Genomic DNA, 41,543 nt, shown 5'->3' on the forward strand with positions numbered 1-41,543 from the left:
GGCTGCCCGAGGCGTGGAATCGATGCCCACGATGCCGTGGAATCCATGCCCACGATCGCGTGGAATCGATGCCCATCATCCGTGGAATCCGCACGCTTTGTCAAACTGGATATAAGGCATGCCAATACGCAAAAACAATAAGGATCCGATTATTTTTTGAGTATAGATTTGTTTGACGGGACCCTGACCCACCGCAGGCGGCGCGCTTTTTGCCACAACATTCAACAGGATGGCGTTCGCCCAAACCTCGGACTGAATTCCCATACACCTGCCCTCACCTACGCCGGCAGTTAACGGGAAACGGAGATTATACGATATAATTCAGTCTGTTATCCAATACATGACGACTGGACGCCTCCTTTTCCGAGAACATGAACCGACTGTCTTATGGTCAGGTCCAGGCCTGCCCGAACGAGCGCCGCGCCGGCGCGCTGGCCAATCGCGCCGCTCATCAAAATTGCGTTGATAGGTCGCACAGTCCGTCATGTTCCGGCCAGACAAAGCGTCTCACGACAGCGGCCCGGCTCGATACGAATGCTGCCGGACCGTCAAAATCTGGCGAATCCGAAGCACACCGCTGGCGTGAAATCCAGGACGTAACCCGGGTTATCTTTTCGTGATCCAGATCCGGGCGCTCGCGTCCATGCGAATAGTTGCTTTTGCAACATCCTGATCTGCCGATCCTTCAGGTTCCCCTGGAGGCTCGCGACGCCATTGGCCCGCGCTGGCCAGAGCGCTTCTGGCCCGGGCCTGCCTGTAAATCCCCAAACATCTGTTGGCTGGCGCTGTTGCCGTCAGATCAGCCGCCGCCCGCTGCGGGAAAACCGGCGGGTTGTCACGCAAACCGCAGGCCCCTTGCTATTCAGGCGCAGTCCAGCGGGGACGATGGCGCCCTGAATGAAGATGCTCGCGTAAGCCCGGCAAGCCTCTGTTCCGGCTCCGGCGGCTCCTGTCCCGGCTTCCACGCGGGCGGCCGCCATCTCGCCAGTCCCAGCCCGTTGCGCGCTGAAACAGGCGGCGTCATGCCGGAGGCGCCAACCGGCGGACCGCAGCCAGAACAGACACAGCCCGGATGGAAACCATCCGGGCTGTGAGAAACCGGAACCGCGCCAGGTTTTCTCCTGGCGGGTGAACGGTGACAGGGCCCGGCGCCGGGCCCTGCTTCACCAATGCCGCTCAGGAGTTCGCGAAATTGGCAAGGCGCCTGTTGATCAGGTCATTGGCCTGGGCCATGATCCGGTCGATCAGTTCCTGACAGGTCGGGATGTCGTTGATCAGGCCGGCGACCATGCCGCAGCTCCATGCGCCCGCATCCATTTCGCCTTGCTGCATGATGCGCGGGTAAACGCCAGCCACTTCAGCAGCGATATCCTCGAACTTGATGTTGGCGCCGAGAGCCTTTTCCTTCTCCAGCAGGCGGTCGACGGCGGCGTTGCGCAGCACGCGCTCTGTGTTGCGCAGCGGGCGCATGACGAGGCGGGTGTCGGTTTCGGAAGCGGCGAGGATCGCCTGCTTGACGTTCTCGTGCACCGGCGCTTCCTTCGTGGCGATGAAGCGGGTGCCCATGTTCATGCCCTCGGCGCCCAGCGCCAGGGCGGCGACAAGGCTGCGGCCGTCGGCCATGCCGCCGGAGGCGACGAACGGCACCTTCAGCTCTTCCTCGGCGCGGGCCAGCAGGATGAAGTTCGGGATATCATCCTCGCCCGGGTGGCCGCCGCACTCGAAGCCGTCAACGCTCAGCGCGTCGACGCCAAGCGCCTGGGCCTTCAGCGAGTGGCGGATGGTGGTGCACTTGTGAATGACCTTGATGTCGGCGGCCTTGAGCATGTCGACCCACTTGCCCGGGTTGTTGCCGGCGGTTTCCACCGCCTTGACGCCGCCATCGATGATCGCCTTGACGTAACCTGGGTAATCCGGCGCGTTCACCACCGGCAGGAAGGTCAGGTTCACGCCGATCGGCTTGTCGGTCAGCTTGCGGGCCTTCTCGATCTCGCGGGAAAGATCGTCCGGGGTGCGCTGGGTCAGGGCGGTGATGATGCCGAGGCCGCCAGCGTTGGAAACGGCGGCCGCCAGTTCGGCGAGGCCGACAAAGTGCATGCCGCCCTGAATGATCGGGTGCTTGATGCCGAACAGCTCGGTGATGCGCGTCTTCATGGGTGTCTCATTCCTTCCCGCATTGTCCGGCGGGCGGAGCCTGCTCCGCCGCCAGCATTCTGTGATCTTCCAGGACTTGCGGCGCAGGCCCGCGCCGCAAGCCCCCTGTCGTCCGGACAGGACAGCGACCGCCCCGCCCGACATGCGCTTGCGCCCGCTGGCCGACGCCAGCCATTTCTCATGGGGATTGCGGCGGCTACCAGGGCTCAGCCCATGGACGCAGGTCCATCTCATGGGTCCAGGCGTCCCTCGGCTGCTGATAGAGCGCCCAATAGGCCTGCGCAACCGATTCCGGCTGCATCAGCTGGTCTTCGCCCAGTGCCTCAAGCGCCGCCTCGCCGCCCCGGGCGCGGATGCGCTCGCGCACCCAGGCGGTGTCAACGCCGGAGTCGATGACCAGATGGGCCACGTGGATGTTTTGCGGCCCCAGCTCCCGCGCGGCGGACTGGGCGACCGCCCGCAGGCCGAACTTGGCGCTGGCGAAAGCGGCGTAACCGGCGCCGCCGCGCAGGCCGGCGGTGGCGCCGGTGAGGAAAATCGCCCCCCGGCCATGGCGGGTCAGGATGCGGGCGGCTTCGCGCGTCGCCAGGAAGCCGCTGTAGCAGGCCATCTCCCAAACCTTGCGAAACACCCGTTCCGTGGTGTCCAGCAGCGGGAAATTGACGTTGGCGCCGACATTGAAAATGCAGATTTCCAGCGGGGCGATGGCGTCGGCCTCCGCCAGAAAGGCGGTGACATCCTGCTCGTCGCGCGCGTCGAGGGAACGGCCGCTGGCGCGACCGCCGGCGGCGGCGATGCTGGCGACGAGCGGCTCCAGTTTTTCGCCATTACGACGGCCGGCGTGGACGGCGAAACCTTCGGCGGCGAATTTCCGGCAGATGGCGGCGCCAATGTAATCGCCAGCGCCGATCACCGCCACGGAGGCGTTGCGCGGGTTTGCGGGGGCGCTCATGCGGCTGCTCCCGCGCCGGCGTTCTGGCGGCGGAGGATCTCCTCCTCCACATCGCGCAACCGGTCCTTGCCGAAGTACAGTTCATCACCGACGAAGAAACTCGGGATGCCGAAGACGCCGCGCTCCACCGCCTGGTTGGTCTTGGCGAGCAATTCGTCCTTCACGTCCTGATCGGCGGCCAGTCGCAGCAGGCGTTCGGCCGGCAGCCCGGCGTCGGTCAGGGCGGCGCGAAACACCTCCGGGTCGTCCATCTTGCGCGGATGCTCCCACATGGCGCTGAACACCGCCTCCACATAGGGCGCGAATACATCCTCGCGCTGCGCCGCCACGGCGCCGCGCATCAGTTGCAGGGTATTGACCGGGAAATATGGATTGAAACGGAAGCGCGTGACGCCGTGGCGGCGGATGAAACGCTCCATCTCAAGATGCTCATAGGCCATCTTGTTGCGGATATTGGCGTAGGCCTCGGCCGGCGAACGGTTGCCTGTCGCCCGGAATATGCCGCCGAGCAGCACCGGCTGGTAGCTGAATTTCACGCCGGTGCGCGCCTCGATGTCCGGCAGCACGAGGTGCGACAGCCAGGCGTTGGGGCTGCCGAAATCAAACAGGAATTCCGGACTGGTCATGGCGCATCCTCCCTGGAAGCCGGTTGCCTGAGACAGGCCTGGTCATGAGCCGCCTGCCTGGAATCACCTGGAACCGCGCCGGCGAAAGGCGGCAGGCTGATGTTTGCTTTTGTTCCGACAGGCGCTGACAAAGTTCCAAAAAGGAACTAACATCAAACTAGAGGCTGGCGCGCCCCTGTCAAGCGCGTTGGGCTCCACGCGGCGATTTCGGCGCAGCCTGCCGGAATCCGGCGCGCCAATACTTGCTGGCCAGGTTTGCTGGCTACGTTTGCTGGCCGCGCTGGATGATGCGATGGACGTTGGACGCCATGAGAACCGTTATGGAAAACCGTCATCGAAACCATCACGGAAACCCGTCATGAACCCTGGGAGGGGGAGGCACAGCCCATGAAATGGAAAGCGCTGGACGCGGAGCCCTGCTCGATCGCCCGCACCCTGTCATTTGTCGGCGACCGGTGGAGCCTGCTGGTGCTGCGCGACTGCTTCCTGCGCGTACGGCGGTTCGAGGAATTCCAGCGCCGCCTTGGCGTAACGCGGCATATTCTCGCTGACCGGCTGAAGCGTTTCGTGGAAGCAGGCATTCTCAGCCGGGTCGCCTACCAGACCAGCCCGGAGCGCCACGAATATGTGCTGACCCAAAAGGGGCTTGAGCTTTACCCGGTGCTGATGGCCATGGCGCGCTGGGGCGACGCCTGGATGGACGATGGCGCGGGACCGCCGCTACGTTATCGCCACCGCCCCTGCGGGCATCATTTCACCCCGGTGATGTGCTGTTCCGAATGTGGCGAGCCGCTCGATCCACGGGCTGTCACCGTCGAGCCGGGGCCGGGCCTCGGATCGGAAGACGCCCAGCTCCTGCCGCCCGCGCGCCAGAACCCGGCTTCCTGAGCCGGGCCCATCTCAGCCGGAAACATCGTGTCCCCGGGAGCGCGGACGCGATCGGCGGCCGCGGCTGCGCCCGGCGGCGGCGCGCGCCGCCGGGCCAGTTCACCGGGAACAAGGGCCCGGAACAAACCATCAGAAATCGATCACCAGCGGCGATAGTAACGCGGGCCGTAGTAACGCCGGTAATACGGCCGGGGCGCGTAATAGCGCGGACGGTAATAACGGCGCGGCGCGTAGTACGGCCGGTAGTATGGCCGTGGATAATAGTAACGCGGCCCCGGGCGATAAACGCAGCCATAGGGACCACAAACCGTGTAGGCCCGCTCGAACAGCGCGTCAGGCGCCGCGCCAGCCGCAAGGGCCGCCTGTGGCCCGGCCGGCGCCGCCTGGGCTTGCTGGCCACCGCCCATGCAACCCAGACCGAATCCGGCGACCACCGCCAGACAGATTGCAAAACGTCTCATAACTGTTCCCCTTCTCCACATGACGTCCCGTGCGGTCATCATGCGTTCGGCAATGATCGTCTGTCAGAACGAGTCTGCCGCAGGTCGAACGTTGCGGCAATTCGCAACGTTCCATTGGGGAACCTGGCTCATGGGGACAGGGTCGGGCCGGGGCGACGCCCCCTGGGACCCGCCATATCCGCCGGGGCCCGTGGGATCACTGCCCCATCAGACGGCGCCGGGGAGCCGGGTCAGCTCTCCCCGGTCGCCATCGGTCACGACAACGTGAGACCGGTCAGGCCGGGGTGAAGATGTTGCGGCCGTCCTCATGGCGGACCGTTCCGGGCCGGCCGAGTCCCTCACGCGCCTGCAGATCGCGCATGACGGCCACATCCTTCGGCGTATTGGCGAGGAAGCGCTCTCCCGTGGCGTCAAGACGGCCGATGACAATGGCGAAATCCGGATCGGTCTTGCCATACATGACCGTGTAGGTCTCGATGGTCGCCGGCCCACTGGCTGCTTCAACCAGCGGCGCCTTTGGCAGCGCGTCGAGGGCGTTCTGCAATTCCGACGGCTTCTGGCGACCCCAGTGACCTTCGGTTGGCGTGGTGGAATAGACGCCGAACGAATGCTTGGTGATGTAGTTGCCGTTGGCGGTGACCAGACCGAAGCTCCGCGGCTTGCCGCGCACCCGGCGCATCATTTCCGAGATCGAGTGCATCACATAGCTGTTGCCGGGGCCACCGAAGAACGGCAGGCCGCCCGTCACCGTCAGGCCGCGCGGGTCGTCTTCCGCAAGGCCGATCTCGGCGCAGGCAATCTCCACCGCGGAGGGGAAGCAGCTGTAGAGATCGAGGAAATCCATGTCGGCGATGGTCTTGCCGGCCATGTCGAGGGCGATGCGCGAACCGTTGCGGATCGCCGCCGAGCCGGCGATGACCTCACGCTCGGACAGATACCAGTGGTCGTGCCCGTCGGCGCAACCATGCAGATAGACCCATTTGCTTTCCGGAATACCCAGCTCACGCGCGGTTCCCACCGACGTCATGACCACGGCGGCGGCCTGATCGATATAGGCGTTGGCGTTCATGAAGCGCGGATAGGGGAAGCCGATCCAGCGGTTGTCGGCGGTGATGGTGGAGAGCTGCTCCGCGCTGAACCCCTCGCGCCGGGTGGCCAGGGGATTGTCCTTCGCCACGGCGGCGAAGCCGGCGAACAGCTTGCCCATGGCCTTCATGTGGGTTTCGACGTCGCGGCCGCGCTTGCCGCGAATGGCGTTCTCGATCAGCGGGTACATGGCGATGGCCGCCCGCATCAGGTGGCGCTCTTCGTAGTCGCTCCAGCCGCGACGCGGATCGCCGATCTCCTCGAAAGCGCCGCCGGGATCCTCGGCCCAGTTGGCCTTCACGTCGCCGCGCGTCGCGCCATACTGGGTGCGCAGGGCCTCGCCGCCGACCAGCAGGGCGGCGCGCATGTCGCCGGCGGCGATCTGCTCGGCGAACATGTTGACCAGGTACTGGGGCATGTTGCCGCCGTTCCACGTGTAGATGTGGCGGCTGGCGTTGACGCCGAGACGCTGGGCCACGCTCTTCGGCGGATTGGTCGAGCGACCGAAGCTGGTGGCGAAGCGCGGCGCCGTGTCGGCGAACATCCGCAACATGGCCACCGTGTCCACGACGCCCGCCATGCTGGCGGCGCCCGTGTCATCCAGCGCCGCGCGACCGGCCTGGGCAATCAGGTCAATGGGGGAACGCGCATCGGTGGCCGGCGTCGTCAGGTCGGTAACGTCGCCGCAGCCGACGAGCACCGGGGTTGAGGGATCGATATTGCTGGTCGCCATCTGTTTCCTGCCCTGGAGCGGATGCGTCTCGGGAAACCGGAGCGGTCGCCGCGATGCCGGATCACGCCTGTTGTCATGCGGGGCCGTGGCCGCTCCTTCGGGAAGCGCCTCCCCCGGCGGGGCCATGCCCGGGCCTCGCCCGCCATGATGGCGAACCGGCCGGCGGCCCACGGACAACCTGAATAGTCGCAATCCCCGCCCGAGGCGAGAGCCACGCAGGCGACAGGGCATGCCCCGCGCGCATGACGGCGGGTGATCCAGGCTTCCAGTCAGGATGAAGATGAGAAAACTGGTGCCGCAGGGGAGGATTGAACTCCCGACCTCACCATTACCAATGGTGTGCTCTACCACTGAGCTACTGCGGCTTTCCGGGGAGCGGCGCGCTTGCGTCAGCCGCGTCCTTCGATGGGCGCTCCAATGCCACAGCGACTGGCGGCGCGCAAGCGGCGGAAGGCGAATGTTTGTGGAATGCGACGTTTTCGCGCTTCCAGCCGAAGCCGGCAGGGGAAAACCCGGGTCGAAAGCGGCGGCGACGCCGCGGCTGGATGCCCACGGGGTCGCGAAGGCGCCTGGAGAATAAAATCACCTTCCGGGAGAGGACGCCCCAAATGCAAAAGGCGTGACCGGCCCGCTGGTCACGCCTTCTGCGTCGTGAAACATGCGCCTGCTCACGAAGCGCCGCGGCCTGCGCTGCTCAGGCCGCCTGGCGCTCCCCCAGGGCGAGGCCCAGATCGCGCCAGGTGGCGACGAGCGCTTCGGTCAGTTCGTCGATGAGCGCGTCGGAATGATACGGCGTCGGCGTGATGCGCAGCCGCTCGGTTCCACGCGGCACCGTCGGATAGTTGATCGGCTGCACATAGACGCCGTGACGCTCGATCAGCATGTCGCTGGCGGCCTTGGCGAGCTGGGCGTCGCCAACCATCACCGGCACGATATGGGTGTTGTTGGGCATCACAGGCAGACCGGCGGCGGCAAGGCGCGCCTTGGTCTTCGCCACCTGGGCGCGCTGCTGGGCGCGTTCGGCGCCGCTGACCTTGAGGTGCTCGATCGCCGCGCGGGCGGCGGCGGCCACCGGCGGCGGCAGCGCCGTGGTGAAGATAAAGCCCGGGGCGTGCGAGCGAATGGCGTCGATCACCGACTCCTTGCCGGCCAGATAACCGCCGAGGCCGCCAAAACCCTTGGCCAGCGTCGCCTCGATCACGTCGAGACGGTGCATCGCCCCCACCTCCTCGGCATACCCGGCGCCGCGCGGACCATAGAGGCCAACGGCGTGCACCTCATCGAGGTAGGTCATGGCGTTGTAGCGTTCCGCCAGATCGCAGATGGCGTGGATCGGCGAAACGTCGCCGTCCATCGAATACACGCTTTCGAAAATGATGATCTTAGCGCGGTCGGGGCCCGCCGCCTTCAGCACTTCTTCCAGATGGGCGACGTCGTTGTGACGGAAGATCCGCTTCTCACCGCCGGAGCGGCGCACGCCCTCGATCATGGAGTTGTGATTCATCTCATCGGAGATGAGCAGCGGCTCCGGCAGCAATTTGGCCAGGGTGGAAATGCCGGTTTCGTTCGAGACGTAGCCGGAGGTGAAAACCAGGGCCGCTTCCTTGCCGTGCAGATCGGCCAGCGAGGTTTCCAGATCGACGATCGGCTTGGAGGTGCCGGCGATATTGCGGGTGCCGCCCGCGCCGACGCCAAGCGTGCGGGCGCATTCGGCCATCGCCTCGATGGTCACCTTGTGCCGGCCCATGCCGAGATAATCGTTGGTGCACCACACGGTGACCTCGCGGGCGCCCTGCGGCCCGTGCCAGGTGGCGCGGGGAAAGCGCGTGACATCATGCTCGATGGTTACGAACACCCGGTACCGGCGCTCATTTTTCAGGGCTGCCAGGGCATTCTCAAAATAGTGTTCGTAATTCATCACGGTCCCGTTCCGCGCTGCCTGCGCGCCTCTGGCCTGCCTTGCGGAGCTGGCCGGGCTGCGAATGGCCCTTTTTGCCGCAAGCACGCCCCTATACAATATGTGACCTGCGGTTTTGAAGCATTCCAGACAAATACCGGCCACGCAAGCGTGACAATCGCCGCAGTCCTGCCCCGTTTTTCGGCGCAGGCCGGTTCGCGGGCCGGCGCGGCCTGCCCCGACAGCCACCCCAATCGCTGGCGCTGGCGCTGGGGGCCCGGACTTTGCTATCACACCGCCGGCAGGCTGGCGCGCGCCGTCCGCCACGGACGATGCGTTTTCGCGGGGCTTATTCCGCCCTTGCCGCAAGCGCCGAGATCAACCCTAACGCCGGGGCGCCCCGTGAGCAGCGAAACAGCGACGGAACGACAAAAGCGGTTGGCGCAGGCGCTGCGGGCCAATCTGCGCAGACGCAAAACCCAGACGCGGGAGCGCGCCGCCGCGCCAACCCGCCCTGACGACACGCAGGAGGCGACGCCCCAGACGGCGCAGGGGCAGCGCGATGACGCGAACGAAAGCGGCCGTTGATCCCGCCCGTCGCCGGCGCCGACGGCTTTCCGAAAGCACCCGCCGCTGTGGCTTTCCGGCGCTTGTGCCAGCAGGCCCCCTCTGCCAAAATTACTTTCCTGCCAGAATCATCCTGAGGTGAACGCCCGGCCAGAAGGCGCCAGCCCGGAAGGAGAAAACGCCGGCCAGATTGGCCTCGCCGTGGTGGGTGGCCAATTGACGTCCGGCGGACGACGCATTTCCGCGCCGCCGCCAGCGCTGGATGGTCTTTCTGAAGCGATTTGCTGGAAGCACGCGCAGGCGTTTCCGCAACGCCCCGTCAGAATCCGCATCCGGCGCATGGCTGCGCGGCCAGGCGCCGGCGGCACGTCCGGCCTGTCTGACCTGTCCGCAGACCCCGTTGATCACAAGAGGCGGCGTTCCGCCCGGAGCACATAGATGGACCGTATCCGCATTACCGGCGGCGCGACGCTCAACGGCGTCATCCCGATTTCCGGCGCCAAGAACGCCGCCCTGCCGCTGATGATCGCCAGCCTGCTGACGCCGGAGACGCTGGAGCTGCACAATGTGCCCCGCCTCGCCGACGTGCAGCAATTGCTGCGCATCCTCGGCAATCACGGCGTCGATACGGCGATCGCCGGGAAGCGCCCGGGACAGACATCGGAAACCGGCCAGAGCATCCGCCTGAAGGCGGCGTCGATCATCGACACCGTGGCGCCCTATGAGCTGGTGTCGCGCATGCGGGCCAGCTTCTGGGTCATCGCGCCGCTGGTGGCCCGCGCCGGTCACGCCCGGGTTTCCCTGCCCGGCGGTTGCGCCATCGGCACCCGCCCCGTCGACCTGCTGCTGATGGTGATGGAGAAGCTGGGCGCCAGGGTGGAGATCGAGGGCGGATATGTGGTCGCCACGGCCCCGTCCGGCGGCCTGCGCGGCGCCCATATCGATTTCCCGAAAGTCACCGTTGGCGGCACCCATACGGCGCTGATGGCGGCGGCGCTCGCCGACGGCGAAACGGTCATCGACAACGCCGCCCGCGAGCCGGAGGTGGTCGATCTCGCCGACTGCCTGAACGCCATGGGCGCGCGCATCAGCGGCGCCGGCCAGTCGCGCGTCGTCATCCAGGGCGTCGGCAGCCTCGGCGGCGCCAGCCACACGGTGCTGCCCGATCGCATCGAGGCCGGCACCTACGCCATGGCGGTGGCCATGACCGGCGGTGAAGTGCTGCTGGAAGGCGCGCGGCCGGAACTGCTGCAATCGGCCCTGGACATCATCGTCAAGACCGGCGCGGACATTACCGTCAGCAACGAAGGCGTCCGCGTGCGCCGCAATGGCCACGGCATCGACCCGGTCGACGTGACCACCGAACCCTTCCCAGGCTTCCCCACCGATTTGCAGGCCCAGCTGATGGCGCTGCTGACCCGGGCGAAGGGCACCAGCCGCATTCGCGAAACCATCTTCGAGAACCGCTTCATGCACGTGCAGGAGCTGGCCCGCCTCGGCTCGCGCATCCGCCTCGACGGCGACGTGGCCTGGGTGGACGGCGTCGAACGGCTGACCGGCGCGCCGGTGATGGCCACGGATCTGCGCGCCTCCGTGTCGCTGGTGATCGCGGCCCTTGCCGCTGACGGCGACACTACCGTCAACCGGGTCTATCACCTCGATCGCGGCTTCGAAGCGCTGGAGGCCAAGCTTGGCCGCTGCGGCGCGCAGGTGGAGCGGCTCTCGGGCGACTGAGATCCCGCCGTCGCGACCTGAAAGAACACGACCTGCAACAAAGGGCGGAGCCGCTGGCTCCGCCCTTTTTGCTGTCATCGGCGCGCCCGGAACCGGCGCGGCCCTGGAAGGCTGGCGCGGCGGGTCAGTAGGCCACGGCGCCGCGCTTGACGCCGAAGCCGGCGATGTCGCACTGGCACGGCGCGTTGCGGGGCAACATCACGCCTGTCGGGCAGCTGCCGCGTGAGGTGACGCAAACGCTGCCGCGCGGCCCGCCGGCGCGATAATCACGCCCGCGGTCATGGTCCCGATCCCGTCGGTCATAGTCACGGTCGCGCCGGTCGTAGTCCCGGTCACGCCGGTCGTAATCGCGATCATGGCCGCGACGATCATAGTCACGGTCGCGACGATCGTAGTCACGGTCCCTCCCCCGGTCGTAAACGGGCGGCGGAGGCGGAGGGGGCGGAGGCCGGAACGCCGGCGGAGGGGGCGGAGGCGGTGGCGGCGGCGGGGGCCGGAAAGCCGGTGGCGGCGGAGGCGGCGGCGGCGGGCGCATGGCCGGCGGCGGCGGAGGCGGCGGAGGCCTGAACGCCGGAGGCGGCGGCGGCGGCCGGAAACCGGGCGGGGGTGGTGGCGGCGGCGGCGGGCGCATGCCGGGCGGCGGCGGCGGGCGGCCATCGTCGGACGGCTGGGCGGCGGCGATCTGCGGCAGCATCACCGCCGCCGTCACCGCGACCGCGACGGCCATCGCCACGGCCCCTGTCGTCGCCTTTGCCGCCACCCTGGTCACCACCGTCGCCACCTGGGCCACGCGCCCCGTCACTGAACGGAACCTCATGGAAATTCTCCTGACATGGAAATTCTCCTGACCCTGCCGCCGAACGGTCCGGCGCGTCTTTCGGGTTATTGCTTCCGGCGTTTCAAGCCAGATTGTGACGCGCCCGCGGCCGCCGCCGGCGCCAACGTCCGCAAACGTTATCAATCATGATATATATGCACAGTTCGTTACGCGCCGCGCGCCCCAAACGTTGTTCCCGCAAATGTTTCCCGGGTCATGACCCGCGTTTCCACGCCAGCCCGACAGGCGACCATGAGCCAACTGACCTCCGACGACAGCACGCCCCTTGGCCTGATGGCGCTCGACGCCGAAGATCTGGCGGTGATTTCCGCCCACGTTCAGGACGCCGTGCTGCGGCCCGCCGACATCGTCTGGCGGCCCGGCGACGGCCTGCTGGCGTTGACCCTGCGCCGTTTCGACTGGTCCTCGCCGCCTGATCAGCCACGACGCCGGCTCAGCGCCCTGCATTTCGGCCGCGTTTCCCGCGTCGTCCACAAGGGCGTTGATCCCGCGGCCCAGGCGCTGAATCTGCTGGCAATTTCCTTCGAACCAGGCGAAGCCCCATCTGGCGCGCTGCGGCTGGATTTTTCCGGCGGCGGCGCCATCCGCGCCGAGGTCGAGTGCATCGAGGCGCAGCTGAAGGACCTGGGCCCGGTATGGGAGGCCATTCGCCGTCCCGCCCATGAAACAGATTGAGCCGATCTGAAACCGACGGAGAGCTTTGACATGGTTGACACAGGCCCCACGGCGCTGCGACTGGACGCCCGCCAGGACGGCTTCCAGCATGCTTTCGCCCGCCTGCTCGGCCAGAAGCGCGAAACGTCGGTGGACGTGGACGAAGGCGTGCGCGCGATCCTCGCCGACGTGGCGACGCGCGGCGACGCGGCTGTCATCCAGCTGACGGCGAAATTCGACCGGCTGGATATTTCCGGCGGGCGCATGCGGGTCGGCGCCGATGAAATCGCCGCCGCGAAAGCCGCCTGCAAGCCGGAAGAACTGGCCGCCCTCGCCGTCGCCCGCGACCGCATCGAGGCGTATCACAGTCGCCAGAAGCCGCAGGACGACAGCTTCACGGACGCGCTGGGCGTGACCATGGGCTGGCGCTGGACGGCCATCGACGCCGTCGGGCTCTACGTGCCGGGCGGCACCGCCAGCTATCCGTCATCGGTGCTGATGAACGCCGTGCCGGCCCGCGTCGCCGGCGTGCCGCGCATCGTCATGGTGGCGCCGACGCCAGACGACGCCATGAACCCGCTGGTTCTGGCGGCGGCGGACCTCGCCGGCGTCGATGAAATCTACCGCATCGGCGGCGCCCAGGCCATCGGCGCCCTCGCCTACGGCACGGCCACCATCGCGCCGGTAGCCAAGATCGTCGGACCCGGCAACGCCTGGGTGGCGGCGGCCAAGCGCCGGGTGTTCGGCACGGTGGGCATCGACATGATCGCCGGCCCATCCGAGGTGCTGGTGATCGCCGATGAGCACGCCAACCCCGACTGGATCGCCGCCGACCTGCTGGCCCAGGCCGAACACGACGCGGCGGCGCAGTGCATCCTGATCACCGACAGCCCCAGCCTCGCGGACGCGGTGGAAGCCGCGGTGCAGCGCCAGCTGGCGACGTTGCCGCGCGCCCGGATCGCCGCCGCCAGCTGGCGCGACAACGGCGCCATCATTCTGGTCGGCGATCTGGCCGAAGCGGTTCCGCTGGCCAACGCCATCGCGGCCGAGCACCTGGAAATCGAAACCGCCAACGCGGCGGAACTGGCGGCGCAGGTGCGCAACGCCGGCGCGATCTTCCTCGGCTCGCACACCCCGGAAGCCATCGGCGATTATGTCGGCGGCCCCAATCACGTGCTGCCCACCGCGCGCTCCGCCCGCTTCTCCTCCGGCCTCGGCGTGCTGGACTTCATGAAGCGCACGTCGATACTCTCGTGTTCGCCGGAGGCGCTGCGCCAGCTCGGGCCATCCGCCATCAGCCTCGCCAGTTCAGAGGGCCTGGGGGGACACGCCCGCTCGGTGGCGATCCGCCTCAACCTGTAGGGCGCGGCGCGTTTCAACAGAAACGCACTGCGCTCCACCTTCTTTAATTGCGCATGATTTTTACGAATCATGCGCCAACAGCCGGCCCCAGCCAGCAGGACGGGAAGGAGCCGCGATGTCCGCAAGCGGAGATTCTTCAGGCAAGGCTTCCTCCCGGAACCGGCTGGCGTCCGTGGCGCTGGACGAACAATCGATCGGCCGCGGCGCGCCCGAACAGGAGCATGAGCGCAACGCCGCCATCTGGGACATCATCGAGAGCAACAGCTTCGCCGTGCCCAATGTCGACGCGGGTCCCTACGCCCTTGAGCTCGCCATGGTGGAAAAACGGCTGGCGTTCACCGTGCGGCAGACGCCGGAGGACGGCGAGCCGCCCGGCAGCGGCGCGCTGGTGGCGGCGCATTATCTGTCGCTGACGCCGTTCCGGCGGGTGATCAAGGACTACGAACTGATCTGCAACAGCTATTTCGCCGCCGTGCGCACGGCCTCGCCGCAGCAGATCGAAGCGATCGACATGGGCCGGCGCGGCCTGCATGACGAAGCCGCAGCGCTGGTTCAGGAGCGGCTGGCCGGCAAGCTGACGGTGGATTTCGACACCGCCCGCCGCCTGTTCACCCTCATCTTCGCCCTGCACTGGAAGGGCTGAATTGATCGCTGCGCTCCCGCCCGAGGCGCCGGATCAGGTCGCGAAGGCGCCCCAGGACGCGAAACCGCGCGTGCAGGCGGTGCTGTTCGTCTGCGCCCTCAACGCGGTGCGCTCACCGATGGCCGAAGCGCTGGCCCGACACTATTTTGGCAAGAGCATCTATGTGCAGTCCGCCGGGGTGCGGAAGGACGATCTCGATCCGTTCGCCGTCGCCGTGCTGGACGAGATGGGCGTGGACGCCAGCCGCCACCGGCCGCGCACCCTCGACGAGCTTGAGGAATACGAAGGGCTGAACTTCGACCTGATCGTCACCCTGTCGCCAGAGGCGCACCACGCGGCGCTTGAACTGACGCGCACGCTGGCGGTGGAAGTGGAATACTGGCCCACGCCGGACGCCACCGCGACGCACGGCTCCCGCGCCCACAGGCTACAGGCTTACCGGGACGTGCGTGATCATCTGCAAAAACGCATCATCGCGCGCTTCCGCGATCAGGTCTGAGGCCGGCGTCCCGCACGCGGGCCTGCCGGGCGGCATGGCGCGCCCGGATCGGGCTTCAGATGCCGCCGCCCACGTCGGCGTCGGCGCCGGCGGTCCGCCGGCGCTGCGCCAGCCGCCGCATCAGCCAGCCAAGCCCGACCACCACCAGCACGCCGGCCGCCTCCACCGGCAGCTTCCAGATCGCCACCTGGCCGGCGCCAAGCGTCTTCACCATCCATGGGTCGGTGATCAGCATGCCGCCAGCCACCCAGCCGAGCAGCGCCGCGCCGGCCCAGATCAGGATCGGGAAGCGGTCGATGGCCTTCACCAGGATGTTGGCGCCGAAAACGATCAGCGGGATCGACAGGGCGAGACCGAAAATCAGCATGCCGACATGATCCTGCGCCACGGCGGCGATGGCGATGACGTTGTCCAGGCTCATCACCGCATCGGCGACGACGATGGTCCAGACGGCGCCCCACAGCTTGCCGGACTCGCGGATCTCGCCGTGCTCATCCTCCTGCCCCCGGGTCAGGCCAACGGCGATGCGCAGCAGCAGAAAGGCGCCAATGACCTTGAGGAACGGCACCTGAAGCAGCTGGATGACCAGCAGGGCGAAAATCACGCGCAGGATGATGGCGGCGCCGGCGCCGAAAATAATGCCCCATTTGCGCTGGTTGGCCGGCAGGCCGCGACAGGCCAGGGCGATGACCACCGCGTTGTCGCCGGACAGGACAAGATCGATCCAGATGATCTGGAGCGCAGCGACGATTTCCGGCCACCAGGCGGTCATGGGATATCCTGATACGGGAGCAAGAACCGTCCGCTCTGCAACGGGGCCGGCTCCCTCTTTGATTGACGCGCTTTCCAGGCGCGAAACAACGCCGCGTCACGCCCGGACATCGGCGCCGGGTGAGCAGCGCAGGCGAACAGGGCGCGCGGCGACCCGGCAGGATTTACCCGCCAGCGTCGCCGGGCGCAATTGGCGTGCGCCAGGGCGGCGCGGCGCCCATGCTCCCTTTGCTTCGCCAGCCGCACAGGCGCAACCTCCCGCCCGCCGTCATGGTTCCGCCCGCCAGCGCGGATGGATATGCGGGACAGGCGGAGCGGCCTTCAGTCGCCGAAGGCGCCGTAAGCCAGATTGCGGAACAGGTGCCGGTATTCCTCCCGCTGGTTCGGGGGCACCTGGATCATCAGCAGGGCGAAGAATTCCTCCTCCGGGTCGATCCAGAAGGTGGTGCCGGCGATGCCGCTCCAGAAGAACTGGCCGGCGCCGCCCGGCGACGGCGCCAGGCCATCGTGGGTGCGCACCGCGAAGCCGAGGCCAAAGCCATGTCCCGGCGGCAAAAGGTCAGAACCGATGGACGCGCCTTCGGGCAGGTGGTCGGCGGCCATGAGGCTCACGGTCTTGCGGCTGAGCAACCGTGTTGAACCGAGCACGCCGCCGTTCTGGATCATCTGGATGAAGCGGGCGTAGTCCATCGCCGACGACACCAGGCCGCCGCCGCCGGATTCGAACGGGAACGGTTTCGTCACGTCGAGCAGCTTCACCGCCTCGCCGGTGTCGGGATCCCGCGGCAGCGGTTCAGCCAGGCGGTGGAGCGAAGCTTCCGGCACATAAAAGCCGGTGTCGTCCATGCCGAGCGGATCGAAGATGTGCTCGCGCAGGGCGTCGCCGAGGGAGGAGCCGGTGATGATCTCGACGATGGTCCCCAGAACGTCAGTGGAGCGGCCGTAGTCCCACCGGGTTCCTGGCTGGCTGTTGAGCGGCAGCTGCGCCAGGGCTTCCGCGTGCTCCATGCTGGTCCAGCTGCGCCGGAAAATGCGGGCGTCCATGTACATCTGCTGCAGTTCGGGCATGGCCAGGAATTCGTAGCTCAGGCCCGAGGTGTGGCGCAGCAGGTCCTGCACGGTCATCGGCCGCGCCTGATCCTCCAGGGTCAGGACGCCGTCGCGCTTCACCGCCACCTTCGTGGCGGCGAACGCCGGAATATATTTGGCGACGGGATCCGTGATCAGCAGCCGCCCCTGCTCCACCAGCATCATGATCATGGTGGAAACGACCGGCTTGGTCATGGAATAGCAGCGGAACAGGGCGTCGGTCCGCAGCGCCTCGCCCGTCGCCGGGTCCCGCATGCCGACGGCCGAAAAATGCGCCACCTTGCCGAAGCGGGACAGCATGGTCACCGCGCCGGCAAGCCGGCCGCGGTCGACATGATCGCGCAGCACCGCGTTGATCCGCTCCAGGCGCTCCACGGAGAAGCCGGCTTCGTCGGGCCTGATGGTCGGCAAGTTGCTCATGAACGCTGAAACTCCCGGTAACCGGCGCGCAGCCGGAGGTGTTTTGGGAAGGGCTGATATTATTTCCAGGCGAACACCGGCTGCTCCAGCTCGTGCACGCGGGTGTCGCGCCCGGCGAGCACCTCGCGGAACTGGTAGATCACCGCCGCCGTCGGCGCATGGATGTGATCGTCGTCGATCCACAGCCGGATAACCTGGCGCGGGCTCTCCGGAATGGTGATGAAGCTGACGATATCCTCGCGCGCCACATGCGCCAGGGGGATGTAGTGCACCGAAGCCACCTCGGCGGGATTGGGGACGATGGCGCTGGCGTCGCCGGCCCACACCACCACGGGCGTCATCAGATAGCCGGAGCGGGTGGGGTAATCATCGAGCACGCCCAGCACCGCGTCGGCGCCAAGAATGAGGCCGATTTCTTCCGACACCTCGCGCAGGGCCGCCTCGGTCACGGTTTCGCCGGGGTCACAACGGCCGCCTGGCAGCGCCCACTGGCCGCCATGGGAGCGCAGGGTGCGGGCCCGGCGCGTCAGCACAAAGGCCAGCCCGCCATCGCCGCGCGGATCCTCCACCACGGTGATCGCCACCGCCGCCCGTTTGAGCCCGGCATGGGCCGCATCGCCGGCAAGACGCTCAAACCCGGAGAACAGCCCGGTCATCCGGGCGCGCACATCGTCAAAACACTCAGTCACAGTCAAAACTCTCAGGCATACCGCCGTTTTGGTCGCGCCGCGCCGGCTTTCACGGCCGGCGCGGCTGTTTGAGGTGTTGCCCCCGCCCCCCGCCAGGGAGTGTACCCCGGCGGGTTCAGACGCCTTCCGGTTCGGTGACAAACTGGCCGCGCAGGGTCGGCTTGTGCACCTTGCCGGTGGCGTTGCGCGGCAGGGCTTCGACAAAAGCGATGTCGCGCGGGCATTTGAAGCGGGCGAGGCGCGCCCGGCAATGTTCATGAACCTGATCTTCCGAGAGCTGCTGGCCCGGCTTCACCACCACAACGGCGAGACCGCTTTCGCCCCAGCGTTCGTCCGGCACGCCGATGATCGCCGCCTCTGCGATCTGCGGCATCTGGTAGAGCACGTCCTCCACCTCGGCGGGATACACGTTCTCGCCGCCAGAGATGTACATGTCCTTCCAGCGGTCGACGATATAGAAAAAGCCATCGGCGTCGACGCGGGTGGCGTCGCCGGTGTGCAGCCAGCCGTCCGTGAAGGATGAGGCGTTGGCGTCCGGCCGGTTCCAGTAGCCTGGCGTGACATTGGGACCGCGCACCCACAGCTCGCCGATCTCACCGGGCGCCGCCAGGGTTCCGTCCTCGCGCATCACGCACACCTCGGTGTGCAGCACCGGCTTGCCGGCGGAGCCCGCCCTGGCGGCGGCGTCCGCCTGGTCGAGCGCCAGCACGGCCGGGCTCGTCTCCGTCATGCCATAGCCCTGTTGCAGGGCGACGCCGCGCTGCTCCCAGATGCGCAGCAGGGGCACCGGCATCGGCGCGCCGCCCACGCCGCCGACCCGCAGGCCCGAGAAATCGGTTTTGTCGAAATCCGGATGCTGGCACAGGAACTGGTAAATCGACGGCACGCCGAACAGCAGGTTCAGCCCGAAGGCCTTGTCGTGGATCAGCCGCAGGGTCGCGCCCGGATCGAAGGCGCGCATGACCAGCACGAGGCCGCCGGCGTGCAGGGTGGGATTGACGTAGCAGTTCAGGCCGCCGGTGTGGAACAGCGGCAGCACCAGCAACTGGACGGTCGACTGGCTGACGCCGGCGACAGCCCCCAGGTTGACGCAGTTGAAGAACGTCATGCCGTGGGTGATCATCGCGCCCTTGGGGCGCCCAGTGGTGCCGGAGGTGTACATGATGGTGGAGACGTCATCATGGCTGACATCGGCCCAGGCGGCGCGCGGCAAAGGCTGGACCGCCGCCAGCGCCGCCTCGTAGGGGGCGTCGAACTGCAGGCTCGCCGGCGTCTGGCACGCGGCGGCGACCTCAAGCGCCGTGGCCGCCAGCTCCGCGTCGTGCACCATGACGCGCGGGGCCGCGTCGCCCACGATATAGGTCAGCTCGGCCACCGTGAGGCGCGTGTTGAGCGGAACGAAAATCGCCCCAAGCCGGCCGCAGGCGAACTGGACCTCCAGCGTCTCCGGGGCGTTCTGGGCCAGCACGGCCACACGATCGCCGGCGTTGACGCCAAGGTTGACCGACAGGTGGGCCGCCAGCCGGCCCACGCGGTCATGCATCCGCGCGTAGGAAAACTCACGACCGTCCGCCAGATTGACGACCGCAAGCCGCTCCGGCGTGCGCATCGCGTGATGGGCGATCCAGTCGTAGTAACGAACCGTCATACGGCGCTCCTCCAGAATACCGCTCCATCTTGTTCCTGACCGGGAGCGTGCGCCAAGACTTCTACGAAAAACATCGCCAGGCAAGGCCCGACGAAAGCCGCACATGGCCCGGGAAAGACGGCGCGCGCGAAAGGCGGGGGACGGACTTGCGGCGGCGGACCGGCGGCTGCCGCCGCATCGGGCAAGCCATGCCATGGACGCATCGTGGGCGCGCGGCTCCCGCGCGTGGCGCATTTGTTATAACGTCTGGAAGGCTGCACAAATCGCGGGAGCAACATCAGGTCCCGCGCCATGCCCCCGCACCCCACCCGCAACAATCTGGCGCTGGTCACGCTCCTTGGTCTGATCTGGGGTCTGAACTGGCCCATCGTCAAATTCGCCATCCTTGAATATGGCCCGTGGACGACGCGGGCGCTGAGCCTGTCGGGCGCCGCGCTGGTGCTGGCTGGCGCGGCGCTGTGGCGCGGCGAGAGCCTGCGCATCAGCCCGCGCGCGTGGTGGCGCGTGCTGGTTCCGGCCATTTTCGGCATGGCGCTGGTCAACATCCTCAACGCCTGGGCGCAGATGGTGATGGAAACCGGACGCGCGGCGATCATCGCCTTTTCCATGCCGGTGTGGGCGACGGCGATGGCGGTGTTCTTCCTGGGCGAGCGGCTTGACGCCCGCAAGTCCCTCAGCCTGGCGCTGGGCGCCGCTGGCCTGATGGCGCTGGCGTGGCCCGCCCTCGCCGCCGGCGGAGTTTCCGCCGGCCTCGCGCTGGCCTTTGGCTCGGCGTTATCCTGGGCCTGCGGCGCCGTTTTCATGAAACGTTTTCCGATCAGCGGTCCGCCGCTGACCGCGGCGACCTGGCAGATCGGCGCCGCCGCGGCCATCCTGACGACGGGCATGCTGGCCTTCGAAGGACCAGCCATTGGCTTCCATGGCCTGACGGCCGGCTTTTTCGGGCTGGCCTACAATATCGTCGCCGCCCAGGCGCTCGGAACATGGATCTGGTTTGGGGTGCTGACCCGGTCTCCCGCTTCGGTCGCCGCCATTGGCACGCTGATGACGCCGGGCGTCGGCGTGATCGGCGCCATGTTGATGCTGGGTGAAACGCCAGCCATCACCGACTGGGTGGGCCTCGCGCTGGTGGTGAGCGCCAGCGCCATCGTGCTGCTGCGCCGCGCGCCGTCCGGTCGGGCGTCGCCTGTGGCAAAAACACCACCGGCGCCCGGCCCCGCGCCATGCGGCGACGGCGAGCTTCTGGCGCCCGTCCCAACCGCGCGCTAGGGTGCCCCGTCCAACGGTTGCTGCTGGGGGACGCCCCAGGTCCAACAGGCGCGCCGCGCCGGGTCTGACCGCCGACAACTGTCCGTTCTGGAGCTCCGCCGCGCCATGCGCCGACTATATGTGCTAGCCGTCACCGCGATCGCCGCCGCCTTGCTGGCGGGGTGCAGCGGCCGCGCCCGGAACGTTTTGCAGCCTGAACAGGGGGCTGTTTATCCCGGCGCCACGCCTGTCAGCATGCTGGTGGCCACCACGCGCAGCCTGGAAAACGCCCGCCCCGGCCAGATGTTCACCGGGGAGCGCTCCGATCTGCTCAATTTCGCCGAGATCACCGTCTCGGTGCCGCCGGCCGGCGCGCGCAAGGTTGGCGACGTGCAATGGCCGCGCCGTTTGCCGGCCAACCCCGCCACGGACTTCACCACCCTGTCTGCCAGGGTTCTGAGCCCGACCCAGGCCATGGCGGCGTTCAACCAGCGCATGCGTCAGCAGCGCCAGCGCCGGGTGCTGGTGTTCGTGCATGGTTACAACACCAACTTCGAGGACGCGGTTTACCGGTTCACCCAGATCATCCATGATTCTGGCGCGCCAGCGATGCCGGTACTGTTCACCTGGCCGTCGCGCGGGCGGCTGCTCTCCTATGGTTTCGACCGTGAAAGCAGCAACTTCTCCCGCGACGCCCTGGAAAAGCTGCTCACGACCCTCAACCGCGACCCCCAGGTGGGCGAAATCGCCATCCTCGCCCACTCCATGGGCAATTGGGTGACGCTGGAGGCGTTGCGGCAGATGGCGATCCGCAACGGCCGCATCGCGCCGAAAATCAACAGTGTGATGCTGGCGGCGCCTGACGTGGATTTCGACGTGTTCCGCCGGCAGATCGCCGCCATCGGGCCGAAGCGGCCGCCCTTCGTCATCTTTACCTCGCAGGACGATGAGGCGCTGGCCTTCTCGCGTCGGGTCTGGGGCCAGACGCGCCTCGGCGCCATCAACCCGCAGGCCGAGCCCTACCGCTCCGAGCTGAAACGCGACGACATCATCCTGATCGACCTCACGGGGGTCCAGTCATCGGATTCCATCAACCACGCCACCTTCGCCCAGTCGCCCCAGGTGGTGCAGATGATCGGCAGCCGGCTGGTCGCCGGCCAGGCCCTCAGCGACTCCGGCGTCGGCCTCGGCGACAAGCTGGGCCGGATCGCCGTGGGCGCGGCCTCGACCGTCGGCACGGCCGCCAGCATCGCGGTGTCGGCGCCCATCGCCATTATCGATCCGAAGACGCGCGAGGGCCTCGGCGACCAGTTCGAGATGCTCGGCTCCAACATGGCGGACACCTTGCCCCTGCCCCGTGGACAGGCAAAAACAACCGGGCATTGACGCCCGGAGGGCCACGGGCGCGGGTTCACGCCGCGCCGCCCGTGGCCGGACCCGGCAGGCCGGCGTCGTCAAATCGCCACGCCGGATTGCTCCAACGTTCCAGGACGCGGCCGCGATGCGCGCGCGCCCTGAAAAGCCCGGACCTGGGCGTGACCCATTGATGCGCCCCGCTCGTGGGCGCATCGTCAAGGGCGCGGCAACGCATTGCCAATGTGACGCTATCGGGACGCGAAGGCCGCGTCCCCTTCCGCCGACCTGTTCTGGAGACCTGATATGGAAGCCATTGTCGCCCGCCGCCCGCAGCGCCTGAAGCGCATCGCGCGGCTCTCCGTGCGATGCGGCGCACTGCTCGCGGTGGCCCTGTCCGTCGCCGCCTGCGACAAGTGCGGGCGCGCCACGCCCATCAACAAGCCCTGGAGCTCCGCCTGCGAGTCTGGCCCGTCCACCAACTGAACGCGTGTGGCGACGCGCCAATAAAAAAAAACGGCCCCGGAGCGGGGCCGTTTGCATATTGCGCAGCCCGCTCAGCGGCAGATGCGTCGCGGACCGTGCGGCGTGTGCTGCACGACGCAATGGGGCGCGCGGCGCGGCGCATGATAGTGACGCGGCGGCGGCGGCGGCGGGCGATGGGCGTGCGGACGGACGCCCGCCCGGTAGCAGCGGCCGCCCGGGCCCCTGTACATGCCGGGGCCACATCCACTGGCGACCGTCGACACCATCGGCGCGCCAGCGCCGTCAAACGCGCCGGCGCCCGCGCCAGCCGGCGCCGCCATGGCGCCCGAAGCGACCATCATCGCGCCAGCGATCGCGGCCAGACCGGCGACCCGCGCGCCCGACAACTTGGCAAATGCAGCCTTCATACGATTTTCACTTTCCCTTGTTTGCTCTTGTTCGGCCCCGAACCCGGCGCACGGCCCGGCCCGGAAAGCCACTGGCGTTACATTAACGCCCGCCGCCGCGTCGCCTGGCGCAAGGCGGCGACCGGTCTTGCGCGCGCCTTAACGGCAGACGCGACGCGGACCATAGGGGGTGTGTCTGACGAAGCAGCGCGGCGGGCCATAATAGCGCGGCGGCGGCGCGTAACGCGGCGGGCCATAACCCGGGCGACCATAAGCGCAGCGTCCGGAGGGCGTGCGCCAGCCGCCAGGGCCGCAGCCCTGCGCAACGTGGGTCACGAAGCCATCCGCCTGGGCGGGCTGCGCCAGTCCCGAAGCCGCGGGCATGGCGAACGCACCCGAGGCGAACAGCATGGCGCCAGCAAAAGCGCTGGCGGTCAGGGCGAGTTTCATTGTCACTCCTCCGCAATCAATCCTGCAAGGGAAACACCGATCCCTTTCAATAGTTGAATCAGACCATCGCTTTCCGGCGCAAACATGAAAAAGCCCGGGCAGCCGCCGGCAGCGCAAGAAGACGTGAAGCACGGTTAACAAATGGTATTCCCATTTGAAGACAGGCGCCTGGAAAATCCGCGCGGCCTCACGGCGCGCTCATCATGGCGAACAGATGGCGAATTCTGTGCAAATAGCCTGCGCCGGCGCCGCCGGGCGCGCCCGAACCGCCGGCGCAGGACCACAACGCCGCCAGCCCAGGAACAGCAACGCCGGGCTGAAAGCCAGCCCGGCGCAAAATGGCGTCCGTCTGCGGACGGCGCCGTGCAAAGCGACCGCTCCCGACAGGGCGGCGCGTGGACCACGCCGGCTGTCAGACAGCTTTCTTCGCCGCGAGCAGATCGCGGATTTCCGCGAGCAGCACAACATCGGCCGGCGTCTCCGGCGCCGCCTCTTCCTTCGCCTTCAGCCGGTTGATGCCGCGCACCACCAGGAACAGGATCCAGGCGATGATGAGAAAATTGACGGCCAGGGTGATGAAGCGGCCGTAGCCGATGACGGCGCCCTGCTTCTGGGCCTCGGCATAGGAGGTTGCGGTGACGTTCTTGCCCAGTGCGATGAAGTAATTGGTGAAATCGAGGCCGCCGGTAATCCAGCCGATGATGGGCATGAAGATATCAGACACCAGCGAGTTGACGATGCCGCTGAAGGCGGCGCCGATGATCACGCCGATCGCGAGATCAACAACATTGCCGCGCATGGCGAATTTTTTGAACTCACTCAACATCCTGCATTCCTCCTCGACCTCGACGTCGCAATATTTGTCTGGCGCATGTCCAGCGCGCCCGTCCCATGACAGCGGGCCGGTCTGCGGCCGCGTCATGATCCGCGCCCCGGAAACCTGCCACGCCTTCTTTGCTGGATAACCTGGCAAAGGTTATTGATCGTTACACAAACGCGCGCGCAGTATTATCCTGTCTGTTATTGACCGGCCACTTCGCGCCGTTGCGCGCGGCCGGCGCCTTTGCCCGGACGACAGGAGCTCCATGCCCGACAGCTGGATGGTGATCGCCGCTGCACTGCTTTATCTGTGCGCGCTGTTTGGCGTCGCATGGTTCTGCGACCGTCGCGGCGAACACTGGCTCGACGGGCGGCTGCGGGTGTTCATCTATCCGCTCACCATCGCCGTCTATTGCACGTCCTGGACGTTCTACGGCTCCGTCGGCTTCGCCGCCCGCTCCGGCCTCGACTTCCTGATGATCTACATAGGGCCCGCCCTGGCGCTGGTTCTCGGCGCCCGGCTCATCATGCGCATCATCGCGCTCAGCCGGGCGCAGAACATCACGTCCGTCGCCGATTTCGTGGCGGCGCGCTATGGCAAGAGCCAGAAAGTGGCGGCGGTTGTCGCCCTGATCGCCGTCACCGGCTCGGTTCCGTACATCGCCCTGCAACTCAAGGCCGTTTCGGTTTCCCTCACGACCTTTCTCGTCGCCATAGATGGAAAAACCGCGCCGTGGATGGGCTGGATCAGCGTGATGGCCGCCGGGGTGCTGGCCCTGTTCGCGATGGCTTTCGGCGCCCGGCGCGTCGACGCCACCGAACACCAGCAGGGCCTCGTCGCCGCGATCGCGGTGGAATCCATCGTCAAGCTGGCGGCGTTTCTCGCCGTGGGCCTGTTCATCACCTATGTGATGTTCGGCGGCGTGGCCGATATCGTCGCCCGCGCCGACGCCATTTCGCCCATGCGTTTTCTGGAGATGACCTCCAGTCCGCTCGATCTGGCGGCGCTGCTGCTGCTGTCGGCCTGCGCGGCGCTGCTGCTGCCGCGCCAGTTTCACATGATGGTGGTGGAGAACCGCCGGGCCGCCGACGCGCCGCGCATGGCGTGGATGTTCGCCGCCTATCTGGCGCTGATCAACCTGTTCGTCATTCCCATCGCGCTGGCCGGCATCTCGATGTTTCCCACGGCCGTCGACCGGGACATGACGCTGCTGCAACTGCCGCTGCACGCGGGCGCCGGGTGGGTGGCGCTGCTCGCCTTCATCGGCGGCCTCTCGGCCGCCACCGCCATGGTGATCGTCGATTCCGTCGCGCTGGCGATCATGATCTCCAACGATCTGGTGATGCCGGTGCTGCTGCGCTGGCGTTCGGCCCGGGCGGCGCGCGGCCTGCACATTCGCTCCGGCATGGGGCCGGTGGTGCTGGGCATCCGCCGCTGCGCCATTGTCGCCGTGATGGCGCTGGCCTGGTTTTACAACGAGAACGCCGCCAACGCCGCGCTGGCGGCTACCGGCCTGCTGTCGTTCGCCGCCATCGCCCAGATCGCGCCGCCGTTCATCGGCGGGCTGATCTGGCGCCGCGGCACGGCGCTGGGAGCGGTGGCGGGCCTCGGCGTTGGCTGGCTGGCCTGGGCCTGGATGCTGCTGTTGCCGGCGATCGCCGACCCGCAGAGCCTCGGCGGCTCCTTCCTCACCGGTCCCTTCGGGCTGCGCATCATCAACCCGGCGGTGTTGACCGGAGCCGGGCCGGAAAATATCACCCCGGGGGTCCTGTGGAGCCTTGGCCTCAACATTGTCTTCTATGTCACCTGTTCCCTGCTGCGTCCGGCCAGCGCCATCGAGCGCCTCCAGGCCTATGCGTTCCGTTCGCCCGAGCCGCGCATGAGCCAGAGCCCCATGCCGGTGCGCGGCGTCGCCACCTTCGATGACCTGTATGACGCGGTGACGCGTTATTTGGGTGAGGATCGCGCCCGCTCGGCCTTCGCCGGCTTCAACGCCACCCGCCAGGAGCCCGCCCGGGGGCCGGCGCCAGCGGACATCCAGACCATCCGCTTCGCCGAGCACCTGCTGGCCTCGGTGATTGGCGCCGCGTCGTCCCGGCTCATGCTGTCGCTGCTCAACAGCTCCGACAAGCTGTCGTCGAGCACGGCGATGGCGCTGCTGGACGACGCATCCGCCGCCATCCAGTACAATCGCGACGTGCTGCAGAACGCCCTCGACCACGCGCAGCAGGGCATCACGATTCTGGACCACGACATGCGGATTCTCGCCTGGAACCAGGCCTTCGTGGATCTGTACGACCTGCCGCCGGATTTCGTGCGCGTCGGCGTCGGTCTCGACGCGGTGGTGACCTTCAACGCCACCCGGGGCGCCTATGGGCCTGGCCATGTGGACGATCTGGTCGCCGACCGGCTCGCCAGCCTGCTCAGCGACGGCCCGCCCGCACGGGTCAAGCTGTTCCCGGGCGAAAGCGTCATCGAAATCCGCTCCAACAAGCTGCCCGGCGGCGGCTTCGTCACCACCTATACGGAGGTCACCCGGGAGGTGGAGGCGGAAGAGGCGCTGGAGGCCGCCTACGCCACGCTGGAAAAACGCGTGGAGGAGCGCACCCAGGAGCTGATGCGGCTGAACGTGGCGCTGACCAAAGCGAAATCCGCCGCCGACGAAGCCAACCAGTCGAAGACCCGCTTTCTCGCCGCCGCCAGCCACGACATCCTGCAACCGCTGAACGCCGCGCGCCTTTACGCCGCGGCGCTGGTGGAGCGGCCGGAAGGGGCCGGCGAGGCCCGGCCGATGATCGACAATATCGTCAGCTCCCTCGACGCGGTGGAGGAAATTCTCACGGCGCTGCTCGACATCTCGCGCCTCGACGCCGGGCAGATGCGGGCGGAGTTTTCCATTTTCCCGATCGGCCCCCTGCTCGACCAGCTGCAGCGCGAGTTCGCGCCGATGGCCCGCGAAAAGGGCCTGAAGCTGACGGTGCTGCCGTCATCCCTGCACGTGCGCTCGGACCGGAGACTGCTGCGACGGCTGTTGCAAAACCTTATTTCCAACGCCATCAAATACACGCCCTCCGGCAAGGTGCTGGTTGGCTGCCGCCGTCACGGCGACCGGCTGCGCGTCGCCGTGGCCGACACGGGCCTTGGCATACCTGAATCAAAACAGCGCCTCATCTTCCGTGAGTTCCAGCGCCTCGATCAGGGCATGCGCGAAGCGCGCGGCCTCGGCCTCGGGCTCTCCATCGTCGAGCGGATCGCCCATGTGCTGCATCACAAGGTGTCCGTGACGTCGACGCCGGGGCGCGGCTCGCTGTTCGCCGTGACGATGCCGGTGCGTGAGCCGGTGGCGACGCCGGATTCCGCCCGCCCGGCGCCGCCGCCGACGACGCCCCTCACCGGCATGCGCATTCTCGCCATCGACAATGAGCCGGCCATCCTGGAGGGCATGCGCGCCCTGCTGGAAGGCTGGGGCTGCGAAGTGGCGGCGGGCGGCAGCCTGGAGGAGGCCAACCGGGTCATCGGCGCGCGCCGCTTCGCGCCGGACATCGTCATCGCCGACTACCATCTGGATGAGGGCGACGGGCTGGAGGCGATCACCCGTCTGCGCTGGCGGCTGGGGCCGGGTCTGCACGCCGTGCTGCTGACCGCCGACCGCTCGCCGGAGGTGCGGGCGGAAGCGCAGAAGAAAAACGCCCACGTGCTGCACAAACCGCTGAAGCCGGCGGCCCTGCGCGCCCTGCTGACCCAGTGGCGGGCGCGGATGGAATAAAGCGCAGGGCGCGCCGCAACGTCGCCGCGCGTTTTCCCGAGATGATTTGTGGGGCTGCCCGAGGGGGAAACCGTGTGGGCGCCGCCGCGAAACGGCCGAACCGGGACGGCGGCAAAATTGGCCACGGATCTGTACACGCACGCAGCATGTAAAGATCGCGGTATTTTCAAAAGACTGAAGTTCAGTGCTTCAAAAATAACGCCGCAACGGTTGCCCGCTGCGGCGTCATGTGTCCGATCGGGATGGCGGCGCCTCAGGCGGCGGCGGCCTGGAGCTTCGGATAATAGGAGCCGCCGTCCTTCGCCATCTGGCGAAGCTGGGCGTTGGGGGTGAAGCGTTCGCCGTAAGTTGCGGCCAGGCGGTCGCACAGGGCGACGAACGCCGGCGCGCCCATGCCGTCGATATAGGATAGCACGCCGCCGGTGAACGGGGCGAAGCCGAAGCCAATGATCGAGCCGACGTCGGCCTCGCGCGGGTCGGTGACGATGCCTTCCCCGAAGCTGCGCGCCGCCTCCAGCGCCTGGACGACCAGCAGGCGTTGCTTCAGTTCGGTCACGTCCAGCGTATCGGGATCAAGCCTGGTTTTCTGCAACTTCGCCAGGCCCGGCCACAGCTGCTTCTGGCCCTTTTCGGGATAGTCGTAAAAGCCCTTGCCGTTCTTGCGGCCAAGACGCCCCTCGCCTTCCACCATGGTTTCCAGCAACGCCAGCTGGTCGGGATCGACCGCGTCGTCGCCAGCTTCTGCCTTCGTGGCGCGGGCAATGCGCAGGCCGAGATCCAGCGCCACCTCGTCATTGAGCGCCAGCGGTCCCACCGGCATGCCGGCCATGCGGCCGACATTCTCGATCATTGCCGGCGGCACGCCTTCCAGCAGCATGCGATGGCCTTCCTGGACATAGGCGCCGACGCAGCGGTTGGCGAAGAAGCCGCGCGCATCGTTGACGACGATCGGCGTCTTGCGGATGGCGCGGACGTAATCCATGGCCGTGGCCAGGGCCCTGTCGCCGGTCTGCCGGCCAATGATCAGCTCGACCAGCAGCATCTTCTCCACCGGCGAGAAGAAATGGATGCCGATGAAGTTGGCCGGACGCGACGAGGCCTTCGCCAGACCGCTGATCGGCAGGGTCGAGGTGTTGGAGGCGAAGATGACGTCGTCGCCGATCACGCTCTCGACCCTGGCGATCACCTCGGCCTTGACCTTCGGATCCTCGAACACCGCCTCGATCACCAGATCGCAGCCGGCCAGCGCCGCATAGTCGGGCGTCGCGGTGATGCGGTCCAGCAGGGCGGCTTTGGTTTCGGCGGTGGCGCGACCCTTGCGGATCTGCGCGTCGATCTGCGCTTCGGCATGGGCCTTGCCCCTGTCGGCGGCGGCCTGGTCGCGGTCAACCAGCACCACCTCCATGCCGGCCTGAGCGCTGACATAAGCGATGCCGGCCCCCATGAAGCCGGCGCCAACGACGCCAAGCTTGCGCAGCTTTGATTTCTCCACGCCCTTCGGCCGGCGGGCGCCCTTGTTCAGCTCGCCCATGGAGATGAACAGCGAACGGATCATCGCCGCCGCTTCCGGCGTGCGCAGGATGTGGGCGAAGTAACGGCTCTCGACCTGCAGGGCGAGATCCATCGGCAGTTGCAGGCCCTCATAGACGCTGGCCAGGATCGCCTTCGCCGCCGGGTAATTGTCGTAGGTTTCCTTGCGGTAGATGGCGTTGGCGGCCGGGAACACCTGCATGCCGACGGGCGAGAACACCTTGCCGGAGGGGTTCTTGAAGCCCTTGACGTCCCACGGGGCGACGCCCTTGCCGCCGCCAAGTATCCAGGCCCTGGCTTTGGCGATCACCTCACCCGGCGCGGCGGTTTCATGAACCAAGCCCATGGTTTTGGCCATGGACGGCTTGATCTGCTGGCCCTTGAACAGGAATTGCAGGGCGTCCGGCGTCGCCATCAGGCGGGCGATGCGCTGCGTGCCGCCACCACCAGGGAACAGGCCCACCTGGACTTCCGGCAGCCCCACCTTTGTGGCGCCGTCGTCGGCCATGACGCGGTAGTGGCAGGCGAGCACCAGCTCGAAACCGCCGCCGAGGGCGAGGCCGCGAATGGCGGCGGCCACCGGCTTGCCGCAGGTTTCCAGGCGACGATACAGCTGCGACAGGCGGCGGGTTTCGCCGAAAAAGACGCGCATGGCCTCTTCCGGGTCGCCTTTTGCGGCGCGCTGTTCGAATTCGACGCGGGCGCCCTGCAACATGTTGAGGTCGGCGCCGGCGGAGAAATTGTCCTTGCCGGATGTGATCACCGCGCCCTTGATGGCGTCGTCGGACGCAATGCGGTCGATCACCGCCGACAGCTCCTGCATCATCGCCAGGGTGATGACGTTCATGGGCGCGCCGGGTTGATCCCAGGTGACGAGCGCAACGCCGTCGGCGTCGACGTCGATGCGGAATTCCTTGAGACTCATTGGCTGTCTCCTGCTTTCCTGTACCGGAGGCTGTGGCCTCGCAACCAGCGTCAGACGCGCTCGATGATGGTGGCCGTGCCCATGCCGGCGCCGATGCACAGCGTGACGAGGGCGGTCTGTTTGCCGGTGCGCTCCAGCTCGTCCAGGGCCGTGCCCAGGATCATGGCGCCGGTGGCGCCGAGGGGGTGGCCCATGGCGATGGCGCCGCCATTCGGGTTCATGATCGCCGGGTCAATGTCGAAGGCCTGGAGGTAGCGCAGCACCACCGAGGCGAAAGCCTCGTTCAGCTCGAACAGGTCGATATCGCTGATCGCCATGCCGGCGTGGGCCAGCAGCTTTTTCGTTACGTCCACCGGGCCGGTGAGCATGATCGCCGGCTCCGAGCCGATATTGGCGAAGGCGCGGATGCGGGCGCGCGGCTTCAGCCCGGCTTTTTCACCGGCCTCCCTGTTGCCGATCAGCACGGCGGCGGCGCCGTCGACGATGCCGGAGGAATTGCCGGCGTGATGGACGTAATTGATGCGCTCGATTTCCGGGTGGGCCTGGATGGCGACGGAATCGAAACCGGCCATGCCGGCGAGCTGGGCGAACGACGGCTGCAACTGCGCCAGCGACTGCATGTCGGCGTTGGGACGCATATGCTCATCGCAGTCGAGGATGGTGACGCCGTTGAGGTCGCGCACCGGCGTGACGGATCTGGCGAACCGGCCCTCCGCCCAGGCCGCCGCCGCCCGTTGCTGGCTCTGCACCGCGTAAGCGTCAACATCGTCGCGGCTGAAGCCATATTTGGTGGCGATCAGGTCAGCCGAGACGCCCTGGGGCATGAAATAGGACTTGATGGCGATGGCGGGGTCCATGGGCCAGGCGCCGCCCGAGGCGCCCATGCCGACGCGGCTCATGGATTCAACGCCGCCGCCGATGGTCATGTCGTGCTGGCCTGCCATCACCTGGGCGGCGGCGAAATTCACCGAGTCGAGGCCGGATGCGCAGAAACGGTTGATCTGCACGCCAGGCACGTGATTGCCGTAATCGGCGGCGAGCGCGGCGGCGCGGGCGATGTCGCTGCCCGCCTCGCCCACCGGATCGACGCAGCCCATGACCACGTCGTCAACCAGCTTCGTATCGAGATTGTTGCGCTCGCGGATGGCGCCCAGCACCGTCGTCGCCAGCTTGAGGGTAGAGCACTCGTGCAGGGCGCCGTCCTTTTTGCCGCGACCACGCGGCGTGCGAACGGCGTCATAAATATATGCTTCAGCCATGACCGGCCTCCGGAATGAACCGCGACGCGATTTCAGGCGCCAGATCGCGCGGCAGGAAATGCGTCAGATCAACGTGGTGGAGCGTCGCCCGCGCGACGCTCCTGCTCTTCGCCCGGGTCCCCGTGTCCCCGGGCTCCTGGCGGCTCAGAACGCCTCGGCGGGCAACGCCATCACCGCGTCGGCGCCGGCGGAAATGCGGGCCAGCTGGGCGCCGGTTTCCGGCAGCATGCGCTGGGCGTAGAAATCGGCCAGCACGAACTTGGCTTCCAGCGCCGGCGTCAGGGTTTCGCCCGCCGCTTTTTTGGCGTGCAGCGCTTTCAGGATCTTCGCCCACATGTAGCCGATGGCGACCAGACCAAGCATGTGCATGTAATCGGTGCTGCCGGCGCCGGCGTTGTCCGGGTTCTTCAGGCCATTTTGCATGAACCACATGGTGGCCTGCTGCAGGTGGCCGGCGGATTTACCCAGCGCCTTCAGGAACGGGGCCAGCTTTTCATCGGCTTCGTTCTCACTGACGAACTGCTGCAATTCGCCGAAGAAGGCCATGGCGGCGCGGCCGCCGTTGCGCGGCAGCTTGCGGCCCACCAGGTCCAGCGCCTGGATGCCGTTGGCGCCCTCATAGATCATGGCGATGCGGGCGTCGCGAACGAACTGCTCGGCCCCCGTTTCCACGATATACCCGTGGCCGCCGAACATCTGCTGGGCCTTCACCGCATTGTCGAAGCCAACGTCAGTGAGCACGCCCTTCAGCACCGGCGTCATCAGGCCGAGCACCTCATCCGCCGCTTCCGCCGTCGCCTTGTCCGGCGAGCGGTGGGCGATGTCGGCCTTCAGCGCGTTCCACAGCACGAAGGCGCGGGCGCCCTCGTTGAAGGCGCGGATGGAGAGCAGGGTGCGGCGCACATCCGGATGAACGATGATTGGATCGGCGGGCTTGTCGGCGGCCTTGACGCCGGTGAGGGCGCGCCCCTGCAGCCGCTCTTTCGCGTATTGGGCGGCGTTCTGGTAGGCGACCTCGGACTGGGCCAGCCCCTGGATGGCGACGCCGAGGCGGGCCTCGTTCATCATCACGAACATGGCGTTCAGGCCGCGATTTTCCTCGCCGACCAGCCAGGCTGTGGCGCCATCATAATTCATGACGCAGGTGGCGTTGCCGTGAATGCCCATCTTGTGTTCGATGGAGCCGCAGCTGACGGCGTTGCGCGCGCCCGGCGTTCCATCGGCGTTGAGCAGGAACTTTGGCGCGACAAACAGGGAAATGCCCTTGACGCCCTCCGGAGCGCCCTCGATGCGGGCCAGCACCAGGTGAACGATGTTTTCCGTCAGGTCATGCTCGCCGGCGGAGATGAAAATCTTCGTGCCGGTGATGCGGAAGCTGCCGTCCGGCTGGCGCGCGGCTTTCGTTTTCAGCAGGCCAAGATCCGTGCCGCAGTGGGGCTCGGTGAGGTTCATGGTGCCGGTCCATTTGCCGGACAGCATGTTGGGCAGCCACGTCTGCTTCTGTTCATCGGAGCCATGCACATACAGCGCCGCGGCGGCGCCCATGGTCAGGCCCGGATACATGGCGAAAGCCATGTTGGCGGAGGACGAAAATTCGTTGATGGCGGCGGCGACGGTGTGCGGCAGGCCCTGCCCGCCGTATTCGGGGCTGGCGGCGAGCCCCATCCAGCCGCCGGCGGCGAATTCCGCATAAGCTTCCCGGAAGCCCTTCGGCGTGGCGACCGACCCGTCCTCGGCGCGGCGGCAGCCTTCCTGGTCGCCAGAGGCGTTGAGCGGTTGCAGGACTTCCTCGCAGACCCGGGCGCCCTCGACCAGGATGGCCTCCACCAGTTCGGGCGACGCATCCGCGAAGCCGGGCAGATTGCCATACTGTTCGATGTTCAGGACATCCCGCAGCAGGAACATCACGTCATCAACGGGCGCCTTGTAGGTGGACATGGGCAACTCCTGTGGGGCGAGCGCGCGTCGCCCAAGCGTCTTCGGGTCCGCCGGAACGGCAATGCCCCGCCGCCCCTTGCAGGGGTATCCCGGGGGCGGAGAGCAGATAGTTCACATATAAACCATCTGCGAACCGCCTTAAAGGCCCGCAAACGCAAAAAGCCGCCGCGCCCGCTGGCGATTGCAGTGGCGATGGCGACGGGGCATGCACCGCCGTGGCGCAAACATGTCTGATTACAATGACGTTTTTGCGGTCTATCGTCAGACGCGCGGCGCGCCCCTGACTTTGGTCGCAGATGACGGGAGTGGATCGCTCCCACCCACGCCGCCACGGATGCCCCGCAGCGCCACGATCGCGGCAACGTCCGGCGCCAACTGGCGCGCTGTCGGGGACGCAAAGACAAAGGGCCGCCTTCCGGCGACCCCTTCATGTATGTGCACTGGCATGTATGCGCGAACTGGCGGCGGCTCTTTACCCATTACGGGACAGGACAGGACCCACGGCCGGCAAGCCAACCGTCGCCGTTAGAGCTTGAGGCGGGCCACATGCGCGCGGCTGGCTTCCAGTTCGGTGATCGCGGCTTCGATATCGCGCTTCTGTGCTTCGAGGTGTCTGATCTGTTCGCTGATCTGGTCGACGGACAGGCGCAAGGTCAATCCGTTGGACGCGGAGTTGAAATCACCCTCGTTCCGCTCGATCATGCCGGCGATTTCACCGAGCGTGAAACCAAGCTGCTTGCCTTTCAGGATAATGGCGAGACGCTCACGATCCCGATCGCTGTACAGGCGGACCGCGCCGCGCCGGCCCGGGCGCAACAGCCCCTTGTCTTCATAGAAACGCAGGGCGCGCAGCGTCACCCCGAAGTCCCGCGCAAGATCACCGATCAGATAGTAACCAGCGGTGTTGGCGGCGTCCGCGCCCTTGTCTACATGCCTGGATTGCCCCGACGCAATGGAATGACTTGCATGGAGCTGATGAACGACTTCGTGGTTCACAATAATCCCCCCCACAGGAATGTGCGCGTAAATATCGTCGCTCAATTTTCTGTGATCCGCAACCGCAACGTCATGCTTCCGTTGCATGCATGGGCGGGGGAAGCGGCGGTTATCCCGTTAACACTTCATTTACTATCTTTGCAGATAGTGGAGACACACAGGCCTGCATGCCGGCGATGCGCCGGGGAACCGCCTGAAAACCTTGAATTTCAATAGCTTGCACGGGCAGCGACACAATTGCCGCGCCAGCAGGATGGCGAACCATGACCCGAACGGCCAGCCCCGCCTCCACATCCCGGCAAGGCATGCGGCGCATTGACGCAACCATAGGTCGCATCAACGCGGCGCCACACAACCAGCCAGTCAATGACCGGATTGCAGCCCGTCTGGCGCGCTATGCGGATGGCGCGCCTGCAGATTTCGCATGCACGCCCCCGGCTCCCGCGCCGAAAGGGCGCGACCAGGCCGCCGCCGTCCCCCTTCCCGGGAGCGATACGGACAGCCTTCTGCGCCGGATCGGCGAGGAAACCGCCCGCCGCATCGAGGCTTCCATTGCGGCAACCCTTGGCGAGGCCATCGCGACCCTGCGCGGCGATATCGCCGCGCACGCCGTCGACGGCGGACGCTTCGCCATGCTTGACGCCCGCCTGGAAGCCCTGGAGGCTGCGGGCCCCGGGATCGCGCGCGCCATCACCAGCGCCATGGATGAGCGTCTCGACGTCGTTGACGACCACCTGGCGGATCTGACGCGCACGCTGACCCGGCACCCGGCCTGGGATCTCGAGAACGGGCTCCAGCAGCTGGACGCCCGCCTTGCGACGCTGGCTGACGCGGCGGGTGAGAGCGCGCTGCGCCAGGTTTCTGCCGACGCCATGCGCCAGATTGTCGACGACGCGCTGCGCAACCTGCCGCAGCCCACGCTTCCGGACCTTGAAGCCAGCGTAACGCAACCGGTGCTGGCGGCCATCGACGCCGCCGTCGCGCGCTTCGCCGCCACCCAAAAACCGGAGAAGGAGCGTGAGGAGCCCCGCCCGGTCGCAGCGATGCCGGCGGTCAGCGACTTCTCCCTTGCGCACGCCATCCGTGATGACATGGCGGCGGCGCAGGCCGGGCACGCCCAGGACATCCGCTCGATGGCGACGCGGCTTGGCGCGCTACAGGACAGCGTGTCGGCGCTGACCGAGCAGTTGCGCGCGGCCCGTGAGGCGTCCGAGCGCGCGGACATGCTCGCCCACGCCAACGCCATGGCCGTCGCCGGCCCCCGCGGCGATATCACTACAGCGCCCGCTGAAGCCCCCCCTGCCCCCGCCAGTCGCCCCGCGACCTTCCTGCCTGCCGAGCCGTCCGCCGCGCCCGTTCGCCAGACGCCGGCCGGGGCGCCAACGCCGTCAGAAATGAAATCGCGGCTGATCGCGGCGGCGCGACGCGCCAATGCGACAGGCCGGGACACCTGGCGTGACGGCCGCCCGGCGGAACGGACGCCGACGCCGGCCATCCGGCGCGACAGGGCCATGGCGCGCTGGCTGCGCGGCAAGGGGCTGCTGTGGGTTGCGGCCGTCGTCATCGGGGCTGGCTCGGTGCCGCTGCTGGCGCCGGCCCTGCGCGCATTGCCAGACGCGATCCTGCCGCCTTCCGGAGAGACTGCCGGTCAGCCAGCGGCGCGGGCGCCGGAAAAGATCGGCAGCCACCTCACCACGTCGGCGCACCCGGCCTCGATCGTCGATGATCCGGCGGCGCTTTACGCCCTGGGCGACCGCATCGCCGAAGGCTCCGCCACGGGGTCGCCCAAACTCGCGGCCAGCCTGCTGGAGAAAGCGGCGGAGCGCGGCCAGGCGCCAGCCCAGTATCGCATCGCGCGGCTGTATGAGAAGGGCGCCGGCGTTGCAAAGGACGCCCGCCGCGCCCGCTCCTGGTACGCGCGCGCCGCCGGCCAGGGCAATGTGCGCGCCATGCACAACCTGGCGGTGATGTACGCCGACGGTTCGCTGGGGCAGGCCGACTACGGCGCCGCAGCGACCTGGTTCCGCAAGGCCGCCGAACGGGGGCTGGGCGACAGCCAGTACAATCTGGGCGTGCTGCTGGCGAGAGGCCTCGCCGGCAAGGCGGACCCGGCCGAAGCCTGGATGTGGTTCGACATCGGCGCGCGCGGCGGCGATCAGGAAGCCGCGGCGCGGCGCAACGAAATCGCCGCCAGCCTCACCCCGGAGGCCCTGCAAGCCGCGCGGGAAGCCGCCGCCGCCTGGCGGTCCGCGCCGGTCGACGCGCAGGCCAACGACCCGCCGGCGACCGCCGGAGCCGGGACCACGGCGGGCGCGCAACCGGCAAAGAACGCTCATCCGGTCCAGGAACCTGTCTGATCCGCCCGTCTGACGCGCCTGTCTGACCGGCCCGTCCGGGGCGCGCGCCGCACATCATTGGACCGGCTGGGTCTGGCGTTTTTTTTTCCAGGCCAGGCGCCGCGCCTTGCGTGCCGGAGCGACGCCCGCCGGCCCGGCCATCTCCCCCGGCGGGGAAACCAGCCGGAACGTCTGACGGAAGCGCCGGAACGCCAGCGCCATTGACATCAGGCGGCGTGTTTCACGATATGCCGGATCAGCAACGACGCCGCCGGAGGACCAGCCATGCCGCCGATCACGCCACGGGGACGTGAAATCAACGCGGACGCCGCGCGCCCCCTCGACGCCATCTCCCTGGCGCGGACCATGTTGAGATCAGCGAAAACCGCAGCGATCGCAACGCTGGACCCAGGCGGCTACCCCTACAGCACCGCCACCAACATTGCCGTGGACGACGCCGGCAAGCCTTTCATCTACATGGCCGGCCTTTCGCTGCACGCCCGCAATATCGCGCTGGACGACCGCGTCTCCATCACCATCGCCGATATGGACAAGGACGTGCTGACCACACCGCGCCTCAGCCTTGTGGGACGCGCCCGGCGGGTGGAGGGCGCGGCGTATGAAACGTTGAAGCAGCGTTATATGGAGCGTTTCCCCAAGTCGAAGCTGTACCTGGCGCTGCCGGACAGCAGCATCTTCTATATCGAGACGGAAGCCGTACAGCTGAACGGCGGCCCGACGCAGAACGCGAACTCCGTAACGCCCCTGGACCTTGTGGAAGATCTGGCGCCAACGACGGCAGGGTGACAGGCAAACGTCCGGGCATGCCGCGAAGGACGCATCCACCATGTGCCGGCATGGCGCGCCGCCACCCCTGGTTCATGGCGCGCACCAGGCCATCACAGAACGGAACATCGCCAGAAGGGCGGGACGGTTTCGGCGTGGCCCGGCCGGATACTTCCCAAGTCTTCTGAACCAAGTGTTTGAACCAGATGTTCTGAATGGCAAAAGCGGCGGGCGGCCCGGGGGGCGATCGCCGGGCGTCTTCCCCTGCCCGCCAGATTTCGCGCAGGCGTCATCCCGAAAAGGATCGGGCCGCCATTCCCGTTCACCGGGCGGGTCGCTGCGACGCCAGGATCGCCGCATATTGTGAGCGCAGACATATCGACCCATTGCGCTGTTCGATGGTTAACTCCGGAACCCAGGTTTTTCTGGTCACACAGGAGCGCACCATGTCCGTGTCCCGCCGCACCCTACTCGCCACCCTTGTCGCCGCCCCGCTGGCAGCCGCCTTGCCTCTCGCCAGCGCGCCGGCGCAGGCGCGCACGGCAGCGCAGACCGTCGACGTTCGCGGCCTGGGCGGCGTCGCCGTCGACAGCTTCAATGTCCGCGTTTTGTCGGTTGATCTGCCAACGCGCACCGTGCAGGTAGAGCGCAGGGGCCGCCAGTGGCGGGTCACCCTTCCGGAAGAGTTCGGCAGCCTGAACGCGCTGCGCCGCCGCGATCGCCTGCAAATCAACCGGGTCGAGAGCGCGCTGGTCTCCGTGGACCCCGCCCAGCGGGGCGCGCGGCCTGACGTGGCGTTCTCCACCGCGCGTAACGACGGCATGTTTGGCAACCTGCCCGCGCGCTGGGTGGTCCGCAATGTAACGGTGACGGCCAGATTCACCAGCTTTGACGCCGCGCGCGGAACGGTCAGCTACGAGGGACCGGAAGGCGCACGCACGGTTCGCGTGACCGATCCCGCTGTCGTCACGGCGCTCCAGAGGCTGAAAAAGGGCGATATGGTCCGCCTGTCATTCACCGAGGCCACGGAGTTCGTCCTGACGCCGCGTAACTGACGACGCCGGGAGCCGGCTCCACGCGCGGCGTCCCGCGGGCAACGTACTGGCGTTGCCCGAAAAGCTCATCATACGCCCGGAAGGAACGCCGTTATTTGCAAGCCTGGCTCCGCCCAGCGGCCAGATCACAGACTGGGCGCCCAGCGCATGGTCAAACGCACAGCTTGCCGTTGCCCCTGAAACCATGCAGCATGGCGTGAAATGGCGAGCAACTTTGGCGACCATGGGTCATTCCTGGCCCTGATCAGGTAGCGTTACGGAAAACGGCTCTGTTTCCAACACCGCCGTGGAAGGGATGCAGATGGTCCGCAAACCTTCGCAAGCAGCTTTGCGTTTGCAATCGCGGCGTATCCAGGCAGGAGCATGACGTTTCCGGCGGGATGGGCCAGGATGGAACAGTTCGACGCGGCCAGACGTTAGACCGCCAACCGAAAAAAGGGAGCATCGCCCGGAGAAAGCCCGGTGGATTGAAGATAACTGTTCCGCAACCGGCGCCATTTGGGCGCCGGCTGCGGAACAGCTTAATCGGAGTGAGTAAAAGCAGTATACACTTCGGCGCGCCGAATGCAACTACTGAATTCACTTGCGATTAATCAGACATCGGCGCGCAGGATTTCCTGCGAGCTTTTGCCGACTGGTGATGTTTTGCTTACCCTTCACAGATGTTTGTGCGTATTGCTTTTTGATCCAGATGCAATTGTTGCCAATACGCTACAGACATACGCCGTCGATGGGTGTAAGCCCGTTGGGCTGGCGGAGAGTGCTGCAAAAGCTCCCTATCGCAAGCTTTCAGGAATGGAGTGAGTGATGAAAAAAATTCTTCTTGCAGGCGTCGCCGCCGCCACCATGCTGGCCGCCGGCTCCGCTTTCGCTGCTGACCTGCCGTCGCGCAAGTACGAGCCGGTCGCCCCGGTGGTCGTGGTTCCCGTGTTCACCTGGACCGGCTTCTACGTCGGCGTGAACGCCGGCTACGCCTGGAACACCAACAATAACAACAACAACTACCTGTATGGCGCGCCCGTCTACAACGCGTACTACGGCTGGGGCGACTCCGGCAACGACGGCGGCTTCACCGGCGGCGGCCAGATCGGTTACAATTATCAGATCGGCCAGTTCGTGATCGGCGCCGAAGCCGACATCCAGTACGCCGACCTCGGCGGCAAGAACAACTACGGCTACGGCAACCAGGGCATGGACTGGTTCGGCACCGTGCGCGCCCGCGCCGGTTTCGCCATTGACCGCGCCCTGATCTACGTGACCGGTGGTTTCGCCTACGGCGGCGGCGGCAACAACAACAGATTCTACGGCTACGATTACGGCTATTACGCCGGCAATGGCGACAACACCGCCACCGGCTGGACCATCGGCGGCGGTCTCGAGTATGCCTTCACCGATAACCTGACCGCCAAGATCGAAGGCCTGTATGTCAGCCTCGATCGCGGCAACAGCGATGTCTACCTCCCGGGCGCCGCCCTGGCGAGCCTGTACTACTCGGGCGGCAACAAGAACAACGAGTTCGGCGTCGTCCGCGTCGGCGTGAACTACAAGTTTTGAATAATTCGGGGAATTCCCCCGTTCTATCAGGAGCCCGGCAGCGTTGCTGCCGGGTTTTTTCATGTTCCAAAATACGGGCAACCTCAACGATGCCTGTCGTGGTGGAAGTGGCGAGGCCCCCAACATGGATCAGGCATGCGGCTGTTGCTCCGGCGCTGCGGACGAACTGCAGCGACGCGGGTTCTGCTACCGGACGGTGAAAGGCGGCCGGGACTGGTGCCGCTACGGCAAGTAAACCTTCCCTCCCCTGTGCACGACGATCCCCGACGTCATTTGGCGGTGCAATGACCCTTGCTCGACGTGGGCGGAACCGGGTGCATGAAGGTCCCTGTCCCTGGCGATTTGCCGGCGGCTGGACGGGCGGGATCAGAACCCAACGGTTCCATCCCGCTCTGCGGGCGTAGTTCAGTGGTAGAACGACAGCTTCCCAAAGACAGTCATTTACATATTCTTCCATAACTGTTTGCGGAAAACTTCCGGATCCATCACATCACAAATCCGGATTTCCATTTTTCCTGACGTCTAACCTTTCAGGTCCACACACCACACCAAAGCGAACTCAACATTGCGGATTGTCCCCGGAAGCTCCGCAGTTCTCACACCACGTTCGACCCCATCAGCGGTGACAGTACCCGTACCACATCTGGAAAAACGCGACGGGAAATCCACCCCCGATCCCGTTGTCCCACCACCTGATTGCCGTGACCCTCCGGGCTTCCACGATCTGGAGGGGAACAACGCATGTCCAGAAAAGCAAAATCACCCGAACCCGTCGTCACCGACATGTCGATCATCGAGAAGGCGGTCGCGGAAGCGCGGGAGATGATGTCGAACGGCAGCACCAAGATTGTAACCGCTGTTCTCAGGCCACGGCCTTGATTGGGTCCGAGGCGTAGGCCCATGGCAGCAGTTCGTCGATCTGGCTTTGCGGATGTCCGGCGACG

Annotated in this window: 36 protein-coding genes and 1 tRNA gene; 18 read left to right on the plus strand and 19 right to left on the minus strand. The window is 66.9% G+C overall.

What is annotated here, in order from left to right:
* Positions 1 to 1,176: 1,176 nt before the first annotated feature.
* From EV666_RS16180 to EV666_RS16190, 3 genes are all read right to left on the minus strand, one after another.
* Entirely contained in the window at positions 1,177 to 2,154 is a 978-nt protein-coding gene (locus EV666_RS16180; protein ID WP_132010444.1) for an NAD(P)H-dependent flavin oxidoreductase, read from the minus strand.
* Between the two features lie 196 nt (positions 2,155 to 2,350).
* Positions 2,351 to 3,106, minus strand: a complete 756-nt coding sequence (locus EV666_RS16185) for an SDR family NAD(P)-dependent oxidoreductase (protein WP_132010446.1) — start codon at positions 3,104 to 3,106, stop codon at positions 2,351 to 2,353.
* Positions 3,103 to 3,732, minus strand: a complete 630-nt coding sequence (locus EV666_RS16190; protein ID WP_132010448.1) for a 2-hydroxychromene-2-carboxylate isomerase — start codon at positions 3,730 to 3,732, stop codon at positions 3,103 to 3,105. The genes EV666_RS16185 and EV666_RS16190 overlap by 4 nt, the downstream gene beginning before the upstream one ends.
* A 387-nt stretch (positions 3,733 to 4,119) precedes the next feature.
* Here EV666_RS16190 and EV666_RS16195 point away from each other — a divergent pair, with 387 nt between their 5' ends.
* Complete coding sequence (locus EV666_RS16195; protein ID WP_132010450.1) at positions 4,120 to 4,620, plus strand: winged helix-turn-helix transcriptional regulator; 501 nt, start codon at positions 4,120 to 4,122, stop codon at positions 4,618 to 4,620.
* 140 nt (positions 4,621 to 4,760) lie between these two features.
* Here EV666_RS16195 and EV666_RS16200 read toward each other — a convergent pair whose 3' ends face one another.
* The 4 genes from EV666_RS16200 to hemA form a co-directional block, all read right to left on the minus strand.
* Positions 4,761 to 5,081: a hypothetical protein gene (locus EV666_RS16200; protein ID WP_207906442.1), complete on the minus strand. Its 321-nt coding sequence runs from the start codon at positions 5,079 to 5,081 to the stop codon at positions 4,761 to 4,763.
* 274 nt (positions 5,082 to 5,355) lie between these two features.
* Entirely contained in the window at positions 5,356 to 6,900 is a 1,545-nt protein-coding gene (locus EV666_RS16205) for an acetyl-CoA acetyltransferase (protein ID WP_132010452.1), read from the minus strand.
* Between the two features lie 290 nt (positions 6,901 to 7,190).
* Positions 7,191 to 7,265: transfer RNA gene (locus EV666_RS16210), tRNA-Thr, on the minus strand.
* Positions 7,266 to 7,594: 329 nt separating this feature from the next.
* A complete protein-coding gene (hemA, locus tag EV666_RS16215) occupies positions 7,595 to 8,818 on the minus strand; it encodes a 5-aminolevulinate synthase (protein WP_132010495.1) in 1,224 nt (407 codons plus the stop codon).
* A 381-nt stretch (positions 8,819 to 9,199) separates the two neighbouring features.
* Between hemA and EV666_RS16220 the strand changes: the two genes are divergently transcribed.
* Positions 9,200 to 9,385, plus strand: coding sequence for a hypothetical protein (locus EV666_RS16220; protein ID WP_207906443.1), 186 nt, complete (start codon positions 9,200 to 9,202; stop codon positions 9,383 to 9,385).
* A 417-nt stretch (positions 9,386 to 9,802) separates the two neighbouring features.
* The gene (gene murA, locus EV666_RS16225; protein ID WP_132010454.1) at positions 9,803 to 11,098 is read left to right on the plus strand and encodes a UDP-N-acetylglucosamine 1-carboxyvinyltransferase; all 1,296 of its coding nucleotides are present in this window, start codon (positions 9,803 to 9,805) and stop codon (positions 11,096 to 11,098) included.
* Between the two features lie 198 nt (positions 11,099 to 11,296).
* Here murA and EV666_RS18470 read toward each other — a convergent pair whose 3' ends face one another.
* Positions 11,297 to 11,497, minus strand: a complete 201-nt coding sequence (locus EV666_RS18470; protein WP_207906444.1) for a hypothetical protein — start codon at positions 11,495 to 11,497, stop codon at positions 11,297 to 11,299.
* 230 nt (positions 11,498 to 11,727) lie between these two features.
* On the opposite strand from EV666_RS18470, the gene EV666_RS18335 reads away from it, so the two are divergent.
* The 5 genes from EV666_RS18335 (at position 11,728) to EV666_RS16250 (ending at position 15,094) form a co-directional block, all read left to right on the plus strand.
* The gene (locus EV666_RS18335; protein WP_165910057.1) at positions 11,728 to 11,946 is read left to right on the plus strand and encodes a hypothetical protein; all 219 of its coding nucleotides are present in this window, start codon (positions 11,728 to 11,730) and stop codon (positions 11,944 to 11,946) included.
* A gap of 221 nt (positions 11,947 to 12,167) precedes the next feature.
* Entirely contained in the window at positions 12,168 to 12,611 is a 444-nt protein-coding gene (locus tag EV666_RS16235; protein ID WP_132010456.1) for a DUF2948 family protein, read from the plus strand.
* Positions 12,612 to 12,641: 30 nt separating this feature from the next.
* A complete protein-coding gene (hisD, locus tag EV666_RS16240) occupies positions 12,642 to 13,952 on the plus strand; it encodes a histidinol dehydrogenase (protein WP_132010458.1) in 1,311 nt (436 codons plus the stop codon).
* 115 nt (positions 13,953 to 14,067) lie between these two features.
* A complete protein-coding gene (locus tag EV666_RS16245) occupies positions 14,068 to 14,595 on the plus strand; it encodes a UPF0262 family protein (protein WP_132010460.1) in 528 nt (175 codons plus the stop codon).
* A gap of 1 nt (position 14,596) precedes the next feature.
* Positions 14,597 to 15,094 carry an arsenate-mycothiol transferase ArsC gene (locus EV666_RS16250; protein ID WP_376885254.1) on the plus strand — a complete coding sequence of 166 codons (498 nt, stop codon included), beginning with the start codon at positions 14,597 to 14,599 and terminating at the stop codon, positions 15,092 to 15,094.
* Positions 15,095 to 15,149: 55 nt separating this feature from the next.
* On the opposite strand, the gene EV666_RS16255 is transcribed toward EV666_RS16250, so the two are convergent.
* The 4 genes from EV666_RS16255 to EV666_RS16270 form a co-directional block, all read right to left on the minus strand.
* Positions 15,150 to 15,866, minus strand: coding sequence for a TerC family protein (locus EV666_RS16255; protein WP_132010462.1), 717 nt, complete (start codon positions 15,864 to 15,866; stop codon positions 15,150 to 15,152).
* A gap of 320 nt (positions 15,867 to 16,186) precedes the next feature.
* Complete coding sequence (locus EV666_RS16260; RefSeq protein ID WP_132010464.1) at positions 16,187 to 17,374, minus strand: serine hydrolase domain-containing protein; 1,188 nt, start codon at positions 17,372 to 17,374, stop codon at positions 16,187 to 16,189.
* Between the two features lie 59 nt (positions 17,375 to 17,433).
* On the minus strand, positions 17,434 to 18,030 hold the full coding sequence (locus tag EV666_RS16265) for an NUDIX hydrolase (RefSeq protein WP_132010498.1): 597 nt from the start codon (positions 18,028 to 18,030) through the stop codon (positions 17,434 to 17,436).
* A gap of 148 nt (positions 18,031 to 18,178) precedes the next feature.
* Entirely contained in the window at positions 18,179 to 19,711 is a 1,533-nt protein-coding gene (locus EV666_RS16270; protein ID WP_132010466.1) for an acyl-CoA synthetase, read from the minus strand.
* A gap of 291 nt (positions 19,712 to 20,002) precedes the next feature.
* On the opposite strand from EV666_RS16270, the gene EV666_RS16275 reads away from it, so the two are divergent.
* From EV666_RS16275 to EV666_RS16285, 3 genes are all read left to right on the plus strand, one after another.
* Positions 20,003 to 20,980 (plus strand): DMT family transporter, encoded by a 978-nt coding sequence (locus EV666_RS16275; protein WP_132010468.1) that lies wholly within the window; start codon positions 20,003 to 20,005, stop codon positions 20,978 to 20,980.
* A 105-nt stretch (positions 20,981 to 21,085) separates the two neighbouring features.
* Positions 21,086 to 22,345 (plus strand): alpha/beta hydrolase, encoded by a 1,260-nt coding sequence (locus EV666_RS16280; protein ID WP_132010470.1) that lies wholly within the window; start codon positions 21,086 to 21,088, stop codon positions 22,343 to 22,345.
* A 273-nt stretch (positions 22,346 to 22,618) separates the two neighbouring features.
* Positions 22,619 to 22,798, plus strand: coding sequence for a hypothetical protein (locus EV666_RS16285; protein ID WP_132010472.1), 180 nt, complete (start codon positions 22,619 to 22,621; stop codon positions 22,796 to 22,798).
* Between the two features lie 71 nt (positions 22,799 to 22,869).
* Here EV666_RS16285 and EV666_RS18475 read toward each other — a convergent pair whose 3' ends face one another.
* The 3 genes from EV666_RS18475 to mscL form a co-directional block, all read right to left on the minus strand.
* Positions 22,870 to 23,205 (minus strand): hypothetical protein, encoded by a 336-nt coding sequence (locus EV666_RS18475; RefSeq protein ID WP_207906445.1) that lies wholly within the window; start codon positions 23,203 to 23,205, stop codon positions 22,870 to 22,872.
* Between the two features lie 138 nt (positions 23,206 to 23,343).
* Positions 23,344 to 23,634 carry a GCG_CRPN prefix-to-repeats domain-containing protein gene (locus EV666_RS16295; protein WP_132010474.1) on the minus strand — a complete coding sequence of 97 codons (291 nt, stop codon included), beginning with the start codon at positions 23,632 to 23,634 and terminating at the stop codon, positions 23,344 to 23,346.
* Between the two features lie 412 nt (positions 23,635 to 24,046).
* Positions 24,047 to 24,460, minus strand: a complete 414-nt coding sequence (mscL, locus tag EV666_RS16300) for a large conductance mechanosensitive channel protein MscL (protein ID WP_132010499.1) — start codon at positions 24,458 to 24,460, stop codon at positions 24,047 to 24,049.
* Positions 24,461 to 24,719: 259 nt separating this feature from the next.
* Between mscL and EV666_RS16305 the strand changes: the two genes are divergently transcribed.
* Positions 24,720 to 28,220 carry a PAS domain-containing hybrid sensor histidine kinase/response regulator gene (locus EV666_RS16305; RefSeq protein ID WP_132010476.1) on the plus strand — a complete coding sequence of 1,167 codons (3,501 nt, stop codon included), beginning with the start codon at positions 24,720 to 24,722 and terminating at the stop codon, positions 28,218 to 28,220.
* A 253-nt stretch (positions 28,221 to 28,473) separates the two neighbouring features.
* Here the strand turns inward: EV666_RS16305 and EV666_RS16310 are convergent, their stop codons facing one another.
* The 4 genes from EV666_RS16310 to EV666_RS16325 all read right to left on the minus strand — a co-directional run bounded on the left by EV666_RS16310 (position 28,474) and on the right by EV666_RS16325 (position 34,760).
* A complete protein-coding gene (locus EV666_RS16310) occupies positions 28,474 to 30,675 on the minus strand; it encodes a 3-hydroxyacyl-CoA dehydrogenase NAD-binding domain-containing protein (RefSeq protein WP_132010478.1) in 2,202 nt (733 codons plus the stop codon).
* Between the two features lie 50 nt (positions 30,676 to 30,725).
* Positions 30,726 to 31,934 (minus strand): acetyl-CoA C-acetyltransferase, encoded by a 1,209-nt coding sequence (locus tag EV666_RS16315; RefSeq protein ID WP_132010480.1) that lies wholly within the window; start codon positions 31,932 to 31,934, stop codon positions 30,726 to 30,728.
* Between the two features lie 144 nt (positions 31,935 to 32,078).
* On the minus strand, positions 32,079 to 33,872 hold the full coding sequence (locus tag EV666_RS16320) for an acyl-CoA dehydrogenase C-terminal domain-containing protein (protein ID WP_132010482.1): 1,794 nt from the start codon (positions 33,870 to 33,872) through the stop codon (positions 32,079 to 32,081).
* Positions 33,873 to 34,397: 525 nt separating this feature from the next.
* Complete coding sequence (locus EV666_RS16325) at positions 34,398 to 34,760, minus strand: MerR family transcriptional regulator (RefSeq protein ID WP_376886275.1); 363 nt, start codon at positions 34,758 to 34,760, stop codon at positions 34,398 to 34,400.
* 371 nt (positions 34,761 to 35,131) lie between these two features.
* Between EV666_RS16325 and EV666_RS16330 the strand changes: the two genes are divergently transcribed.
* The 6 genes from EV666_RS16330 to EV666_RS18340 all read left to right on the plus strand — a co-directional run bounded on the left by EV666_RS16330 (position 35,132) and on the right by EV666_RS18340 (position 41,478).
* Positions 35,132 to 37,225, plus strand: a complete 2,094-nt coding sequence (locus EV666_RS16330) for a tetratricopeptide repeat protein (protein ID WP_132010486.1) — start codon at positions 35,132 to 35,134, stop codon at positions 37,223 to 37,225.
* 264 nt (positions 37,226 to 37,489) lie between these two features.
* Positions 37,490 to 38,011 carry a HugZ family pyridoxamine 5'-phosphate oxidase gene (locus EV666_RS16335; protein ID WP_132010488.1) on the plus strand — a complete coding sequence of 174 codons (522 nt, stop codon included), beginning with the start codon at positions 37,490 to 37,492 and terminating at the stop codon, positions 38,009 to 38,011.
* A 425-nt stretch (positions 38,012 to 38,436) separates the two neighbouring features.
* Positions 38,437 to 39,045: a hypothetical protein gene (locus tag EV666_RS16340; RefSeq protein WP_132010490.1), complete on the plus strand. Its 609-nt coding sequence runs from the start codon at positions 38,437 to 38,439 to the stop codon at positions 39,043 to 39,045.
* A 564-nt stretch (positions 39,046 to 39,609) separates the two neighbouring features.
* Positions 39,610 to 39,849, plus strand: coding sequence for a hypothetical protein (locus EV666_RS16345; protein ID WP_132010492.1), 240 nt, complete (start codon positions 39,610 to 39,612; stop codon positions 39,847 to 39,849).
* A gap of 3 nt (positions 39,850 to 39,852) precedes the next feature.
* Entirely contained in the window at positions 39,853 to 40,599 is a 747-nt protein-coding gene (locus EV666_RS16350; protein WP_132010493.1) for an outer membrane beta-barrel protein, read from the plus strand.
* Positions 40,600 to 41,340: 741 nt separating this feature from the next.
* Positions 41,341 to 41,478: a hypothetical protein gene (locus EV666_RS18340; protein WP_165910058.1), complete on the plus strand. Its 138-nt coding sequence runs from the start codon at positions 41,341 to 41,343 to the stop codon at positions 41,476 to 41,478.
* Positions 41,479 to 41,543: the final 65 nt, after the last annotated feature.

The sequence above is a fragment of the Camelimonas lactis genome, from assembly GCF_004342915.1.
In the GTDB taxonomy this organism is placed as follows: Bacteria; Pseudomonadota; Alphaproteobacteria; order Rhizobiales; family Beijerinckiaceae; genus Camelimonas; species Camelimonas lactis.

Coding starts and splice junctions, on each gene's coding strand:
- hisD (WP_132010458.1), top strand. CDS start 12,642: ATGGTTGACACAGGCCCCACGGCGCTGCGACTGGACGCCCGCCAGGAC.
- EV666_RS16265 (WP_132010498.1), bottom strand. CDS start 18,030: ATGACCGGGCTGTTCTCCGGGTTTGAGCGTCTTGCCGGCGATGCGGCC.
- EV666_RS16315 (WP_132010480.1), bottom strand. CDS start 31,934: ATGGCTGAAGCATATATTTATGACGCCGTTCGCACGCCGCGTGGTCGC.
- EV666_RS18475 (WP_207906445.1), bottom strand. CDS start 23,205: ATGAAGGCTGCATTTGCCAAGTTGTCGGGCGCGCGGGTCGCCGGTCTG.
- EV666_RS18340 (WP_165910058.1), top strand. CDS start 41,341: ATGTCCAGAAAAGCAAAATCACCCGAACCCGTCGTCACCGACATGTCG.
- EV666_RS16285 (WP_132010472.1), top strand. CDS start 22,619: ATGGAAGCCATTGTCGCCCGCCGCCCGCAGCGCCTGAAGCGCATCGCG.
- EV666_RS16340 (WP_132010490.1), top strand. CDS start 38,437: ATGTCCGTGTCCCGCCGCACCCTACTCGCCACCCTTGTCGCCGCCCCG.
- EV666_RS16255 (WP_132010462.1), bottom strand. CDS start 15,866: ATGACCGCCTGGTGGCCGGAAATCGTCGCTGCGCTCCAGATCATCTGG.
- EV666_RS16205 (WP_132010452.1), bottom strand. CDS start 6,900: ATGGCGACCAGCAATATCGATCCCTCAACCCCGGTGCTCGTCGGCTGC.
- mscL (WP_132010499.1), bottom strand. CDS start 24,460: ATGTTGAGTGAGTTCAAAAAATTCGCCATGCGCGGCAATGTTGTTGAT.
- EV666_RS16320 (WP_132010482.1), bottom strand. CDS start 33,872: ATGTCCACCTACAAGGCGCCCGTTGATGACGTGATGTTCCTGCTGCGG.
- EV666_RS16350 (WP_132010493.1), top strand. CDS start 39,853: ATGAAAAAAATTCTTCTTGCAGGCGTCGCCGCCGCCACCATGCTGGCC.
- EV666_RS16235 (WP_132010456.1), top strand. CDS start 12,168: ATGAGCCAACTGACCTCCGACGACAGCACGCCCCTTGGCCTGATGGCG.
- EV666_RS16310 (WP_132010478.1), bottom strand. CDS start 30,675: ATGAGTCTCAAGGAATTCCGCATCGACGTCGACGCCGACGGCGTTGCG.
- hemA (WP_132010495.1), bottom strand. CDS start 8,818: ATGAATTACGAACACTATTTTGAGAATGCCCTGGCAGCCCTGAAAAAT.
- EV666_RS16335 (WP_132010488.1), top strand. CDS start 37,490: ATGCCGCCGATCACGCCACGGGGACGTGAAATCAACGCGGACGCCGCG.
- EV666_RS16305 (WP_132010476.1), top strand. CDS start 24,720: ATGCCCGACAGCTGGATGGTGATCGCCGCTGCACTGCTTTATCTGTGC.
- EV666_RS16245 (WP_132010460.1), top strand. CDS start 14,068: ATGTCCGCAAGCGGAGATTCTTCAGGCAAGGCTTCCTCCCGGAACCGG.
- EV666_RS18335 (WP_165910057.1), top strand. CDS start 11,728: ATGCCGGGCGGCGGCGGCGGGCGGCCATCGTCGGACGGCTGGGCGGCG.
- EV666_RS16330 (WP_132010486.1), top strand. CDS start 35,132: ATGACCCGAACGGCCAGCCCCGCCTCCACATCCCGGCAAGGCATGCGG.
- EV666_RS16185 (WP_132010446.1), bottom strand. CDS start 3,106: ATGAGCGCCCCCGCAAACCCGCGCAACGCCTCCGTGGCGGTGATCGGC.
- EV666_RS16345 (WP_132010492.1), top strand. CDS start 39,610: ATGCAACTACTGAATTCACTTGCGATTAATCAGACATCGGCGCGCAGG.
- EV666_RS16260 (WP_132010464.1), bottom strand. CDS start 17,374: ATGAGCAACTTGCCGACCATCAGGCCCGACGAAGCCGGCTTCTCCGTG.
- EV666_RS16195 (WP_132010450.1), top strand. CDS start 4,120: ATGAAATGGAAAGCGCTGGACGCGGAGCCCTGCTCGATCGCCCGCACC.
- EV666_RS16200 (WP_207906442.1), bottom strand. CDS start 5,081: ATGAGACGTTTTGCAATCTGTCTGGCGGTGGTCGCCGGATTCGGTCTG.
- EV666_RS16295 (WP_132010474.1), bottom strand. CDS start 23,634: ATGAAACTCGCCCTGACCGCCAGCGCTTTTGCTGGCGCCATGCTGTTC.
- EV666_RS16270 (WP_132010466.1), bottom strand. CDS start 19,711: ATGACGGTTCGTTACTACGACTGGATCGCCCATCACGCGATGCGCACG.
- EV666_RS16180 (WP_132010444.1), bottom strand. CDS start 2,154: ATGAAGACGCGCATCACCGAGCTGTTCGGCATCAAGCACCCGATCATT.
- EV666_RS16275 (WP_132010468.1), top strand. CDS start 20,003: ATGCCCCCGCACCCCACCCGCAACAATCTGGCGCTGGTCACGCTCCTT.
- EV666_RS16280 (WP_132010470.1), top strand. CDS start 21,086: ATGCGCCGACTATATGTGCTAGCCGTCACCGCGATCGCCGCCGCCTTG.
- EV666_RS16190 (WP_132010448.1), bottom strand. CDS start 3,732: ATGACCAGTCCGGAATTCCTGTTTGATTTCGGCAGCCCCAACGCCTGG.
- murA (WP_132010454.1), top strand. CDS start 9,803: ATGGACCGTATCCGCATTACCGGCGGCGCGACGCTCAACGGCGTCATC.